Source organism: Nonomuraea sp. NPDC026600, from assembly GCF_040638335.1.
Taxonomy (GTDB): domain Bacteria; phylum Actinomycetota; class Actinomycetes; order Streptosporangiales; family Streptosporangiaceae; genus Nonomuraea.
In genome coordinates this window covers 56,749-109,001 of sequence record NZ_JBEZYD010000046.1, presented here as the reverse complement: position 1 = coordinate 109,001, position 52,253 = coordinate 56,749, and the positions used below count along the sequence as shown (strand labels likewise).

Sequence of the window (52,253 nt, the reverse complement as noted above, 5' to 3'; positions counted from 1 at the left end):
TGCGCTCCAGACACGACCGCAACCTACCGGCCACAACCACTCCACGCAGCGCACTCACCCCGACCTGCAGAAGATCCCTAACTTAGCGGCATTGCGTCAAGGAGCGGCCCCAACGCCTCTAGCTTAATTTCATGATCTACCACAGAAGGGCCATCTAGATGAATGCGCAAATGCGGCCGCATAGCGTCGCTGAGCTGTCGAGTAACTTCTTCCATGCGATGGCGAAGTGACGTGACCATAAGCCGAACGCTCGGCGAGTCTTCAACGGCCCGAGAGAGCAAGCCTTGTAGATTCCGCAGTTCCTCTTCGAGGCTGTCGATTCGGCTAGTCACCGCACCTCCAGATAGCCCTTGCGGCCGCCAGGTCCATACGAGGACCACTTATCCTTCCAGTATAGCCTGGTATCTTGATACAGACTATGCCGAGTATCTCCTTTGGGAAATACGGTTACTATCTTGCTGTCTACGTGACTATATGATGCATCTCCACGCCCGTTATTGAGCTCATCAATAACGTCTCGTTTCCAGCGAGGAAGCTTGTCATAGGCGGGCCCATCGATAAACGTGATCGCATCAATATCGCCCGGATTTGGCTTACTGGTTACGAAGCTGCCATTAATCCATTGATAGAGGACTGGCCCCAGGCAGCAAAGCGCAGCTCGATGCGATCGCCATTCTTTGTAAATGGTTAGCCTGCTACTTGATTAGGGGAACGGGTCGACGAAGTGGCGGCGCACTGTATCAGGCCTGCAGATGTATACGCCTGCAGGCAGTATCCCCTCCTCGCTCAAAGCGGGAAGTTCGTCACCGTCATCGCCTTCATTACCACCTCTCCGAGCGTTCGCTAAACGATCTAAGAGTAGCGCACCGGCTCAACATTATGGTAGGGGCTGGCGTCGGACAGAAAGGCTAAAAGCTTCGTTTCGGCTCATACGAAGCCGACTGTAGGGCGTCGATGGAAGATGGGCTGCTCATACGGCCGCCATTGTGGTTAGTTTCGCCTCCTACCCGGTACGCAGATAGGCCGGGGAGCTGGTATTTGCCGACAGCGCCCCAGGCAGGCCTGGGCTGGCGTCAGCCGATCCGGACGACGCTCTTGCCGTGGGTCGCCCCACCGGCGAGGTCGGCGATGGCGGTCTCGACGTCGGCCAGCTCGTATTCGGCGGTGATATCGATGCCGACCGTGCCGTCCCCGACCAGTTCCAGTGCGCGACGTGCGCTGTCGGCGAGCCGCTCGGGATGGGTCTGGCTGAGCAGGTTGCTGTTGTAGGTCAGCATCGACGTGCCCTGCATCAGCAGATCGTTGGCCGAGACCGAGACCGGCTCGAAGGTGGCGATGTTGCCGTAGACCACGATCCGGCCGTGCGGTGCCAGGCGTTCCAGGTTGGCCAGCCGGGCCGGGCCGCCGATGGGGTCGAGAATCACATCGAAGTGCTCCCCGTCCAGAGCTTGGGGGAACTCCTCGCGGCTGAGCACCTGGTCATAACCGAACTGCCGCGCGTAGTCGACCTGCCCCGGATTGCCCACGACACCTACGACCCGCCCCGCGCCGACGGCCCGGGCGAACTGCCCCGCGAGCGTACCGACCCCGCCGGCTGCCGCGTGGATCAGCACGCTCTGGCCCGGTCGGACACCCGCGACAGTGTTGATCAGGTCGTAGGCGGTGGAGGTGACCCAGCCGAACGCGGCCGCGGTCCGCGAGTCCACGGTGGGCGCCGCGATCGCCAGCACCGAGGAGACGACGACGACTTCCGCGAAGCCGCCCGAACTGGTCAGCGCGATGACCCGCTCACCGACGCGTGCCGGGTCGACACCCTCACCGACCGCGATGACCTGCCCGGACGCCTCGAAGCCGGGCACGAAGGGGCGAGGAGTCGGGAAGTGACCGTCACGGACCAGTACATCCCCCCACTGAACCCCCGCATAAGCGACGCGGATCGCCACCTCCCCGTGCCCCGGGACGGGCTCGGCGATCTCGGTCACGCGGAACTGGTCATCGGTGGCGAGCACTGCAGCCTTCATAGTTCACAACCTTCTTGCTTGACTCAGTATCCTGATACTCGGAAGGTAGCGAGTCTCAGGTAACTGAGTCAAATGAGGAAGCTGTGACAGACGTGGTCGACGTGTCCGCCGAGGAATACCTATGCACCAGGATCCGCCGCGCCGAACAGGCTCTGACGGCCCACCACGAAGCCGTCCTGCGTACGTATGGGCTCACCATGACCCAGTACGCGGTGCTGCTCACCCTCTCCCGCGATGAAGGCATGTCCGGCGCCCAACTGGCTCGCGCCTGCGGCGTCACCCAGCAGAGCATGGCCACGGTCCTCACCGGCATGCAGGCCAAGGGACTCATCGACCGGCGGCCATCACCCGTACACGCCAAGGTCATGATCGCCAATCTCACCGACGCGGGTCGGAGCCTCCTCGGCAAGGCCTACCAAGAAGTCAACGTGCTCGAGAAGGCCTTCATCGACAAGTTCACCCCAGCTGAGCACCGGCAGTTCTGTGACCTCCTCGATCGAGCCACCGAAACTCTGGTCGAACAGACCCTCCGACCCGCGAAGCCGACATCCGCTCGCCCCCTATCGACCTGAGTGCGGAGCATGACTGCCCGGCCGCCACGGGAGGAAGTAGCGGGACCTGATTTCCCTGCGGGCGATTGGACGGACCGGATCGACATCGTGCGCGCACTGGACGCCGACGCGGGGTACGCCTGCGCGCTGATCCGTCCTGACGGTCACGTCGCCTGGGCCGCCACCGCGGAGAAGCTCGACGTAGGCGTCCTCAACGCCGCCCTGCGCCGCTGGTTCGGCGCGCCACGAGGTGAACGAGCGACGGACAGTATGAGCGAGCGCCCTGTCGAGCTATGAGCGACGCCCCTGATACTCGATCGTGTGCTCGTTGCGTGCACCCGCGAACGCCGGGGCCTCAAATCGAGACGCCCGTTGGGTGAGGCGGTCGAGCCGTAGTTCGGCGACACCGCGAAACGCCTGGCGCAGAATGCCGGCGAGGGGTCCTGCGTGCCGGAACTCGTGCGTCACCAGGGTGCCGCCGTCGTGTGGCTCCAGCAGCCACACGGCGGTTTCCCGGAATCCGGGGACGTGCCAGGCTGTATCGATGCGCTGGTCCGCGATGGCCGTGTATTCCCAGTTCCCGGTGAGGCCGCCGCGCACGGTGATGGGGTAGGCGACATCGGTGGTGGCGTGGGCGGGCCCATCGAGGGTGTGGAAAGCCGGGTTCCAGGCGGGCAGCGCCCGCGGGTCGAGCAGCACCCGGCGGACGTCGTACGGCGGCACGTTCAGGAGCCGGATCGCTTTCTGGACGGTCATGGAGGAGTCCCCTGTTCAGCGGCGATGCGGCGAGCCAGCGCCTTGCCGGCAGGCCGGCCGGTGACGAAGGTTCGGAGAAACGCGGTGACCGCGGTGAGGTCGTGGCCTTCGGCCGCGGCGTCGATGGACCGATAGAGGTCGTCTTCGATCTCGATGATCTGCTGGGCGAGACGCTGTCCCTCTTCGGTGAGGGACAGCTCGATGTGGCGGCGGTCGTGTGCCGACGGCTGACGGTCGACGAGGCCCACAGACGTGAGCCGATCGACCAGGCGACTGGGGCTGTTACCGCTCTCGCAGACCAGCAGGTCGCCGAGACCGTTGAGGGTGAGCGACCGGCGATCCCGCAGGATGCGGATCACTTCGGCCTGAGAGGGGGTGATGCCGAGCGGGCGCAGGGCTTGGGCGAGCAGCCGGTTGCCTTCGCGCTGGGCGGCCAGGATCAGGTATCGGAGTTCTTCAGCCGGTCGCACGCGAACGCACCTCCTGATTGCCGGAGAAGGACCCGCTCACGGCGGCCAGACGTGCGGCCGCTCCAGGATCGTGCGCCGGCAGAATCACCAGACCCGGGTTCTGCTCCCGCAGGGTGTTGATCGCCTTGGTGGTGTCGTTCAGTTGCCGCCTCTCCCCGACTCCCGGGACCAGGCCCTCTCGCAGCAGGCGAGCGTCGTACGTCAGGTCGCCGACCATGAGCAGCGGCGGATGTGCGGCACCGCGGACCAGCCGTGACAGCGACCCGGGAGTGTGGCCTGGGGTGGGTAGCAGGACGAGGCCACCGTCGCCGAACAGGTCGTGGCCGGTCGTGAAGGGCGCGATCCGAGGGTCGTCGATGGGGCCGGGATCGACATGGCGCCAGCGCAGCCCAGGAAGGTCGATGTGGGATCGCAGGAGCCCGCGTAGTTCGGGCAGGGGCTCTTGGAAGGACCGCCATTCCTCGCCGCTGACCACGATCTCGGCATGGGTGAGCTCGCGCAGCCCCCCGATGTGGTCCTGGTGCAGGTGGGAGAGCACGGCCGTGTGCACGTCGGCGATGTCGTAGCCGATGGCGGCCAGCCGGCCCCTGAGGGTGTCGGCGGGGCCGATGTCGAAGCGTGCCAGCCTGTCGTACATCACGCCGGTGATGCCGCCGGGAAAGTAGCCGGGGTCGGTAACCGACGCACGGTCCTGGCCGGTGTCGAACAGCACCAGCCCATCGTCGCGCTCGATCACATAGACGTTGATCGGCAGTGGCGTGGTCCACCTGCGCGAAGTGAACAGCCACCAGTACATCGGCTTGCGAGTGGGGCCCACGTGCTCGGGGTGGATCGACACACTCCCAGTGCTGATCACCGACACCTGCTTGATCGTGCTCGTCGCGTCTGTTGGTTCGTTTCTCATGAGAATTAGATTACACGACATGTATGTCGTGTCAATTAATTACGGCCCCGGCCCGCCCGTGTGGGGGGGCCGGGAGTGCTGGCTGTCAGGCGCAGGTGTAGCCGGACGGAAGCGCGGTGTTGCCGTTCGGGCGGATCGCCCGGAAGCCGACGCTGGTGGTGCCGGCCTCGGGTTCGAGTTTGCTCTTGCCGGCGTCGAGCTGATCTGTGCGCTCCGTCGATCTGTTCACTGGGTTGGCGGAGCAAACTCGGGCTGGTCCAGCAGACGCAGCCAGCTTCCGTCGGGCTGGCGCCGGACGACCTGTGCGCGAGCGCCAGCGCCATCCTTCGGCGGGGTCGAAGTGAGGGCGATGTCGCCGCTGATCAGCGTCGGTAGCGGTGGTTCCTGTTCGAAGTGGGGACGGTTGGCGAGTACCTTCTCCCACAGCGCCCGGATCGCCTCCCGGCCCACCGTCTGGCCGCCGGGCGGGTAGGCCAGCACCGCGTCCTCTTCATACAGTGCGGCGACCCCGGCCGCGTCACCGGCGTTGGAGCGTTCTACGAACAAGCGCGTGATGTCTTCCGGCCGCATGGCCTTCTCGTACTCCGGCATGGCTTCCTCCTGACGTTGGGCTTCCTCGCCATCTCAGCTTGGTCACTCACTAGCCAATAGTCCAACAGATGGATCTGCTGGAAGCTAGAATTTCCAGTTATGGAACTGAGGCAGCTGGAGTACTTCGTCGCGGTCGCCGAGGAGCAGAACTTCACCCGGGCGGCCGAGCGGGTACACATCAGCCAATCCGGCGTCAGCGCTCAGATCCGCCAGCTGGAACGGGAACTCGGTGCCGAACTGTTCGACCGGTCGGCGCGCACTGCGACTCTCACCGTCGCGGGAAAGGCCGCGCTCGAACACGCCCGCGCCACGCTCGCCGCCGCGGAAGCGGTCGGTCAAGCGGTGGGTGAGGTGGCCGGCCTGATCCGAGGCACGCTCACCGTCGGGATGGTCATCGGCTGCACCGTCACGCCGCTGTTCGACGCCCTGGCCACGTTCCACCTGGCGCATCCCGGTGTGGAGATCTCATTGCTGGAGGACAATTCCGAGCGGCTCGTCGACGCGGTGCGCGCCGGTACCCTCGACCTGGCTCTCGTTGGAACCGCGACCGCCACCCCAGCCGGGCTGCACGCGCTGACGATCATCAGCGAACGGCTCGTCGCGGCAGTCCCGGCCGGACACCCCCTGGCGAAACAGCGCCAGGTCACTCTGCGCGACCTGAGCGCCTACCCGATCGTGTGCATGCCACCGGGCACCGGCCTGCGCACAGTACTCGACCAGGCCTGCGCGGCACAGAATCTCCAACCTCTGGTCGCGCTACAGGCCAGCGCCGCGGACGCCATCGCCGACCTCACCACCCGAGGACTGGCCGTCGGCATCCTCAGCGACTCGATGGCCGCGCACTACCGCGACCGACTCACCGCCCGCATCATCGCCGACGTCGACACACCCGCCCTGCTCGTCCTGGTCTGGAAAAGTACGCGCAGCCCCGCAGTACGTGAGTTGCTCATGCACAGCCGACGAGCATTCACCATGTCCACTCCTCACGACGAACAAGCCCACTGAACTCCCTGTAGCGGCATGCCTGCCGCCCGAGGGCATTCGCCGCTCGTGTCACAGGTCAGACCATTCGTTACCTTCAGGCGCCGGCGCCCGTCATACAGGCGACGGCCGCGTATGCCCACGGTCGTTGATCGCCAGCCGCGCCCGCAAGAAGGTACGGGCGACCGAACGGCCGACCGTCGTCGGACGAGAACAACGACAAGTCATCCAAGCCTTCCGCGCGGCAGTCGCGGGCGGCGACTTCGAAGCACTGCTACGCGTGCTCGACCCGGACGTGAAGCTGACCGTCGACACCCCCAATGGGGTGGTCGTCACTCTCGGCGCCACCGCGGTCGCCGCCGGCGCGCGGATGGTCTCCAGCCAAGTCGCACGACATCAGGCGGTGCTCGTCAACGGCCTTCCCGGGTACGTCTCCTGGCGCGAGGACGGAACCCCACTCTCCATCATCTCGTTCACGGTCACCGACGACCGGATCACCGCCATCGCCATCGTGGCCGATCCGGCCAGGCTCGCATCGATGCGCCTGCCGGACCCCGCGTGAGTCACTGGGCGGCCCGCGTCAGTGGTACCTGCTTTCGTGCGCTCTGGGACGGCTCGCCCTCACGAGGTCATGCACATTGGATATGCCGAAGGCGCCATCGCCGCCGCTGACCGTCGGCCCGAATGGGGCAGCGGCGGAGTCTCTCAGGCTCTGATCAAAATGCGAGATCCCACACGTGGATCACACCGTCCTGGCCAGCGGTCAGGACGACCGGGCGGTCTTGGACTTCCGTCATGGTCACCGCAGTGATTCTGCCCTCGTGGCCGGTGAGGGATGCTCCAAGCTGGACGCCAGTGGTGAGGTCCCAAATTCGCGCGGTCCCGTGATCGTCGCCGGTCACCGCCAGCGTTTGACCCCCGGTCACCGTGGCGTCCATGGCCAGGATCTCGGTCTCGTGCGCGTTGATCGGGTCCCCGACCGGCCTGGCGTCGGCCAGACTCCAGCGCCAGAGATCACCGCTGTGGTTCGCCGCCGTCACAATGGTCTCCGACAGTGCGACGGCGCGGAACAGCCCTGCACCGACCATCGTGTGCAGCCGCTCGCCGCGTTCCAGGTCCGTCACCAGCAGCTCCGCGCCGCACACCGATGCCACGAGCACCCGCTCGCCGACCCGTGCGACCGCGATGTCCCCCATGTCGTCCGCGTGCCCGGGAAGCTCCCGGCACCGCTCATCGATCCACTCCGGGGACGACGGATCCCACTCGAAATGGTCGGGAGCGGAACTGCCCGCGATGAGGGCCAGGCGCCCACCCAGAACGGTCGTGTCCAGGGCATGGACGCCGCCGTGGCTCAAGATGACACCGCTGATCAGCTCGCCGCTCATCAGGTCCCACAGCGCCGGGCCCTGGTGGTGGCCGCCCGTGGCCAGCACCACCCGGCCGCCGACGACCTCCGCACCCACGAACATGAAGTCGGGGTAGAGGTGAGGGGCGATCGCGTCGCCTTCGTCTTCCTCTTCGTCTGCTCCCTCGTCGTCATACTCCCTGAGATCCTCCAGCGCGCGCGCCATCCACTCGCCCTCGAGCACGTCCCAGGTCCACACGTCGTTCCGGGAGTCCGCGCACACCACCAATGCGCGCCCGTCCACCTCGACCACCGCAAGATCATTGACGGGGCCTCGTCCAGACGGCAGTACGCCGCTTTGAAGCAGTCGTTCGGCAGACATGCGGAAGATCGTATTGCCCATCGGCCCCATGAGGACCGGAAGATCGATATTCAGGACAATCTATTGCCCCTTTTGAGCTTGCTCGGTCCGCCCGCCCGTGAGATCCCGAGGTTGGGGCGATCATGCCGATGAGGGTCGTCTTCCCGGCGCTGTTGGGACTGAGCAGGGCGTAGATCTGTCCCGGCTGCACCTGCAGGCTGACGTCGTCGACCGCGGTCACGTCGCGGTAGCGCTTGACGTCCCCGTTGACTTCGATCACCGGCATCGCTTGATCGTCTCCGATCGTGACGCTCCTTTATGGGGGGAAGCCTGGTCGGCGATTGTTGTCGCCGACCAACTGTCGCGCCGCGCTACGCGTTCACGTGTCCGCAAGCAGTGTTGCGATCGGCGGGGAGGGACGCGCGTATCTGGGCGGCGACGGCGGGATAATCGGCCACCGAGAGCATGTCGCCTCGTAAAACACCCACGCACGAATACGAGCTCTCGTCAAGAGGAAGAAAGCTCGGGCGACAGCATCGCATGCAGGCGCTCACGGGCTACACGGACCTCAGGAATTTGATGCCAAAGGTCGTTTAGGTCTACCCACTCGGCCACTTCGCGAACGCTCCTGGCACAGGGTGGATGCGGCCGATTCGTGAACCACGGCGCCGACTGGAAGGCAAGTGCCCCGCACCGTAGCCTGAAGTTGCGACGCTTCAGGAGGTGCAGGGCTGATGTACGACGAGGCTACCGTCGGGCCACGACTGCGGGCTCTCCGCAAGTGGCGACGTATGACCCTGATCGAAGTTGCCGACCAGGCCGGAATGAGCAAAACCCACCTATCCGACATCGAGCGCGGGCTGAAAGCCCTTGACCGGCGCTCCTATATCTCCGGGCTGGCCATGGCCTTGAGAGTGTCAGAGATCGACATCGTAGGTGGGCCGCACCTGTCCTCGGACCCCGTTCAAGCGGCCCCTCACGCCGCCGTCCCCGCCATGCGCATGGCCCTGCAGACCAACACGCTCGCCCAGCCCGCAACCGAGGAGGCCCGCCCCCTCTACGAGCTCGTCGAGGGGGTGCGGAAGCTGGAGACAGTGTTCACGCGCTGCGACTACATCGAGCTCGGCAGGCAGCTGCCCGGTGTCATCGATGAGCTCCATAAGCACGTTGCCATGCCCCGCGATGAGCAAGCACAGCGACTCGCTCTGGAAACCCTGGTCGAGGCATGCATGTTCGCCACCTTCAGGATGAAGGATCTAGGCTATGCCGACCTCGCCTATCAGGCGGCGGCCCGCGCCGAGGAAGCCGCCCGCCTCCACGGCGATCCCGTCGTCATCGGCAAGGCCGCATACTGCCGCATCCAAACGATGCCGCGAGAGGGCACCTGGGACCGCATCCGGCAGGCCGCCGAGAAGGCGGCGAACACCCTGAAGCCGGCCGCGACCGACTCCGTAGGCAGATCGGTCCTCGGCATGTTGACCCTGACAGCCAGCCTCGCTTCTGCGGTCGAGCACAAGCTCGACACCGCGCAGGCTTGGCTGGCCGAGGCCCATCAACTGGCGACGCTTCTGCCCGACGATCCCGCGCGCAACTGGTCGAGCTTCTCCGTCACCAACGTGGGCGTCTGGCGTGTCGGCATCGCGGTCGAATCCGGCGAGGTCGGCGGCAGCGTGCTACAGAAGGCCCAGGTCGTCGACCAGGACAAGCTCCAGAGCACGCGATGCCGCTATGCCTCCTTCCTCGCGGATGTTGGCCGGGGCCTCGCACGAAACCCCAAGTCGTCCCGCAAGGCGCTGTCCTGGTTGCTGCAGGCCGAGAGGGTGGCACCCCAGCGGATCCGCAACAACAACTCCGCCAAGGAAACCATCGGCGTGCTTCTCACCCAGGCTCACGCCGCCGCGGTCAGCAGAGAGCTGCGCGGGCTGGCCGCGCGGATGGGGATTTCTCACTGACGAAGTTCGTGTGATTCCGCTCCAGCGGAAATAGGCAGTGACGCGCTCATTACCGTTTGTAGCCATGGAGACCGACACGGCCATCAGCGCCACAGAGCAGCTCGTGCAGCTGCGCGCCGAGTTGGAACGTCGCGGTTGGGCACCGGAAGTGCGCGGAACCAAGCAGATGCCCTACCTGAATGTGGCCAACCCGGCCGACCCTGGCCTTAACGGCATGGTGACGGCGAGGCACGACCACTACCGGTGGACGTGGGGCCCGGAGCTCGGGCCGCTGGACGACGTGCCCGGGGCAGCCGACGCGATCCTCACCTTACTGCGCGAGGTCGGACCATGACTCGGCGCGGTGACTGCCCGGCGCCGCTGCGACCCCAGCACAAGGCAAGACATTGACAAGGCAGCGATGCGACGGCTGCGGGCAGGACGTGATCGTCACCCGCATGTCCGTGCACGATGGACCGGTGCGGATCGACCTCGACCCGACTCCGGTCGTGGGCGGCACGTACAAGTTCTGGTCGCCTGACCACCGGCTCGACCGCACTACCTTCGTGTCCGACTACCGGCCGGAGAAGGTGAACGCGCCGTTGAACGCCCCGCGCGAGGTGATTGACGGGTGGACCGCCGCGCAGGCCAGAGCGGCCGCCGACGCCCGCCCGTGGTACGTCGAGCACAAGTGCGGCAAGACCTCCGCTGAAATCGTCGAAGCGCTCCGGAAGCGGAAAGCCGTCTCCCGCCGTTCCGCGCCTGTCTCAGAGGGGGCACCATGAGCTACCTGAACGCGATCTCGGCGGCGTATGCCCGCCTCTTACTGCTGGCCCTGATGATCGGCCTCGGCGTGTGCGCGGACATTTTCATCGACGACCTGCGCTGGCTGTGGCGTCACGTCACCGGCCGATCCCACGAGTAGCCCTTGGACGCCGCCCCAAGGAAGGGTGCTTCCGCGCCGCCATCCACCTGGCGTCGCTGCGGACAGCTAGGGACCTCCTGGGGCGGTCACCGGAGATGCCGCCGCATGGGAAGGTCGGCGGTCACCTCCGAAGGGTCTCCGACGCGCAGGCGGAGGCCAGGCCAGGGCCTCGCGCGCGTCACGCGGGGCCCTGGCCCCCAGACTTCCCGCTGGTCACAGCGGGGGCGTGGCCCCGCCACAAGTCCCGGAGGGCGAACCAGGGGCGTGGCCACCTCAACAGCGGCGCGGCGGGGAGTGCCAATCGCCTGTCGGCGAAGGCCGGAAGCGACATCACTCCTTGCTCACCCCGAACCGTAACCGTACGGTCACGGCAAGCAGCTCATCGAGATGAAGGAGACCAGCATGGGCGGGAAGCACGGCGGCAAGCCGACCGACCGACCTTTCGACGGAGGTAAGGACAAGGGAAGCGGCAGCACCGACGACGCGCAGGGGAAGAGCAAGGGCGGCAGCCACGGCGCCGACGGCAAGGGCGACGGCAAGGGCGGCAAGTAGTGGACTTGAGCGCTTACACGGACCGGCTGGTCGCCGCGCTCGACCCAGCAGGGCGAGGTGAGATCAGTGAGTCCATCAAGGACGCCGTCCGCGCCGTGTCCCGTCACCAGTTCATCCCGGACGTGGGCCTGATCCGGTCTGACGATGGCGAGCCGTACCTGATCGACCGCGAAGCCGACCCCGACGCCTGGTACGAGGCGGTGTACTCCCGCCACGCCATCGTCACCCAACTCGACGACGGCAGAACGCCCCTGACCGCTCTGAAGGGCGACTACACGTCGTCGGCGTCCCAGCCGGGCACCGTCGCCGACCTGCTGCACCACCTCCAGGCCGAGCCCGGCATGCAGGTTCTGGAGGTGGGCACCGGCACCGGCTGGACGGCGGCGCTTCTATCCCACCTCGTCGGGGATCAGGGGGAGGTGACCTCCATTGAGGTGGACACAGCGGTCTCCGAGCAGGCGGCGAAGAACCTGGGCGAGGCCGGGTTCCAGCCGCGCCTGCTCGTCGGGGACGGCGCGCTCGGGTGCACCGACTTCGCCCCGTACGACCGGGTGCATGTCACCTGCGGCATCAGGCACGTCCCGTACGCCTGGGTCGAGCAGTCCCGGCCCGGCGGCGTGATCGTGCTGCCGTGGCGCCCTGGCTTCGGCGTCGGCCTCTGCCTGCGCCTGGAGGTCGGCACGGACGGCACCGCGCAGGGCCGTGTCGTCGATTTCGCGGAGTACATGTGGATGCGGGAACAGAGGCCGGCATCGGACGAGACGCTGCCCGGTGAGCGGCGGCAGTACTGGACGGCGCTCGACCCGCGAGCGTTCGACCAGATTGACGCGGGCGTAGACCTGGCCGTGTCCGCATTGACCGGGATCGTCACGACCACCAACAGCGGCACCGACGAGGGCGGCGAATGGTGGCGCATGTGGTTGTCGGACCCTGGCGTGCTGCGCTCATGGGCCGCGGTCACGTGCAGGCCGGGCTCGAGGATCGCCGTCCAGCAGTCCGGCGACCGGCCGTTGTGGGACGAGGTCCTGCAGGCGTACGCCCGATGGGTGTCCTGGGGCGAGCCGAGTTGGCGGGACTTCGGCGTCACCGTCACGGCGAAGGGTCAGCGGATCTGGCTGGAGACTCCGGAGCGGGTGCTGAGCCCCGTCGGGCCCTGAGCACTCATAAGGGGGTGCCACCGGAATACGGCGGACCCGAGCGAAGGGCCTAATTCCCGTGGGGGGTGTGGGTGTGGGGGTCTGACGGCTCGTATTGGGCTTCCAAGTGGGGGTCTGACAGACCCCCACAACCCCCACGCGGACCTGTTTGCGCTGGTCACGGCCCGTGGGATTCCATGGCCCTCACGGGCCGCATATGGGGCCACCATCACCTGCATCTCCTCGGCCGCCGGTTTCCTCGGCGTCTTCGGTTATGGCGCCTATAGCCCCACCAAGTTCGCCGTGGCCGGCCTGGGCGAGGTGCTGCGTCAGGAGCTGCGCCCGCACGGCATCACGGTCACCATCGTCTACCCGCCCGACGTCGACACCCCCATGCTGGCCAAGGAGTCGCCGCACAAGCCACCCGAGCTGCGCGCCCTCTCCGGCGGCGCGCGGGCCCTCACCCCCGAAAGCGTCGCCAGGGCCATCCTGGCCGGCACAGTCACCGGCCGCGCCCGGGTCATTCCCGGCGCTGGCACCCGAGCACTCCGCCTCGCGGCCGGAGCCGCCCCGGGGCTGCTAAGCCGCTACATGGACCACGTTATCCGCCGCGCCCACCGCCCGGCCGAGCGACAACCGTCCGCAGGATGACCACTCCTCCTCACCGGGAACATCGCCTTCTCATGAGGCGCTGTTTCGAGCCGGACCTGCTTCATCGGCAAAATTGAATGACTCTCATGCCGAGGCCCCGGGGTAAGGGGCGGTAGCCCGGGCCTGCTGCGCCTGGGGCGATATTCGCCCCGGCCGGCTGACGTCGTTGGCCGCAGTCACGTCGTGGTAGCGCTTTTCGACCCCGTCGACTCTCGACGACCGGCATCGCTCCACCGTCTCCGATCTTGACGTTTCCTTATGGGAGCGCTGGTCGGCGATTGTGGTCGCCGACCAACTGCCGCGCCCTGCTACGCGTTCACGTGCCCACGAGCGGTGTTGTGATCGGAGAGGAGGAACGCGCGTATCTGGGCGGCGATGTCCCGCGTGCCAGGGCGGTCGGCTGGACCGCCGCCCTGGGTCTCGTTGTCGTCGGCCTGCTTCTGCTGTGATCAGGGGCGTTGGCCGGGCTGGTTCACGATCTTGGCTTCGAGCTGGGCGGTCAGGCCCACCGTGCCCGCCTTGAAGGTCTCCTTGCCACCGTTGGCCCACTCGTAGGTACGGTCCTTCAGCCGCGTTGAGTTGGTGCCCAGGTAGCGGAAGGTCGCCGGGTCCAGGACCAGGTAGCTGCGTGCCTCGGCGCTGGTGAGGCTGAACGCCACGCCTCGCCGACCGTCGGCGACGGGCACGTCCTGGGTCACCGTGATGCCCTTGATCGTGGGCAGCGCGCGGAAGAGCGCGGCCCGTACATCGGGGGCGAGCCACTGCTCGGTCATGAGCTGGTTGATCTCCATGAACAGCGTCGCCGGCGGGACGTGGCCCTTCAGCTCATGCGGCCCCCGGCGGTCTTCGTCGAGGATGGCCGCCTCGATCCTGGTGATCACCCCGGCCGGGGTGACAGGGGGCTTGGCCAGCTCGGCCGGGTTCATGATCGCGCTGCCCTGGAACATCAGCTTGCCGCCCTGGTACCAGGCCGACCGCTTGCCGTCCACGCTGGTCCACCGTTCCAGGGTGTCGCGCTGGTCTCGGTCGACGTCCCCTTCGACGCCGGTCAGCTGTAGTTCCTTGGTGTAGAGCCACTGGGCGGGGTCCGGGGCGGGCGTGGGGTCGTTCTCGGCCGCACGGGCGGCGCGCTCGCCCAGCTCGGCCACGCTGGCCACCGGTGCCATGTCCGGCTGGTCCCTGAGCGCGACGACGGTCCCGCCGACGACCAGGGCCAGCGCCGCAGCCACCGCGACCCGCCAGCCGAGCCTTATCGCACGGGTCGCGGTTCGCTTCCGTACGGCCACCGGCTCATGGATCGCCGTCATCAGCCGTGCCCTGGCCGCGTCTGCGGCTTCGACGGTCATCGCCGGGGTGTTCCGGCGGAACTCCTTGATCGCGTTCATCACAGCTCCTCGTCCCCGAGCACGTTCCTGGCCTTCTTCCGCGCCCGGTGCAGCCGTGACCGTACGGTCCCCACCGGGATGTCCAACGCCCGCGCCACCTCTTCGTACGACATGTCCTCCCACGCCACCAGCAGCAGCACGTCCCGATCCCCACGTGGCAACGACGCCAGCGCCCCCGCCAGCTCACGTTCCCTGCCCTGCGCCGTCACCCGGCGCGTCACGGTGTCGGCCAGCGCCTCAGGCAGAGGGTCCACCCCGGTACGGCTCAGCGCTCGCAGCAGCCGCTCCTCCTGCCGCCGATGTCTGGCGATCAACGTGGTGGCGATCCCGTACAGCCAGGGCCTGGCCAGCGCGAACGACGTGTCATACGTCCCCCGCCTGCGGAAGGCCGCCAGGAACGTCTCGGCCACGACGTCGTCGGCGGCCTGCGTGCCGAGCCGCCGCGCCGCGTACAGATGGATCTGCTTGGCGTAGCGGTCGAACAGCGCGGCGAACTGCTCTGGGTCGTGCGCCGATCGCCGGATAAGTTCTCCGTCGTCGATCTCGACCGTCTCAGCACTCAACGCCTCTCCTTCGTGAGTAGGTATTTCACCGTGTTGTCTCCCGAAGGGCGTCACCGGGTTCCCTGGAGCCGTGACGCGGCGGAGAACCTGATGCCGCCGCGCTCGCCGTCGACCTTGCGGTGTGGTGTCAGCGGCCGTGTCAGGACGGCGACGGCCCGGTATCAGAGCGGTCGGTGATGGTTAAGCCATGAACGGTTCAGCGACTGCGGCCCCAAGGCTGAGTGAGGGCCACCCGCACCGACAGGACCACATTCCGTTCCATTGAATTTCGCACCAATTTGAAGGAGTACGCCACCATGTCCATCACCCTTATCGACCAGGACAAGCTCACCCTGCGGATCGCCGCGTGGGGCGCCGTCTCGCTGATGTCCGCCGCTGGTGCCGCCGGCTCGGCCCACAAGGTCGCCACTCACGGCTCCATCGCCTTGACCTCCGCGACCGGTCTGGTCGGGCACGTGCTCACCAAGGCGCCCAAGGGCGTGAAGTACGGCAAGTCCGTGGCCGAACTCGCCGACCAGGTGCTGCCGGCCCTGACGGCGGCCATGAGCCTGCTCAAGCAGCAGGATCCGGCGGAGGCCGACAACTTCCACAGCACCGTCACCGTCGCCATCGATGCAGCCGCCCGCAGCCACCAGGGCGAGCCCAGCCCCACCCTGACGGAGATGGCCCGCAAGATCACCGAGGCCCTCGACGCCGCTTGACGGCATGCCGATCTGCGCAGCTACAGCCGCTCGCCGGGGTCCTGTCCGGACCCCGGCCCATCCCCATCGACCCCGAATCGCTCAGCGAGCTCTTCGCCTGAGCGCGACACCAGAGACGAGAAACCATGAAAACCCAATCCCCACCAGCGACCAGGGCGCGCATCTTCGGCGTGCACCAGCGCCCGGTCATCCGCGGCAAGGTCTTCCGGCGCGCGGCGGTGTCGGCGCTGGCGGCCGCGCTGCTGGCCGGGGTGGCCGCACCCGGGGTGGCCGCCGCGAACAGCAGCACGGCCGTGCCGAAGGCTGCTGCCGGGCCGGATCGTCCGGAGTTGCAGGAGGCCATGCAGGCGTTCGTCGACGCCGGTTTCGCCGGGGTGCAGCTACGTGTGCACGATGAGCAGGGCGACTGGGTCGCCAGCGCCGGGGTGCGCAAGCTCGGCCAGAGCGCGAAGCCGCCGACGAACGGGCGGTTCTGGACGGGCAGCGTCATCAAGCCCTTCACCGCGACCCTGGTGTTGCAGCTGGTGGCCGAGGGCAAGATCGGGCTGGACACCCCGGTGGCCGGCTACCTGCCCGAGCTCGGGCTGGACCAGCGGATCACCGTGCGGATGCTGTTGCAGCACACCAGCGGGTTGTTCAACTACACCGGCGAGTACTACGACGACGGGACGTTCGTGCCGGGGATCCCCGCCACCGGCGACGAGTGGCTGGCCAACCGGTTCCACAGCTACCGGCCGGAGGAGCTGGTACGGCTGGCGTTGTCCAAGCCGGCGCGGTTCGAGCCGGGGACGGACCAGAACTACGCCAACACCAACTACACGCTGGCCCTGCTGCTGATCGAGAAGGTCACCGGCCACTCGTACGCCGAGGAGATGCAGCGGCGGATCCTGGGGCCGCTCCGCCTGTCGGGCACCGTGGTGCCGGGCAACCGGACGCAGCTCCCCGGGCCGTACGCCCACGGCTACTACCGCTACCAGGAGGCCGGCCAGTGGAAGGTGGTCGACATCTCCCGCCAGAACCTCTCCCTGCTGGCCGGCGCCGGGGACCTGATCTCGACCACCCAGGATCTCCAGACGTTCATCTCGGCGCTGAACGGCGGCAAGCTCCTGCCGGCCGACCTGCTGGCCGAGATGCGCAAGCCGTACGGGAAGCTCGGCTACGGCCTTGGGCTGTTCGTGCAGGACCTGGGCCCGAACTGCGGCACCGTCTACCAGCACAACGGCAGCCCTCCGCACGGCTACGGGGCGCTGATGTACAGCTCGCCCGACGGCAGCACGACCCTGACCGGCTCGGTGACCTGGGTGGACGAGGCCACCAGGGGCCCGGCAAAGGATTTCCAGAAGCTGCTGGACGGGCTCGTCAATGAGGTGTTCTGCGGCGGGCAGGCCGGGTCGGCTGACAAGGCCAAGCCGGCTCAGTAGACGGGTTCAGAGCCAGCCGGGTTTCACCAGGCCGGATTCATAGGCGATGACGACGAGTTGGGCGCGGTCTCGGGCGTGGAGTTTCATCATTGCCCGGCTTACGTGGGTTTTTGCCGTCGCGGGGGACATGAAGAGGTTCGCGGCGATCTCGTCGTTGGTCTTGCCGGTGCCCACCAGTGACAGCACCTCGCGTTCGCGGTCCGTCAGTTGGTCCAGGTGGTTGGTGGCGGAGGGTTCCTTGGCGCGGGTGGCGTACTCGGCGATCAGGCGGCGGGTGACGCTGGGGGACAGGAGGGCTTCGCCGGCCGCGACCACGCGGACCGCCTGGATGAGTTCGGCCGGTTCGGTGTCCTTGACGAGGAAGCCGCTGGCGCCGCCGCGCAGGGCCTCGAAGACGTACTCGTCCAGCTCGAAGGTGGTCAGGATGATGACGCGCGGGCCCGGTGGCATCTGGCGGGTGGCGGCCAGGCCGTCGGTGCCGGGCATGCGGATGTCCATGAGCACCACGTCCGGCGCGTGCTCGCGCGAGAGGCGCACCGCCTCGGCGCCGTCGGCGGCCTCCGCGACGACCGTCATGTCGGGCTGGGCGTCGAGCAGGGCCTTGAAGCCTGCCCGTACCAAGGCCTGGTCGTCGGCGAGCAGGAGCTTGATCACGAGGTCTCCTCGGGGAAAGGTAGTTTGGCCTCGACCTGGAAGCCGTTGCCGACCGGGCCGGCGGTCAGGGTGCCGCCGAGGGCTGAGGCGCGTTCGCGCATGCCGGGGATGCCGTTGCCGCTGCCTGCTTCGGCCAGTACGGCCGGTTTCGTCGCGCCGGTGTCCGCGATCAAAACGCCCAGTTCGCTCGTGCCGTACTCGAGCCGGACCGTCACCCGGGAGCCGGGCGCGTGGCGGGCGGCGTTCGTGAGGGCTTCCTGGATGATCCGGTACGCGGCGCGTTCGAGTTGCGGCGGTAGGGGCCGGGAGCCGACGTGTTTGAGTGTCACGTCCAGGCCGGAGCGGGTCACGAGCTCGTCGAGGCGGTCCAGGCCGGCTGTGGGGGAGCGGGGGGCGCCTTCGCGCAGGATGTTCAGGACGGAGCGCATCTCGCCGAGAACCTCCTTGGAGGCGGACTTGATGGTGGTCAGGGCGGTACGTGCCTGCTCGGGCTGGTCGTCCATGAGGTGCAGGGCGGTGGACGCCTGGACGTGGATCAGCGAGATGTTGTGCGCGAGTACGTCGTGCAGCTCCTGCGCCATCGTCAGCCGCTCCTCGCTGGCCTGCCGCCTGGACTCCTCCTCGACGACCCGCTGGTGCTCGGCGCGCCGCTCCTGCCGGATCCTGACCAGCTCGGCGATCACCATGAACAGCAGGATGAACGCGGTGATCGCCAGCGTGTGGAAGACCCAGAGGTCGCCATTGACCCCTAAGGAGGCATAAATCAGGAAAACAGTGAGGGTGACCCCCGAGAGGATCCACGCGATCAGCCGTCGCCCGCCCAGGACGAGCGACCCGAGCATGAACACCGGCGCCAGAAAAACCGGCCCATACGGGTAACCGCCCACTACATACGCATATGTCGCCAAAAGCGTGGCAACAGCCGAGGGAACGGGAAATTGCCGGCGGGTCAGTATCGCCACCGGCCCCACCAGCAGCAACACGTACGCCAGTGAGTCCAAAGGCTCCCTGAAATCCCGCTGCCCCCAGGCCGCCCCCTGCGACAGCACCACCTGGACCACCGCGACGATCAACGCGACATAGACGTCGTTCCCCGGCTTCTTGCGCACCCCCCAACGCTAGGCCACCTGCCTGACCCGCACATCATCCGCCAGCCGCAGGGGGCCCTACCGCGATGGGCGTACCTGGGCCATCGTGGACACATGCGCCGAGTGATCGTTCCCGCAGCAGCAGTCCTCCTCTCGCTGGTGTCCACCCCAGCGCTGGCCGCCACACCCACGCCGCCGCAGAAGGCCCCCGTAGCCGAGGGGTACGGCGGCGCGGCCGCCACGGTGGACTTCGACGCCAGCAAGGCCGCCATCGCCGTACTCAAGCAGGGCGGCAACGCCATCGACGCGGCCGTCGCCGCGGGTGCGGTGCTCGGCGTGACCGAGCCCTACTCCGCGGGCCTGGCCGGCGGCGGCTTCATGGTCTACTACGACGCCCACAGCCGGAAGGTGGTCACGCTGGACGGCCGCGAGACCGCCCCGCAGGCCATGACCGCCACCACCCTGGAAGGCATCCCGTTCGACGAGGGCGTCACCAGCGGCCTGTCGGCCGGCATCCCCGGCACGCTCGCGCAGTGGGACCTGGCCCTGCGCAGGTACGGCACGCTCTCGCTGAAGCAGGCGCTCCAGCCGGCCATCGAGGTGGCGTCCAAGGGCTTCGTCGTCGACCAGACCTTCTATGACCAGACCGCCGCGAACGCCGCCCGCTTCAAGGACATCACCTCCACCGCCAAGCTCTACCTCCCGGGCGGCGCGCCGCCGCCCGTCGGCTCCGTCTTCAAGAACCCCGAACTCGCCGCCACCTACCGCGAGCTGGGCAGACGCGGAATCGACTGGCTGTACGACGGGCAGCTCGGCCGGGAGGTCGTCGCCACGGTCAAGCAGCCGCCCGTCACCCCCGGCGCCACCCGCAACGTGCGGCCGGGCCTGATGGAGCTGTCCGACCTGCGCGCCTACCGCGTGCTCCAGCGCGAGCCCACGCGCGTGGACTACAACGGCATGCAGGTGTACGGCATGGCACCCCCGTCCTCCGGCGGTTCGACCGTGGGGGAGGCGCTCAACATCCTGGAGTCCCTGCCGGGCGTGGGCCTGCACGAGTATCTGGAGGCGTCCCGCCTGGCCTTCGCCGACCGCAACAAGTACGTCGGCGACATCCCGAACGTGCCGCTCAAGGAACTGCTGTCCGACGGCTTCGCCAAGGAGCGCGCCTGCCTGATCGGTGACAAGGCGATGGCCCACCCGGCCGCGCCCGGCGTTCCCGACGGCGGCTATGAGGCGTGCGCCACCCCGGCGGGCACGGCCACGGCGACCACCGACGAAGGCCCCGAGACGACCCACATGACCATCACCGACCGGTGGGGCAACGTGGTCGCCTACAACCTGACGATCGAGTCGACCGGCGGCAACGGCATCGTGGTCCCGGGGCGCGGAGTGCTGCTGAACAACGAGCTCACGGACTTCACCTTCGGCCCCGCCCCCGGTGACCCGAACCTGCCGGCCCCCGGCAAGCGCCCGCGCTCGTCGATGGCGCCCACGCTGGTGTTCGACCACGGCAGGCCGGTGCTGGCGGCCGGGTCGCCGGGCGGCTCGACGATCATCACGACCGTGCTGCAGATCCTGGTCAACCGCTACGAGTTCGGGATGAGCCTGCCCGAGGCGGTCGCCGCGCCGCGGGCCACGCAGCGCAACACCGAGCAGACGCTGGCCGAGCAGGCCTTCCTCGACAAGTACCGGACCGAACTCGAGGCGCGCGGGCACAAGCTCGCGCCGACCACGGAGATCGGCGCGGCCACCGCGCTGGAGTTCCTGGGCCGGGGCAAGGTGCAGGCGGTCGCCGAGCCGGTCAGGAGGGGTGGCGGCAGCGCTCTGGTGGTGCGGCCCGGCTAGTAGATCAGTTCGTACGCGCCGGGCTTCATCTTGCGGGTACGCGCCCAGTACTCGAAGGTGAAGCCCGGCCAGATCGTCCGGTTCACGCCGTGCTCGTCCAGATACCAGGACGTGCAGCCGCCCGCGTTCCACACCAGCGGGTCGAGCCGTTCCCGCAGCCGCCGGTTGAACTCCCGCTGCCGTCCCGGCTTGACGTCGATGGCCCTGGCCTGGGTCTTGGAGAGCAGCCGGAGGCAGTCGATGACGTACCGCACCTGTGACTCGATCATGAAGACGACCGAGTTGTGGCCGAGGCCGGTGTTCGGGCCGAGGAGGAAGAACAGGTTCGGGAACCCGGCGGTGGAGATGCCGAAGTAGGTCTCGATGCCGTCCTGCCAGGCGTCCTGGATCTTGAGCCCCTTGCGGCCGACGATCCGCTGCCGCTGGAGCGCCTCGGTGACCTTGAACCCGGTGCCGTAGATGATCACGTCGACCTCGTGCTCCACCCCGGCGGCGTCGACGATCGAGTGCTCCCTGATCTCGGTGATGTCGTCGGTGACCAGCGCGACGTTCGGCCGGGTCAGCGCCGGATAGTAGTCGCTGGACAGCAGGGTGCGCTTGCAGCCGATCGTGTAGCCGGGGGTCAGCCTCTCGCGCAGCTCCGGGTCGGGGATCTGGCTCTCCAGGTGCTTGAGCGCCACCTTCTCGTGCGCCTTCATCAGCTTCGGGTCGACGGTGAAGCCCAGCGCCCTGGTCTCCAGCAGCCAGTAGAGGGCGGTGCGTACCGTCCTGGCGGCGCCCGGCAGCTTCATGAGCCGCCGTGTCCGGGGTGAGAAGGCGACGTCCGGCTTGGGGTGGATCCAGGGCGGGGTGCGCTGGAACACGGTGAGCCGCGCCACGCGGTCCGCGATCCGCGGCACGAACTGGATGGCCGAGGCTCCGGTGCCGATGACCGCGACGCGCTTGCCGGTCAGGTCGACCGAGTGGTCCCACTCGGCGGAGTGGAAGGCTGGCCCGGCAAAAGCCTCACGTCCCGAAATTTCGGGGAACGACGGGATGTGCAGGGCGCCGATGCCCGACACGACGGCATTCGTGCGCAGGGTCTCGCCGTCGTCCGTGGTCACCGTCCACCGGCGGTCGATGTCGTCGTACTCGAGCGAGACGACCTGCGTGCCGTACCGGATGTGCGGGGTGATGCCGTACTTCTCACCGCACGCCCGCATGTAGTCCCAGATCTCCTCCTGCGGGGAGAACAGCCGCGACCAGCCGGGATTGAGGTCGAACGAGTAGGAGTACAGGGGCGACGGCACGTCACACGCGCAGCCGGGATAGGTGTTGTCGCGCCAGGTGCCGCCCAGGTCGGCGGCCTTCTCCAGGATCACGAAGTCGTGGTGTCCGGCGGCCTTGAGCTTGATCGCCATGCCGATCCCGGCGAACCCGGCGCCGATGATCACTATCCCTGGCTCGTCCACTGCTCCTCCGCATTATTAGACGCAATGTCCAATGTAGTGAGAGATTTGGAGGTACGTCCAGAGTGACTCGTATTACACCGACTGGTCGGTATGTTATCCGGCCCCAAGGCGCACGAAAAGCGCCGAGAGCGAGTTGCCGTCGGCGCTCTGGAGTGCGCGGGTCAGCGCAGGATCAGGAAGGCGGCCACGCCGATGATCACGACGACGGCGATCACCGCGATGATCGGGAGAAGGGGCGACTTCTTGCTGGGCGCCGCCTCCTGCTCGGACCGCTGCGCGAACGCGCGGAACTGCTGAGTATTGCCGGCAGGGTCGATATGCTGGTCAGACATGCCCAGCAGCTTAGCGTGATCGTCTGGTGTGTTTGCGGCTTTTGGTGTGATCTGTGGACGTGGGCTGATTAGGGGACCGGCCTGGTGGGCGGATAGCTTTGAAGCATGCTCCGGACCCTGTTCTCACCACGCGTGGTGGGGTTGCACCTGCTGACGATCGGGGTCCTCATCGCCTTCATCCTGCTCGGGCGCTGGCAGCTCGGCGTGTTCCAGGATTCGGGCAAGCCGCACGCGGTCACCGATCCCGCTCCGGTCGGCGTCGCCACGCTGTCACAGGTGGGCGCGCAGTTGACGGGGACCGTCGTGGGCCGCAAGGTCTCGGCGGCGGGCGTCTACGACGCGTCGCGCCAGTTGCTCGTCGCCGACCGCCTGCCGGACGTCGACGCGCCGGGTGGCAACGTCTCGCGCGGCGAGGGCTACTGGGTGCTCACGCCGCTCCGTCTCGACGACGGCACGCTGATGCCCGTCGTACGCGGCTGGGCGGCCAAAGCCGGTGACCCGGCGGTGGCCGTGCCCGGCGGCAAGGTCGCGGTGACCGGACGGCTGCGCCCGCAGCAGAGCACCGACAGCGTGCAGCGCCGCACCGAGCAGTTGCCCGCGGGGCAGGTGCAGACGGTGTCCACGGGTGAGCTGATCAACCTGTGGAGCGGGCAGAAGGTCCGCAACGGGTATGTCGTCGCCCAGCCGCCCTCGGGCTCGCTGGTCCAGGTGAAGGTCCAGCCACCGGTCGTCGGTGGCGAGCTGACCTGGCGTAACCTCGCTTATGCCGCCAACTGGTGGATCTTCGCTGGGTTCGCCGTGTTCATGTGGTTCCACTTCGTACGCGATGCCGTACGAGCGGATCGTGATCGGGACCGTGGCAAGTCCCCCGAAATGATTCTGGAAGGTTAACGGTGGAATCGGCTCTGAAGCCCTTCCGGGTGCTCGCCTACATCGTCGGCGTGATGCTGCTCGTGCTCTGCGTGGCCATGGTGCTCCGCTATGGCTTCGGCATCGTGGGCATATCGAAGATCGTGGCGCCCATCCACGGGTTCCTCTACATGATCTACCTGGTCACGGTCATGAACCTGGGCATGAAGGCGCGCTGGAACTGGCCGTACATGCTGGGCATCATGGTCGGCGGCACGGTGCCGTTCCTGTCGTTCTACATCGAACGCCGGGTGACGAGCCGGGTGCACACGGCCCTGGCCGCGGCGGCGGCCTGAGGCCCCGCCGCGTACCCGGCCCAACCAGGTTCGGTTCTGCTCAGTTGCCGATACCGCGTCTGCGGGCTCGCTTGAGCCGCTCGCGCTGCGACGGGTCGAGCATCAGGTAACCGACTACCGGGGCGGCGACCACGCCGAGGACGACCAGCATGGTGATAAAGCCGGGCCCGAAGAAGATCAGCGAGAGCAGGACCGCGGCGCCTGCGCCTATGGCGTACTTCTGGACTGGTGACATCCTCAACTTCCTCCGAACGCGGAGCGCGTGCCCCGCCTCTCCCATTGTGCGTCGTGTGTCCAACGCATGGGCCATCCTGGTGGTTCCAATCGCGATGTATCTCAAAACAGGTCGGCGACGGCTTGCAGGTCCTTGCGGAGCGCGTCCGGCCCCGGCCGGTGCGCGGGGAACCCCGACAGCAGCCGGAACAGCACCGGCGCAAGCGCGCCCGCCCTGGACAGCGGGGCGCCGGGCACAGGCGGATGCCCCTCGACGGCCGCGAACAGCGTGGCGCCCAGCGACCACAGATCAGCCGCCGGTCCGGGCACCCGCTCGGGTGCCGTGTAGGCCGCGATCGTCGCCGGCATCACGGGGGTGAGCGACATCGGCGCGGGCAGAGGTGTCGTGGCCAGTGTGGCCCGGCCGTCCGCGTCGATCAGGACGTTGCCCGGCTGTACGCCGCCGTGATGGGCTCCCCGGGAGTGCAGTTCGGCGAGCTGGTCGAGGACGGCCAGCCCGATCTCGGCCACCCGGGCCGGAGGCAGCGGCGTGCCCGTGGCCAGGACGTGGCCGAGCGTCTGCGTCACGGCCAGCCGGTCGAGCGTCTCGGCCACCATCTCGACCGGCGGCGGTCCGGCGGGATCCAGCATGGCCCGGACCAGCCACCGGAACGCGTCGGTGCTCTCCGCGGGCGCCCGCCCCGGCGGCCGGCCCTCGACGGCGAAGTGCAGTGTCGCGGCCATCGACCACATGTCGGCGGACGGCCGCATGCCGAGCCCCGGCAGCCCGAACCCGGTGAGCACGGCCCGGCCCGTCGAGGTGAGCAGCACGTTGCCCGGATTGACCCGTCCGTGGATGATCCCTGTGTCGTGCGCGGTCCGCAACGCCGACAGCAGGCACACGCCCACTCTGGCGGCCTGCTGCACAGGCAAGGGGTGCCGCGTGTCCACGGTCTTCTCCAGCGAGGTGCCGGAGACGAACTCCATGATCAGCCACGGCTCGCCGTCCTCCTCCACCACGTCGAGAACCGGCACGACGGAGGCATGCCGAAGCCCCGCGGCCCGCTGCGCGTCCTGCAGCGCGGCCCCGCGTAACTCGGCGGGCACGCGTAGCTCTCTGACCGCGACGTCACGATGTTCTACCTCGTCGAACGCCAGACGTACCGAACCCGAGCCCAAGGGGTTCAGCAGCCGGTAGCGACCGGCGAGCTTCCTGGTCTCTCCCATCCCGAGGTGCACGATAGCGCTACGGATCAGACCAAAGCCATGGCTATGCCTCGGTTCCCGCAAGCCACTTCTCGTGAGCGTCAGAAACCTTCCCGAACAGGGCGTCTTTCTCCTCTTCGCGCACGTCATCCAACTGCAATCCGAACACGTCGGACAACGCGGAGTAGTAGTCGCGAGCCGTGTGCAGGGTGACGGAATGAGCGCCGTTGCCCAGGCGCGACAGCGCGAGCCCGCGGACGAGGTCGACACCGGAGGCATCCCGCCGGGCGACCGTCGCGACCCGCACGAAACCCGACTCCGGCGACGTCGACAGGTGCTGATGCATCGCGGTAAAGGCCGACATGTCGGTCGGGGCGGGGTCGAAGTCCATGCCCAGGAACGAGCCGCTCGGGTCATGGTCGAGCCGCCAGCCTCCCGGCGCGACCTCCGAATGCCGCAGCCCGTACGAGAAAGGGCCCTGCCGGTAGACGCCCGCGACCAGCGGGAGCGGCTCGTGCAGCGCGTCGCCCAGCCCCAGGTCGGCCAGCCACTCGCCGCCCGGATTGTCCGCCGACGGCAGCCCGCGCACGGTGAGCACCAGGTGGTTGGCGGTGATGCCGGGCGCGCCGCCGTTGCGGCCCTGCACACCGCCCACGTGCCTGGTCACGGCGTAGCCGAGCTCCTTGAGCAGCAGGGAGAACGCGCCGTTCAGGTGGTAGCAGTAGCCGCCGCGGCCACGGATGATCCGCTCGGCCGACTCGGCGGGATCGACCGTGGTGGGGCGGCCGAGCCAGATCTCCAGCGCCTCGTAAGGGACCCGCTCGATGTGCGCGACGTGCAGCCGGCGCAGGTTCTCGGCCGTGGGCGGGGCGTCCAGCAGGTCGGGAAGCCCGAGGCGGCGTAGGTATCCGGCGGTGTTCACCGGCCAAGTCTGCACCGGATGTGCACACATTGGGGAGTGCTGTCTGCACAGCACCCTTCTAGGCTTTCGTCCGTGGCAGAGCAGCGACGCATTCTCCTGGTCGAGGACGACGGGACCATCGCCTTGGCGGTACGCAACAGGCTGGCGGCAGAGGGTTTCGAGGTCCGGGTGGCCGGTGACGGGGAGACAGCCCTGGTCGAGTACGGCAGGGCGGAACCCGATCTGGTGATCCTGGACCGGCTGCTGCCGGGACTCGACGGGCTGGAGGTGTGCCGCCGGATGCAGTTGGCCCGGCCGGTGCCGGTACTCATGCTGACCGCGCTCGGCGAGGAGACCGACGTCCTGGTCGGGCTCGGCGTGGGCGCGGACGACTACCTGGCCAAGCCGTTCAGCATGCGCGAGCTGGTGGCCAGGATCCACGCGCTGCTGCGCAGGGTCGAGCGGGCCGTCCAGCTCGCTTCGGAGGACACGGTGATCAGGGTGGGCGAGGTGGAGATCGACACCGCGGCCCGCCGGGTGTTCGTGCGCGGGGCCGAGGCGCAGCTCACCAGGACCGAGTTCGACCTGTTGCGCCGCCTGGCCGAGCGGCCCGGCCAGGTCTTCGAGCGCGACCGGCTGCTGTCCGACGTGTGGGGCTTCTCCGAGGCCGCCGCGACCAGAACCGTCGACAGCCACGTACGGGCGTTACGCCGCAAGCTCGGCTCCGGCGTCGTGCGCACGGTGCACGGCGTGGGCTATGCCCTGGTGCGCCGATGAGGCAGCCGCTCGACTTCCTCGGCCGGATCAAGGTCAAGCTCGGCCTGGTGATCGTACTGGCCGTCGGCACCGCCTTCGTGGTCAACGAGGTCGGCATCAACTCCGGCCTCTCCCGGGGCATCAGGATCGCGGTCGCGCTGGTCCTCGCCCTGATCATGGTGCAGGTGCTCGCCATGGGCATGACCAAGCCGCTGCGCCAGATGGCCAGGGCCGCCCAGACCATCGCCAAGGGCCGCTACACGCTGCGGGTCCGCGCCACCTCACGCGACGAGGTCGGGGAGCTGGCCAGGGCGTTCAACGCGATGGCGGCCGACCTCGGCGAGGTCGACCGGCAACGGCGCGAGCTCGTCGCGAACGTCAGCCACGAGCTCCGCACCCCGATCACCGGCCTGCGCGCCGTCCTGGAGAACGTCGTGGACGGCGTCTCCCCGGCCGACCCGGTCACGATGAAGACCGCGCTCGCCCAGACCGAACGGCTCGGCCGGCTCGTCGCGCAGCTTCTCGACCTGTCACGGCTCGATTCGGGCGTCCGCCTCATCGAACCCGACGCGGTCGAACTCGCCCCGCTGCTGGAGCAGGCCGTGCGCGAGGCCGCACTGGCGCGCGAGGACGTCCGGCTCGCCCCTTCGGTCCCCGCCGACCTCGTCGTCCGCGCCGACCCCGACCTGCTGGCCCAGGTCCTGGCGAACCTGCTCGACAACGCGGTACGCCACAGCCCGCTCGGTGGCTCGGTCTCCGTGACGGCCGCTCCCGACGGTGACGGGGTCCGCATCGCCATCGCCGACCAGGGGCCGGGGATTCCCGCCTCGGCTCACGGGCGGGTGTTCGAGCGCTTCTCCCGGCTGGACACCGGGCGGACGACGGACGCGGGGGGTGCCGGGCTGGGGCTGGCGATCGTGAAAGAGATCGTCGAACTGCACGGCGGTTCGATCAGTATCGGCGACTGCGCGGGGTGTTGCATGATCGTCGATCTACCAGGGAGGACGACTATGGCGGATACGCCGTTAGAACCTGAGCAGCCCGCGGGGGCGGGCGAACGGGTGCCGGCCGGTCCCGGTCCTGTCGCGGCGGGTGTCGGGGGTGATGACGTGCTCGACGGCCGGCCCGATCTTGTGGCGTCGGGCGGCGGGGTGGAGGCCTCGCGCGTTGAAGAGGAAGGGGAGGCCCCGCTGTCTGCCCGGCCGGTGTCCCCGGCCTCGCCGGCTCAGCCGGACTCCTTGGCGCAGCCGCCGTCCTTGGTGCAGCCACCGTCTTTGGCGCAGTCGCCGTCTTCAGCTCATCCGGTCGCTGCGGCGCAGCCGGTTGCTGTGGGGGAGCCGGTGTCCTCAGGGCAGCAGGTCGGGCTGGGTCAGCCGACGTCCTCGGGGCAGCCGGTCGCTGTGGCCCCGTTGGCCGCTTCGGCGGCGCCGATGCAGGCGGTCACGGAGCCCGCGCCGATGGCCGATGGGCGGCGGCTCGCGCGGATGGTCGTAGGGGGAGTCGTCGGCCTGCTCCTCGGGTTCCTGATCGGGCTGTTCGCCGCCGTGTTCGTCAGCGTGGCCGTGAGCAGTGATACGGCCGCGCTCATCACGCTCGTGCTGGTCACCGCGCTCATCGGGGCCATCGGGGTGTCTCTGGGGGCGGGCACCGGGCGACGACCTGCCGGTGCCCTGCCGTACCAGCCCGCTCAGGGCCGCCCGCCGGGCCAGCCGTACGTAGGGCAGCCCTCCCAGGGACCGGCATTCCAGGGGCAGCCCGGCCCGCAGGTTCTTCACGGGCCGCCGCCACCGCCGTACGTCCCGCCGCCGCTGTTCCCACGCCCCGACCTGCCTGAGACACCGCGCTGGCTGCTGCCGGCGGCGGCGGGGGCCGGTGTGTTCTCGGCCGTGGCGTTGCCGGACGCGCAGATGGGGCTGGGCGTCGTGCTGGTCGCGATGGTGCTGGGCGCCGCGGCGCTGCCCGCGGTGCTGCGGCGGATCACGCCGTGGACGGTGGTGTTCGGCCTGACCGCCTACTGGCTGATCGCGATGGCCGCCGTGCGGGACGCCGACTGGCTGGTGGCGATCCTGTTCCTCGCCGGGTGCGGGCTGCTGGCGCTGGCCGTCTCCGGCGCCGGGTTCGGCTGGCTGGGCGTGATCAGGGGCGGCACGTCGGTGCTGCTCGCGCTGGGGCCGGTGCCGTGGTTCCTGGCCAAGCCGCTGAAGAGGCTGACCGCCAAGCGGCGCATCCTGCCCATGCTCGCCGCGCTGGGCATCACGGCGGTGTTGCTGCTGGTGTTCGGCCTGCTGTTCGCCTCGGCCGACGCGGTGTTCGCCACTTATCTGGAACGCCTGACCACGACCCCGGACTGGGTCGAGTCGGTGCCGCTGCGGATCTTCATGTTCGTGGTCGGAGCCGTACTGCTCGCCGCCCTGGTCCTGGTCGCGCTGCGGCCCGTGGTGGACCCGGTCGGGCCCGAGGTCAAGTTCGCTGTGACCAGGAGTATCTGGCTGGTGCCGCTGACCGCGGTGAACCTGCTGTTCGCGGCGTTCGTGGCGGTCCAGATCACCGCGCTGTTCGGCGGCAACGCCTTGGTGCTGAAGACCGTCGGCCTCACCTACGCCGAGTACGCCAGGCAGGGCTTCTTCCAGCTCGTCATCGTCAGCCTGTTCGTGCTGGGCATCGTCGCCGTCGCGGGCGGGCTGCTCCGGACCGAGCGGCGCGAACGCTGGCTGCTGGCCGGGCAGCTCGGCGTCCTCTGCGCCCTCACGACGGTCGTGCTGGCCTCCGCGCTGCACCGCATGGACCTCTACACCGACGCGTACGGCCTGTCGCGGCTGCGCCTGTCCGTGCAGGCCACGGTCTGGTGGCTGGGCGCCCTGTTCGCGCTGGTCATGCTGGCGGGCGCGGTACGTCTGCTCGGCCGCGGCACCGGCTGGCTGCCACGCACGATCGTGCTGGTCACCGGGCTCGGGCTGGGCGCGTTCGCGATCGTCAACCCGGATCTCCAGGTGGCCCAGACGCAGGTCGAGGTACGCGGCGTGGCCAAGCTGGACGCCGACTACCTGGGCGACCTCGGCGCGGAGGCCGTACCGGCCCTGGACCGGCTCCCCGAACCGCAACGCAGCTGCGTACTGGCCGACGTGGTCGCCGCCAACGGCCTGAACCGGCCCGACGCCTGGAACGGCTGGAACCTGGCCAGATCCCAGGCCCGCGAACTTCTCGCCAAACGACCGGTCACCGCCACGCCCACCGGCTGCGACCGCCCGACAAACCGAAGCGACTGAGGGGTCCGCCGCCTGGCTGGTCACTTGGTTGGCCGGACGCGCCCGGTCGGTCGCCTTGATGGTGGTCGGCTGTCGTGTCACCGCGGTGCCACTCGGATCAGGTTTAATCCTTGAGTGGCTTTCGATGTGATCATCAGCGGCGGACGTGTGCTCGACGGGACGGGGGCGCCGCCATACCGGGCCGACGTGGCGGTTACCGGCGACCGGGTCGCGGCGGTGGGCCGCCTCGACGGCGCGGAAACCGCCTCCGTCATCGACGCGAACGGCCGGTTCGTCGCACCGGGGTTCATCGACTGCCACGCCCACGGCGACGCGGCCATCTTCGACCCCGCCGTACAGTTGGCGGCCCTTCGCCAGGGGGTGACCACGTTCGTACTGGGCCAGGACGGCCTGTCCTTCGCCCCCGGCTCCGCAGCCACCGTCGCCTACGCCGCCCGCTACTTCGCGGCCGTGAACGGCCCGCTTTCCGGCCGCAGCCGTTCGGGCGGCGCACCTTCGGGCGGCGCGCTCTCCGATGGCGCGCTGACGGTCGCCGAGCTGCTCCAGGGCTATGACCGTGCGGTCGCGCTCAACGCCGCCTACCTCCTCCCGCACGGCACGATCCGCTACGACGTCATGGGCCCCTCCTCAGGTACACCCGCCCGTGACGAGCTGGCCCGCATGCTCACCCACGTCGAACGCGGCCTGTCGGACGGCGCGGTCGGCCTGTCGAGCGGCCTGGAGTACCTGCCAGGCCGCTACGCCTCCGCCGAGGAACTGGCCGCCCTGTGCGCGCCGCTCGCGGGCCTCCCGTACGTCACCCACATGAGGGCGTATGGCGCACGAGCCGGAGTCGGCATGTCAGAGGTCGTCGAGATAGCCCAGCGCTCCGGTACGGCCGTGCACGTCTCCCACCTGCACGGCCCCGCGGACGTCCTGCTCCCGCTGGTGGAGGAGGCGCTCGCCGGGGGCGTCGACCTGACCTACGACTCCTACCCCTACCTGCGCGGCAACACCATCCTGGCGATGGTCGTACTGCCGCCCGAGGTCCCGGCCGCCGAGCCGGAGCGCGCTCTGGAGATGCTGTCGTCCGGAGAGCTCGACGCCTGGTGGCCGGAGCTGGCGCAGACCTGGCCGCGCCTGACCATCTCCCACGCCCCGGGCCTGGAGTGGGCGGAGGGCCTGGGCATGGTCGAGGCGGCCGAGCGGGCGGGCTTGGCGCCGCATGAGTTCTGCCGCCGCCTGCTCATCGAGACCCGCCTGGAGGCCGGCTGCGTGACGGCCCGTCCCGACGAGGGCCCGGAGGGGGAGGAGTCGGTACGCCGCATTCTGCGCCACCCTGCGCAGACGGGCGGCTCGGACGGCATCTACGTGGGCGGCCATCCGCATCCGCGCGGCTTCGGCGCGTTCGCCCGCTTCCTGGGACGGCACGTACGCGAACTGGGGGACTGGACGTGGGAGCAGGCCACGGTCCACCTGTCATCACATCCGGCACGCCGCTTCGGCTTGACGGACCGCGGCCTGCTCCGGCGCGGTTTCGCGGCCGACATAGTGGTGATCGACCCGGCGACGGTCGCGGACCTGGCCACGTACGAGACTCCCCGCACACCGGCGACGGGAGTGAGCGACGTGCTCGTGTCGGGGGTGCCGGTGCTGGCGAACGGCGCCCTGACCGGCAAGACTCCGGGACGAGCCCTACGCCCGAACTAGCCGTCGAAGAACACGACCTCACCACCGAGTCCGTAGTCCGAAGCCGCGGCCGTGCAAGATAGCCCATGAGATAGGGTCAGACGCGGACAAATGGGGGTGTTGTGCAGGGTTTCCAAGAACACGACAGGTCCGTCTTCGACGGCGCGTCCCTCCCGCTGATGGTCGTACATCGGGAGGCGTTGGAGCACAACATCGCGACCATGGCCGCCTTCGCGCGGGATCACGGCATGGAGCTGGCGCCGCACGCGAAGACCCACATGTCCGGAGAGATCGCCACCATGCAGCTCGAAGCGGGCGCATGGGCACTCACCGTGGCGACGCCGAGGCAGGCGATGGCCGCGCGCGAGTTCGGGGCGGCCAGGGTCATGGTGGCCAACCAGGTCGTGGACCCGGTCGGGCTGGAGTGGGCGGCGGCGGAGCTGGCCGCGGACCCGGGCTTCGACTTCCTGTCCTTCGTGGACTCGGTGGCCGGGGTGGACATCCTGGCCCGGCACGCCTCGTCACGGCCGTTCAGCGTGCTGGTCGAGCTCGGGCATGAGGGCGGGCGGGCCGGGTGCCGGACTCTGGACCAGTTGCTCGAGGTGGCCGCCCATGTGCAGCGGACCGACGGGGTGGAGCTGGCCGGGATCGCCGGGTACGAAGGGGCGCTGAAGACCGCTCCGGAAGTCCGGAAATATCTGTATCTGTTGCAGGAGGCGGTCGAGCACGTCCGCGTCAAGAACCCCATCCTGACCGTCGGCGGCAGCCAGTGGTTCGATGTGATCGGGCGCGAGCTCGTCACCACCCAGGCCAGGGTCGTGCTGCGCGCCGGGGCGTACGTCACCCACGACGACGGCTACTACCGCGAGCGCACGCCCTTCAACCGCGTCCCCGGCGAGCTGTGGCCCGCGCTGGAGGTGTGGGCGCACGTCCTGTCCACGCCCGAGCCGGGGCTGGCGATCGTCGGCATGGGCAAGCGCGACGCGCCCTACGACGAGGGCCTGCCCGTCCCCAGGCGCGGCGGCGTCACGATCGTGAAGATGCAGGACCAGCACACTGTCGTACGCGCCGACGGGCTCAAGCCGGGTGACCTGCTCGCCTTCGGCATCTCGCACCCGTGCACGGCCTTCGACAAGTGGCGGACGCTTCCGGTGGTCGACCGGGACTACCGTCGCGTCGGCACGATCAACACCCGTTTCGGCTGATGAACAAGGAGCTGTTGTGAAGCAGGAATTGAGGACCACCGAGGGCGCACCCCCCGTCGGGGCCTACTCTCAGGGCCTGGTCGTGGGCGACTTCGTCTACACCTCGGGCGCGGGACCGCTCGACCCGGCGACCGGTGAGGTCGTCGGCGGCGACGACGTGGCAGCCCAGACTCACCAGACCATGCGGAACCTCGGCGCCATTCTCGCCGCCCACGGCCTCGGGTTCGACGACGTGATCAAGGCCACGGTCCATCTGCAGCACCTCAAGCGCGACTTCGCCGCCTACAACGAGGTGTACAAGTCATACTTCAGCCAGCCGTACCCGGTCCGTACGACCGTCGGCTCGGACCTGCTGGACATCCTGGTGGAGATCGACTTCGTCGCGTTCAAGAGCGCGTAAGGTCGGTCCGTGGACAGTTCGGTGTACGTTTTCGTCGAAGATCTGCGCGGCGAGGGCGTCGAGCGGGTGCTCGACAGGATCAGTGGCTACGGCGTGGCGGGCGTCACCATCGGCGCCGTGCACCACGCCTCACGCGACGTCACCCCGCACGGACTGTCCAGGCTCACCCTCCGCCACGACGGCGCGCACTTCGTCCCGCCGCCGGACCTGTTCTCCGGCCTGCGGCTCAGGCCGACGGCCGGATATCAGAACGCGCTCGACGGCCTGCGCGAAGCCTGTTCGGAGCGGGGGCTGAAGCTCCACGGCTGGACTGTTTTCCTGCGCAATGCCACGATCGGCACCCAGCATCCGGATGTGACCGTACGCGACTGCTTCGGCGATCGCGGCTCGCTCACCGACCTGTGCCCGGCGCATCCCGATGTGCGGCAGTACGCCGTCGCGCTGTCCAGGGCGGTCGCCCGGCTCGGCGTCGACAGCGTCGTGGCCGAGTCGCTGCACTTCAGGCCGCTCAAGCCGCAGCGTTCTTTCGTACCGCTCGGGCCGATGGACACCTATCTGTTCGGCTTGTGCTTCTGCGACTACTGCATGCGCCGGGCCACCGACCTGGGCGTCAACGCCGAGGTGGCGCGCGAGGAGTGCGCCAGGATCGTGGGCGGGGTGTTCGACGGCGACCCGCCCGCTCAGGGTGAGGTGACCCGGGCCGCGCTGACGGCGTACGCGGGGCCCGAGGTGGTCGCCTACGCCCGCGCCCGGTCGGAGACCGTCACCACGCTGGTCTCCGAGGTGGCCTCCGCTGTGGCGGAAGAGGGCTCCAAGCTGGTGTTCATCGACTCCACCGGCGGGGTCAAGGGCTACACCGACGGGCTGCCGTCGCCCGGACTGGCCGCGCACGACGCGTGGCAGCTCGGGGTGGATCTGGTGGCGCTCGGGGATCTCGTGCCCGCGTTCGGGGTGCTCGCGTACGCGCGCGACGCCGCTCGGGTGGCCGATGACGTGGGCGCCTACCTGCGGTCGGTGGGTAAGGATCGTGAGGTACGTGCGGTGCTGCGGCCTGGTTACCCCGACAGCGACTCGGCCGATCGGCTGGTCGCGAAGGCTCGGGGGGCGAAGGCCGCAGGGGCGTTGGCGGTGGACTTCTACGCCTATGGGCTGATGTCGTATCCGGTGCTGGACCGCATCCCCGCCGCTCTGGCCGAGGCCCTCTGATCACGAGGTCGGCCATGCTGTGATGGACGACCTGTTCAGCGACGCGCCGATGCCACCATTCGGCGGTGTACGGCAAGTCGGAGCCGGCACTGTCGATGCGCTCGGCGCACTACCAGGTGACCGGCAGCGCAACCGGACCACGGGTGATGGACCCGCTCTTCCACTCGACCTCGGACGCGTCCACCGCCGGCCGCAGACCGGGCAGCCGGCGCAGCAGGCCCTCGAACGCGGCGCGCAGTTCGAGGCGTGCCAGGGAGGCGCCGAGGCAGAAGTGGAGGCCGCCGCCGAAAGTCAGGTGCGGCGATGGTGCGCGGGTGATGTCGAAGCGGTCCGGGTCCTCGATGAGGGCGTCGTCGCGGTTGGCAGAGTAGTGCAACGCGAGCACCGTCGAGCCGGCAGGTACCGTCACCCCGCTGAGCCGCACGTCCCGGGTGGCGACCCGTTCCAGGACGGCCTTGACGATGCGGACGTAGCGCAGCACCTCCTCGATCGCGTCGGGGATCAGCTCCGGGTCCTCGCGCAGCATGGCCAGTTGCCCGGGATGCCGGTGCAGGGTGAGGAGCGAATTGGCCAGCAGGCCGGCGGTCGTCTCGTACCCGCCGATGAGCAGGAGGTAGATGTTGTTCAGCAGCTCCGGCTCCGACAGCCGGTCCTGCTCGTCGCGCGCCTGGATCAGCCGGGTCATCAGGTCGTCGGCGGGCTCGGCGCGCTTGGCGGCGATCAGCCGTTCCAGGTAGCCGAAGAGCTGCTCGCCGGCAGCCTGGATCTCCTGCGGTTTATGCGCGGTGATGGAGAGCCCGATGTCCATCCAGTCGCGCAGCATCGTCATGTCGGAGGCGGGGGCGCCGACCATCTCGGAGATCACCAGCGCGGGCAGCGGGGCGGCGAAGGCCGCCACGAAGTCGACTGGCGGCGATTGCGCCACCATCGCGTCGATCAGCTCGTCGACGATCCGGTCCACTCGTGGCCGGAGCAGCTCGATGCTGCGCGGGGTGAAGGCGCGGGCGACCAGGCGCCGGACCCTGGTGTGCTCGGGGGCGTCCAGGCTGAGCATGAGGTAGGGGTTGCGGCGCACCGGCCGCAGCGTCGCCACCCCGGGGTCACTCGTCGCCGCCCGGCTGAACACCGGATCCGTCAGGACCCGCTTCACGTCCTCATAGCGGCTCACCAGGTAAGCCTCACCGCCGAGCGGCAGGCGTACCTTCGGCACCGGATCCTCCCGGCGCAGCTCGGCGTACTCCGGCTCGGCGTCCAACTCAGACGGCGTGTCGAAAGGGAAGAACGGCAGCTCGGACCCGGTCACGTCGGCACCTCCGTGCTAGCACCAACCCCCGCGTTGCGAAGGACGGTACACGCGGGCGACCCCGCACACAATCGCCGAGACGGCTTCTCAGCCATGCTTCGCGGTCGCCGGCACCACGGTCGGTATCCACTGTCCGATGCGGTCCCACAACACCGTCCGGTTCGTGGAGAAGTTGTGGCAGTGCGCCGAGCCTTCGACTAGGTACAGCGTCACGTCGCCGGACGCGTCGTAGTTGGCGGGCTCGGTGTAGGGCCCCGGCGAGAGGTCGATCACCGTGCCGAAGGCGAGGAAGACCGGTACGTCGATCGCGGCAGCGTCCTGCTGGACATAGCCGGGAATGCCGGTCTCGACACCCGAACGTACCGGCATCCGGGACACGGACGCGTCGTCGACGGCGATCACTTCGGCGGGAACGTCGGGCGCGTGGAAGACCTGGTGCGCGATGTCCCTGTTCACCATCCAGGACGTGACGTCCGGGCCGACACCGTAGATCGTCCGGAACAGCGCCTCGGCCTCCGTTGCCCGCGCCGCCAGGTCATCGGTCGCGTAGTCCCCGTTGAGGGTGTTGTAGTGCACGGCGTAGCCGAGCAGCACGACCGCGTCGTAAGGCCGGGACCGGGCCTGCACCATCACCGTGAGACAGCCACCCATCGAATGGCCCACACCGATCATCGGCAGGTCGAGCGGTGGTACCCCATCGGCCAATACACCCTCGCGCAGCCGCGCCCGCACCTGATCGGCCACCGCCGCGTCCCCAGCGGCCAGCAGGGCCAGACTGAGATCGCCCGACGCATGCGGATCGCTGCTCTCCCCGACCCCCAGGTGGTCGAGCGCGATCACTATGTAGCCCTGACCCGTCAGGTGTTCGGCGAAGCTGTATCCCGGATGGCCGGGCACTTCCAGGTGCCAATACCGCTTGTCGTAGGTACCTCCGGGCAGGCAGAGCAGAACGGCCTTTGCCATGACGGGCGGCTCCGGCAGGAACAGCCATGCGGTCTGCGACAACGCCTCGCCACCCCAACCCGCTCACAATCACCAACCCCGAACCCCGGGTTTTCGATGAGTGTTGAATTGATTACGCTCAGTCGCCATGCTGGCAGCATGAGCAGTGGAGGCCGGGGCCGCTGGATGGTGTCGCCGGTCGCGCTCGCGGTGCTGCCGGTCGGGATCGGGTTGGTGGGGAACCTGGCGACCGGCACCGTTGAGGTGAAGGCCTGGTGGTGGGTCCCGGCCACATGGGCGTTGACCGGTGTGCTGGTCATGGTCGCCATCGCGTCGCAGATCGTGCAGTCGCGTGCTGAGCCGCCGAGCCGGGAGGCGGCGATGCGTACCGCCACGGCGCGTTTGCGGCAGATGGTACGGGAGCAGTGGGAGCACGACGCGGTGCTGCGCGGTGTTCGGCAGCCGGTGCCGTTGCGGGTGCGTTGGTCGTCGACCGGTCGGCGGGTCGCGGAGACGCGTCAGATCGTGCTGGACGAGCCGGAAGCCACATGGCAGGACATGCCGTTGGAAGGCGACGTCACGCAAATCGTCGAGAAGTTCCGCGGGCTGCCCCATCGGCAGCTGGTGGTGCTCGGAGAGGCGGGTGCGGGCAAGAGCGTCCTGGCGACCCTGCTCGCCCTCGGACTGATCGAACGGTCGGAGGGGGATGACCCGGTGCCGGTGCTCCTGCCGGCCGCTTCCTGGAACCCACAGGACGAGCCGGTACGCCGGTTCGCGGCTCGGCGGATGGCCGAGGATTATCCGCCGCTGGCCGGTTCGCTGGGGGGCCGCTGCGTGGCGGACCTGCTGATCAGCGAAGGCCGGGTACTCCTGGTGCTGGATGGACTGGATGAACTCCCGACCGAGTCGCAGGAGCGAGCGCTGCGGAAGCTGGATGAGTTCGCCGCGACGGGACGGCCGCTTGTGGTGACCTGCCGGCCCCGCGAATTCCAGCGAGCCGTGGACGCCAGCGGTGTGATCATCTCCCGGGCCGCGGTCGTGGAGATCATGCCGGTGGACGTGGAACGGGCGATCGCGTTCCTGTCCCACCCCGAGCCGTTCCGGCATCGCTGGGAGCCGGTTTTCACCCACCTCCGCAGCGACAGCGAGAGCCCGGTGGCGCGGGTGCTGTCCACGCCGTTGATGGTGTCACTGGCCCGTACCGCCTTCAGCCCCCCGGCCACCGACCCCACCACCCTGGCTCGCCTCGACAGCCGGGACGCCATCACCGCGATGCTCATGGACACGTTCGTGACCAGTGTCCATGACCCCGACCGGCCGGTGCCGCCCGAAGGTCGGCCGCCGCGCCGCTACACCCCCGCCGCTGCCCGGCGCTGGCTCGGCTCTCTGGCCTTGCACCTGCAGTTGGTGGGCAGGACGGAACTGGTGTGGTGGCAATTGTCCCCCGACCTGTACACCTTCAACGCGGAGGCGATCAGAGCACGCGTCGTGACGGCCATCGCCGCCGTCGTGGGTGCCGGTGTCACAGCCGTCGCCGGGGCAGCGCCGGGGGGCGCCGCGATGTTCACCGTGGCAGCCGCCTTGGCCGCTGCGGCGGGCATACTGCGGCCGCTGTGGCCGCACGCCTACCCGCCGTACACCCCCACCTCCTACTCGCCGGTTCGCGAGCGCCGTCGCCGGGTTCTGGCGCTGAGAGCCGGATTCGGCATCGCGCCGGGGCTGCTGACCGGGATCATTCTCGGCGATCCGCTGATCGGAGCGGCTGGTGCCCTGGTCGTCGGGCTGCTCATCCTGGTCATGCCCTTCCTGCCTTTGCGGACCAGGCCGCGTGGTACCACCCCACGTGCCACGCTGAACGCCAACCACCGCGCCACCGCTATCGCTGCTGCGCAGCACGGCATCACCGCCGCACTGGTCTTCGCCGCCTCCACCGCAGCGCTCGCGCCTGAGGCGACCCTGTGGATCCCCGCCGTCACCGCGGCCGCTGTCTACGGGTGGGTCGCAGCCTGCGGTGCAGGGCTGGGGACCTGGATCGATTACAAAATCACCCATCTTCGTCTTGCCGCCAAGGGCCTGCTCCCCTGGAGACTATGGACATTCCTCGAAGACCAGCACCAACGCCAAACATTGCGCCAATCCGGAACCGCCTGGCAATTCCGCCACGCCCTGCTTCAACACCACCTCGCCGCCACCCCTTACACCCAGCACCTGTATGCCTGCGCCCGCCAAGGCGACTCGGTCGGTCTTGGACGTATCGCCGACCGGCTGGTCGAAGAAGACCGCGTGGAGGAGGCCATCGCCATGCTCGGAGCCTGGGCCGACCACGACGACTCCGGCACCGCGGCGTCGGCCAGCCTGAAACTGGCCACCTTGTTGGCCGAGCACGGCCGCGTCGAGGAACTGCGCACCCGCGCCGACGCAGGCGACGCGCATGCCTTCACCATCCTGGCCAACCTGCTGGAACGACAGGGCCGGATCGAGGAGGCCATCACCGTACTCAGCCCCCACGCGGACCGGGGCGCCGCCCCGCAACTGGCCAGGCTCCTCGCCCGCCAGGACAGGGCTCAGGAGGCCATCGACCTACTTCACGCTCACCCCGACCAGGACGACAACTGGACTGTCACGCTGGCCAAGCTGCTGGCTCAGCAGGGTCGGACCGAAGAACTGCGCGCCCGCGCCGACCAGGGCGACCGAGCCGCCAGTGTTCAGCTGGCCCGACTGCTCGCTGGACAAGGGCACGTGGACGAACTGCGAGCCCGCGCCGCGGCAGGCGATCCCGACGCCGCCTGCCGGCTCGCCGGGCAGAGCCGGGCGGAGGAAGCCATCATCCTGCTGCGCCCCCACGCCGAACGAGGCGACTGGGCCGCCAGTGTTCAGCTGGCCCGGCTGCTGGCCGAACAGGGCCACGTGGACGAACTGCGAGCCCGTGTCGCGGCAGGCGACCCGCACGCGGCCCACCGCCTCGCCCGACTGCTCGCGGAACAAGGGCGGTTGGCGGACGCGGTCACCCTGCTCCTGCCCCACGCTGTCCCTGCAGTGCAATCCGTCGAAGCGCACGCTGTCCTGCCGCTACTCAGCCATCTCCTGACGGTGCTAGGGCGGGAGCAGGAGGCCATCACCGTGCTGCGCGCCCACGCCCATTTGGGCAACGCCGAAGCCGGCAGACTGCTTGCCGACCACGATCCCGTCAAGTCGCAACACCATCAAGCACAGCGGACACCGCCTGATGCGCGAAGTCGTCCGTGAGCGGCAACCCCCGGAACACCGCCCTGATCCACACCGCCCCGGCCAGCAGATCGATCACGAGCATCGGGTCCACCGACCGCTTCAGCTCGCCCCGCCGTACCGCCCGCTCGAAGACCTGCCGCTCCCGCGCGAACCGGTCCGCGAAGAACCTCCGCGCGTCCAGCTCGGGATGGCGTACGGCGGCGCCGAGCGCGGCCACCGCGATGTCCCTGGCCGGCGGCTCGGTGAGGAGCCGCCTGATGCCCTCCACGAGCGCCACGAGATCGCCACGCAGGCTCCCCGTGTCCGGCGGCTCGAACTCCAGCAGGTCCGCCTCCACCAACGCGGCCCCCAGCAGCGCGGCCTTCGACGGCCACCAGCGGTAGATCGTCGTCTTGTTGACGCCGGAACGCTCCGCCACACCCTCGACGGTAAGACCGTCATAGCCCTTCTCCGCGACCAGCAGCAGCGTCGCGTCGAAGATCTCCTGCTGTTTCCTCGGCGCCATACGGTCATTTTCTCCCGGCGAACGCCGTGAGCACGCCCAGCCCCAGGTACACCACGCCGCTGAAGTGACGCAGCGCCCTGGCCCTGCCGGCCAGCCGGGCCCCGAGCGCCCCGGCGGTGAACACGTACACCATGTCGGAGACCAACCCGAGCAACAGGAGCGTGGCGCCGAGCACCACGATCTGGAGCGCCGGCGACCCCGCCGCCGGCTTCACGAACTGCGGCAGCAACGACAGGAAGAACAGCGTGACCTTGGGGTTCAGTACGTTCACCACGAGGCCTTCGAGGAACACCTTGCCGAGCGGCTGCGCCGGCGGCGCCTCGGTTTCGGCCTCCTCCTTGCCGGTGAACGCGCGTATCCCCATATAAACGAGATAGGCGACTCCGGCCCACTTGACGATCGCGAACAGCGTCGCGGACTTGGTGATCAGGTACGAGAGCCCGGCCGCGGCGGCCGCGATGTGCACCAGTGTTCCGGTCTCGACGCCGAAGGCGCTGGCCAGCCCGGCGGCCCGGCCCTGAGCCAGGCCCCTGGCGGTGATGTAGAGGTGGTTGGGACCCGGAATGAGCACCAGCGCGAGCGACGCGCCCACGAAGAGCACGTACGTAGACCAAGGGATCATGAAATATCAGCGTAAAGCGGCGTTGGTACGCCGTTAAGGGCCAATCAGGCCCGCGGTTTCTGGGCCAATCGGAATGTCGGCCGGGCGTGGCATAGTTGCTGCCGTGAAGGGTCTCCTGGTCGGGCGCGCTGCTGAGCTGGCGAGACTCGCGCGCGTGCTCGAATCCGCCGCCGACGGCACCGCCGAGGTGGCGCTCGTCGGCGGTGACGCCGGCATCGGCAAGACCCGGCTGGTCACCGAGCTGGTCGCCGAGGCCCGCTCCCGTGGCTTCAACGTGCTGGTCGGGCAGTGCGCCGAGCTCGGCGACACGCTGCCCTACCTCCCGCTCGCCGACGCCCTGCGCGGGGCCGAGCCGGCCGTGCGCGAGGCGGCCGCCGCCCACCCCCTGCTCGGCCAGCTCCTGCCGGGAGTGGAGAGCGCGCCTCCGGCGGGGCTCACGCAGCAGCGGCTGTTCGGCTCGCTGCTGGGGCTGCTGGCCGAGGTGCAGCCGGTGCTGTTCGTGATCGAAGATCTTCACTGGGCCGACCGCTCGACCCGTGACCTGCTGGTGTTCCTGAGCCGCATGGTGCAGACCGAGCGCGTGTGTGTCGTCGGCACCTACCGCACCGACGACCTGCATCGCCGCCATCCCCTCCGTTCGGTGCTGGCCGAGCTGAAGCGCCTGCCCAGCGTCACCCACCTGGAGCTGGGCCCCCTCGGCTCCGGCGAAATGTCCGACTATGTCACGACCCTGGGTGATCTGGATGCCCAGGAGCTTGGCGTGATCATCGCTCGGGCGGGGGGCAACCCGTTCTATGCCGAGGAGCTGTTCGCCGCCGTGGCCGAGGGCGACAGCCTGCCCGACGGGCTGGCCAGCCTGCTGATGTCCCGGGTCGAGGTGCTGTCCGAGCCCGGCCAGCGGGTGCTGCGCGCCGCCGCGGTCGCCGGGCGCCGCGTCGAGGACCAACTGCTGCGCGAGGTCTCCGGGCTCCCGCTCGCCGACTTCGAGGAGGCCGTACGCGAGATCGTCTCGCGCGGCCTGCTCCGCGTCGACGGCTACGGTTACGCGTTCCGGCACGCCCTGCTGCAGGAAGCCGTCTACACCGACCTGCTGCCCGGCGAGCGCACCAGGCTGCACGCCGACTTCGCGCGGCTGCTCACCTCGCCCGCGGAGCTCGCCCACCACCACCTGGCCGGCCACGACCTCGCGGGAGCCCTGGCCGCCTCGGCGGAGGCCGGCAGGGTGGCCGAGCGCCTCGGCGCGCCCGCCGAAGCCCACAGCCACTACGACCGGGCGCTGGGCTTGTGGGATCGAGTCCCCGACGCCGCCGAGCTCGCCGGTGAGAGCCGGGCCGCGCTGGCCTTCCGCAGCGCGGTCATGGCGGCCGACAGCGGCGACAACCACCGTGCCGCCCAGCAGCTCCGCGCCCTGCCCCCGACCTCCGAGGTCAGCGAGCGGCTCGCCTACTACCTGGTCGAGCTCGACGACCAGGACGGCGCCATCGCCGCCGCCGAACGCGCCGTCGAAGCCGCCGCCGACCAGGCCACACTCGCCCGAGCCCTGGCCACCTACGCCCGTACGATCACCTGGAGCACCCGCCACACCGAGGCCCAGGACATCGCCCGCCGCGCCATCGAGACGGCCAGAGCCGTCGGCGCCCGCGACGCCGAAGTCGGCGCCCTGCTCATCCTGGCCCTGCACGCCGAGCACGAGGGCGACATGGCCAGAGCCCACTCGCTCGTCCAGACCGCCACCACCGAAGACACCGGCCACCTGGCCATGGACCTGCGCGCCCGCTTCCACCACAGCCGCCTCCACTACGAGCAGGGCCTGCTCGCCGAGGCCGCCGAGGTCGCCGACGAGGGCATCCAACTCGCTCTCGAAACCGGCCTCAACTGGAGCACCTACGGCACCGACCTGCGCTTCCTCCGCTTCCTGATCCACTACGTGGCCGGCGAGTGGGACCAGGCCGAGGCCACGGCCGCCGGCTTCGGCGCCCGCGTCGGCACGCTGCCGGAGGCGGTCCTGTCGTCGTTCGCCCTGTTCATCGAGGTAGCCCGCGGGCTGCCCGCAGTCGAAGCGCGCCTCAACTGGCTGCGACCGTTCTGGTCCGACCTGCTCGTCGCCTACATGTCCCGCGGGCTGGCGGCCGAGCACGCTCTCTGGCGCGGCGAGCCCACCGTCGCCCTCGAACACGTACAGGCCGCCCTGGCCACCTGCGAACCCGGCGACCCGGGCATCCTGCGCCTCGCCACCGTCGCCCTGTGGGCACTCGCCGACCTCGGCCAAGTGGAAGGCGCCGACGACCTCCTGGCCCGCGTCCGCTTCGCCGTCGAAACCGGCCCAGTGGGCGAACGCGGCCCCATGGGCCCGGAAGGCCAGGCCTGGGCCCTGCGCGCGGAGGCCGAATGGCATCGCGTACACGGCCGCCTCGACGTGGACCTGTGGCGGCGAGTGGTGGCGGCCTTCGACTACGGCTTCGTCTACGAGGCGGCCCGTGCCCGCTGGCGCCTGGCGGAGGCCCTGCTGGCCGCAGGAGACCGGCCAGGAGCCCAGTCCGAGTGGGAGCAGGCCCGCGAGACGGCCGGCAAGCTACGGGCCGCACCGCTGGACAACGCCCTGAGCGACTTCGGCCGCCGAGCCCGGTTCACCGGCGGACAGGGGGACGGGGGTTTGACGGCGCGGGAGATCGAGGTGCTACGTCTGGTGGCGGAGGGCCTGACCAACCGGGAGATCGCGGAGCGGCTCTTCATCGCGCAGAAGACGGTCAGCGTGCACGTGTCCAACATCCTGGGCAAACTGGAGGTCTCCACCCGCACCCAGGCCGCGGCGGCCGCCCGGGAACGCGCACTGCTCTGACAAGCGTGGGCCTCCCAAGGGGGTCGGGCTGTGTTAGCTCGCGCCCCCTTCGACGCCCCGAAAGGCGTGGTTCTCGCTTTCGCTCGGGCGCCTTACCGGGGCTTCGCCTCTGGGCGAGGGGTTTTCCAGCCCCTCGCGCTCCCCGGCGTTGACCGATTCACTCTCGCCTCTGGTGGCAGGGCAACCGATTGCGGACGGTGAACCCGTCAGGCCCTGGAGCTCGACGCGAGATCACGTACTACCTCAATGAGCTCCGCCGGATCAAACGGCTTGGTGAGGTAGGCGTCGACGCCAATGCCACGTCCGCGCCGCTTGTCATCATCCTGCGCCCTGGCGGTGATCAACACGACCTTGATATGGCTGGTCGCCTCCTCCGTACGCAGCTTCTGCGCCGTCACCCAGCCGTCAAGAAACGGCATCATCACGTCAAGCGTGATGACATCGGGCATGACGTCGAGCACGCGCTCGAGACAGTCCTGCCCATCGGTGGCGGTGGCGACCTCGAAGCCTTCCAGGCTCAAGTTCACCGCGATCAACTGACGGATGACCTCGTCATCGTCCACGACCAGTACCCTGCCAAGAACCTCTCCCACGGCCGCAAAGCTACCTGTAGTGACGCAGTCACGTGCGGTTTTCCTGGATGTGTGGCTGGACCTTTATCGTGGTGCGGAGTGGTGGCCTGATGCTGGTAGCCTTATCACTCGTTGAGCCCCCTTAGCTCAGGGGATAGAGCACCGGCCTCCGGAGCCGGGTGCGTAGGTTCGAATCCTACAGGGGGCACACGATCTTGACCGGCGGTTCCGGCCGCTGACCAGGGCGAACAGCGTACGAACGGGCGGGTCTCCAGTCTCACGGAGTCCCGCCCGTTCTCGTTGACGCTCGCGGGCTGTGGGCCAGTTGTGGGCCATGATCGCACCGGCCGCCCCGCCGTGCACGCCGGGCTCCAAGCTCAGCCGCCGCAGGCCGGACCCGGCCTCGTACGCCCACAGGTGGGTCTCGGTGGGCTCGTCGGAGGCAGTGAACACGATGGTCTCGCCGTCGACCGCGACCACGTCCTCCAGGTGCAGCCCTGCCGGGGTGACCGGACGCCCGGCGACGACGAGCCGCCTGGTGTCGTCCAGGTCGGCGCTGGTGACGAGGTCGCCCGCCGAGGTTCTGGCGGGCAGACCGGGTACGAGGCGGACCCAATCGTCGTCGCGCTGCTCCGCCAGCACCTCCGTGGCGCCGCTCGCGGGGTCGATGCCGAGCACGAGCAGGCGCCGCTGGTCGCGGCTCTGGACGGCGGCGTACGGACCGAAGGCGTCCCAGTCGGCGGCGGTCAAGTACTCGAAAGCCTCGCCGGCCCAGGCCACCGGGACGAAATGCCCGTCCAGTCCGGCGATCCACAGCGACACGGCTGCGTTGGCGGTGCCTACAACGGAATAGCGAATCGTGGTGGGCGGCGCGGCGGGATCGGCCGGGTCGCCGAGGTGCCAGCACGCGACCGGAGTGGTGTCGGCCCGGGCCACCAGCAGCGACCGGCCGTCCGGCGCCCACCAGTATCCTCGGTCGAGCAGTCGAGCCGCCACAGGCAGGCAAACGGGTCGTCGCCCGCCCTGGACCGCAGGAAATAAACCGCCCCGCCATTGGCGGGAGACGGTGAAAGGCCGGGAAGGCCGTGGGTGAACCGCCTGGTGCGGACGAACTGCGCGGGGAACGCAGATTGAGGGGTCATGGCTGCTCCCTGAAAGATGAACTGTGGGTCAGAAAGCAGCCTGGCCGCGTCCTTGGCAGGATCACGGCCTGAGGAATTGCCAGCACATCCGGCGCCGGACCCGTGAATCGGACCCTCTGGGGACGCCGACCTGCGGTTGGGTGGACGATAGAACCCGATGACCGCGGCTCTCACACAGCAGCCTCCCAGGTAAGGACATGCACCTGATCATGACGGCACGGACCCGAGCGGGGGCTACGAAGGGTTGAGACCCCGGCCCCGGTCTGGCCGCCGTCGAACAGGGCACCGGCTCGACACTCAAGGACATACATGCCGGTACGGGACTCCCGTCACGTATCGCTCCCATTCGGTGGCGCTCAGCGGCCGTCCCGCCCTGGCGCAGATCGCGGAGGTCATCGCCCCCGGTGTGACCGGGCGTTCGTGCAGGTGTCCCGTGGAGTCGACGCTCATCACGCTCGACCCGTCGGCGGAGAAGGCCAGGGCGGCGACGCCCCGCAGGTCCCCGTCCCGTACCGTGCCCAGTCCGGCTCCGGCGGTCAGATCGAACAGCTGGATCCTGCCGGACTCGGTGCTCAACGCCACGACGTCTTCGCGCGGGGATCTGTCCCCGACCCGTCCATCGAGCATGCCTCTGGCCTCCTGGCCGAGTCGGCCGCGCGTGGCGACGTCGTAGCTCGTGATGCGCCCGCTTTGGTCCATCACCGCGATGGCGCGGCCGTCCCGGGTGAACTGGGCTCCGATGACGCCGCTCTGCCGGCCGTTGCTGCCGAACGCCGTACTGAGCGGCTTGCCGGAGGCGGCGTCGAGCAGGCTCAGCTCCTCACTGCTGGCCGCCAGCGCCGGCGATGGGGACGACGGCGGCGGTGCGGTCACCGCCACCGTCCTGCCGTCGGGGGAGAACCGCGCGCTGGAGGCCCTGACGGTGGCCGACCAGAGCAGCCGGTGGCTCTTCCACTCCCACAGGGCCAGCGTGGTGGCCGCGTCGTCGTTCTCGCCCGACAGCGCCGTGATCATCTTGGTGCCATCCGGGCTGAAGGCGAGCAGGGTGGTCCGCTGCCGCCGCCCGTCGATTGCCGGATGCCATTCGGTCAGCTTGCGCCGGGTGGCGGCCTCGAAGATCGCGATCCGCCGGTTGGTTCCCGCCCCTGCCAGGCGGCCGTCGGCGCCGAACGCCGTGGTCAGCACCGCTTCCGGATCGGACACCTTCAGCAGGGGCGTCGGACGGGCACGGGGATCGCCCAGGTACAGGTTCAAAGAGTCCGCGGTGACGGCCATGACGAGGCGGCCTCCCGGGCCGAGCACGGGTGCGGACCATGGCGCTGCCTTGCGCGCCCGCACCGCCAGATCGCTCAGGTCCACGGTGACGACCCGGTCCTCGTTCAGGTAGCGCATCGTCGTGTCGCCGTCGAAGGCGACCTGGACATGCGGGCCTTGGTCCATCGTGAAGGGCAGCGACAGCGTGATGAGGAGTTCGTCGAAGGCCCGCCACACCTGGATCTGGTCGTTGGTGACCGAGGCGAGCAGCCTGCCGTCCGCGCTGAACGTCAACTGGCCGCGGTTCCACCTCGCCGTGTCAGTGGCCAGCGGTTCGGACAGTGGCTCGGACAGCGATCCGGTGTTCGTGGCAGGCAAGCGGCGCAGCCCGTCCTTGGCGTGCAGCAGCACCGTGGTTCCGTCCGGTGTGACCCGCAGGGCGGGGGCGCAGTCGCACATGCCGGACAGCGGGCGGCCGCTGTCCACGGTCAGTTCCGGCAGGCTCCGCCGTTCGAGGCGCCGCGTCGTCATGTCGTAGCTGTAGAGCGCCTCGCCGGAGGGTGTCATCGCGCCGGCGTAGCTGATGTAGCCGAACTTGCGGCGGGTGCCGCGTTCGAGATCCCACACGTACTCGTTCTTCTCGCCGTCGGTGACGATCAGGTAGCGGTCCACCGTCCCGTACGCCGCGTCGAGTGACACCTCGCCGGCCTTCCATGCCGCCACCCGCTTGCCGGTGCTCAGCCGCCACACGGTCAGCTCCTTAGAGGTGACGACCAGTGCGTCGCGGCCCGTCGGCGAGAGCGCGACCCGATCGATCGGCACACCCCTCAGCCCGAGCGCGGCGATCCCGCCGGCGCGCTTGCCCGTGCGTATATCCCAGAGTCTGATGGCGTCGTCGCCGGCGCTGACCAGGGTCCTGCCGTCACGGCTCAGCGCCCGTGCGGTGCCGGCGCCGAGCGCCGGATCCTTGAACATGCCGATCTCGCGCTGCGCCACCGACGCGGTCAGCGCCGCCCTGGACTGCGGAGTCGGGGCCAGTCGCCAGGCCGCGACGCTGAGCTGCATCGCCACTCGGGGATCGGTGCGTCGCAGGGCGTCGGCGAACTGCGCCAGACGTCCCCCCTCGGCGTGATCGCGCTGGTCCGACACGAGCCGCGTCTGCCGGACCGCCAGGCCGCCCGCGACGACCGCGACCACCAGCAGGCCGGCGAGGCTGACGAGGAGCAGGCGGGTGCGCCGGGAACGCCGGCGGGTCAGGGCCGCGCTCGCCTCCAGGAAGTCGCGCTCGCTGGGCGACAGGGTGATGTTCCTGCGTGCGGTGGCCGCCCACTGCAACGCGTTCTCCAGGCTGCTGCCCTGGAACAGGTCGCCGTTGCGGCGTCCTGAGCCTTCCCAGCGGCGTACGGCGGCGAGGATCTCGCAGTGGACGGCCAGGCCGTCGCGGTTGGCGTCGATCCAGCGGCGATAGCGCGGCCAGGCGTGCGGCAGGGCCGGACGCGACAGCCACACCTCATCGGCGTCGCCGGACACCAGGTACCCGAACACCTGCAGGATCCTGTTCACGGCGGCGGCCTCGGGCGAGAGCCGGCCTTCCAGCAGCTCCTGCAGCGCGGCGCGGCGGGCCGACAGCGTGTTCTGCTCGCCGACCGTCACCAGGCGGAGGAAGACCTCGGGGGCGAGCTCGCGCTCGTCGGGCGACAACAGATCGTAGGCCTGCTCCGCCTGAGCTCCCAGCGCCGGGTCGTCGATCGTGACGAGGCCACCGGCCGCCGCCCGGCCGCCCTGGGCCAGCAGTTGCGCGGTGTCGAGCCGGGGGTCGGCGCTGACCAGCGCGAGCAGGAGTTGCCTGGCCGTGGGCCTGGACAGCGGGTCCTTGGCGAGAGCCGCGCCGACCAGGGCACGCAGGGACTCTGGGAGCACTCCCAGATCGGGATGGGAGGACAGGACGCGGTGCATGACGCCACCGAGGTTGTCCGCCGCGAACGGGTCGGCGCCGGTGGCCGCGTAGAGGATGATGCAGCCCCAGGCGAACACGTCGGCGGGCATCTCGGCCCGCCCCCCGCCGAAGACCTCGGGGGCCATGTAGCCGGGGGTGCCCTTGACCAGGCCGGTGGCGGTCAGCGACATCTCATTGGTACGGGCGATGCCGAAGTCGATGACGCGCGGGCCGTCGGGGCCGAGCAGAACGTTGTCGGGCTTGAGGTCGCGATGGATCACTTCCGCGTCGTGGATCGCGGTCAGCGCGGTGGCCGCGGCCGTGGCCAGGCGGTGCAGGTCGGCGCCGGTGAAGCGGCGTCCTTGCGTGACCGCCTCGCGCAGGTTCGGCCCCTCGACGTATTCGGTGACGATGTACGGCCGCGGCCCGTCCAGCCGGGCCTCGATGACGGTCGCGGTGCAGAACGCCGCGACCCGCTGCGCCGCTGTTACCTCCCTGGCGAGCTGAGCGGCCTGGTCCCCGTGCAGGACCTTGATCGCGACTCGTCTGCCGTCCTCCGCGTACGCCTCATAGACGATCCCCTGACCGCCGACCCCCAGCCGCCCGGCCAGCCAGTATCCGCCCAGCCTCTGAGGATCCGCCTCGGTCAACATAATCACGGCGGTTTAGATGCTCCTGAGCTGCCACAAGTTGCGAATTCGCTGATCACTGTCCTGCACCACCGTCTCGGAAGGTCACCCTGATGACGGCCAACTGACCTGGATCACGGTCCCGACATCGCCGGGCCTCCTTTCTCGTGACCACTCAAAACGTGCGACCTCATGTCGCAACCGAACGTGTCCCCAGCCGCCAGGTAGCGGAGTAAGAGTAAGAGATCACGATTGCGGTTCGTGATCGTTTCCGAGCGGTGACTGTGGCTGGCTCGGTTATCTCTTTGGCCTGATCAACCGCGCGCGGATGATGCGGGTCGACCGACCTCGACCTGGAGCGGGCCCAAAAGCCTTTGCGCCGATCCCCGCCTTCCGTCATGATCAAGCATGGCGATGACGCAAGAACTGCTCGCTTGTGTACGGGGCCGGACGCCGGGCCGCGCCGCCCGCGCCGCTGGAGTCCGGGCGCTACCGGTTGTGCTCGCCGTCCTCGCCGTCCTCGTGATGGCCGGCGGTGGCCAGGCCGCGTCCCATGCGGCCGTGGCCGGGGTGCCCGCCGAGGCGCGCGGTTCGTCCTCCGGCCCTCCCGTGGTTCTGCCGAGGATCGACTGCGCGGCCCTCGCCGGGCAGGACCTGTCGGGGACGCCCGGCGCTCCGGCGGTCATCGGGTCCGCGACCGCGACGATCTCGCCGGTCGGCTGGGCGGCCTGCGAAGTCAAGGGAACCGCGGCGCCGCAGATCCAGTTCGACGTGCTCCTCCCCACCACGACGTGGCGGCAGCGGTATCTGCAGACCGGGTGCGGGGCGTTCTGCGGGAGCGTCGACATCTACGCCGACGCGACGGACGGGTGCGTGCCGCTGACCCGCGGCGACTTCGTCATAGCCACCGGCAACGGGGGGCACGTCGGCGTCTCCGGCTTCGACGGCACGTTCGGTGCCGATCCGCAACTCCGGGTCGACTTCGGCTACCGGTCCGACCACGTCGTCGCGCTTGTCGCCAAGCGGCTCATCGCGCTCTACTACGGACAAGGACCGCGCTACTCCTACTTCGACGGCTGCTCGCAGGGCGGCCACGAGGGGATGACCGAGGCGCAGCGCTACCCGCGTGACTTCGACGGCATCGTCGCCGGCGCCCCGGCGTCGTTGCTCACCTCGCTCATCGTGTGGTCCGCGGGCTGGCACGCCACGGCCAACACCGACGCGCAGGGCCGGCCCATCCTGACCGCTGCCAAGCTTCCCGCGCTGCACGCCGCCGTCATGCGCGAGTGCGACGCACGAGACGGCCTGGCCGACGGCCAGATCGACGACCCGCGTGCCTGCGCGTTCGATCCGCGGAGCCTGCGCTGCGCGACAGGAACCGACAGCGCGGACTGCCTCACCGACGCGCAGAGCGATGCCGTACGCAAGCTGTACGACGGGCCACGCGACGAGCGGGGCCGGCGGATGTACCCGGGGGGCGAGCCCGTGGGCTCGGAAGCGAACTGGGCCCGCTGGGTCACCCCGACCGCCACCGGCGCCCCGGCCGTGGCCGAGGGCAACGCGACGAACGCGCTGAAGTACCTCGCCTACCCGTCCGCCCGGCCGTCGGCGACACTGCACGACCTGCACTACGACTCGGCGACGTTCCGCGAAATCTACCGGCAGGCCGGCATCTACGACGCGAGCAACCCCGACCTGACGCCCTTCCGCGCTGCGGGCGGGAAGCTCCTCCTCTGGCACGGCTGGGCAGACCAGGCAATCTCGCCGTACGGGACGATCGCCTACTACCACGCCCTCACCGAGCGCATGGGCGGGACGGACGCCACGCAGCAGTTCGCCCGCCTGTTCATGCTGCCCGGCGTCGCCCACTGCGGTGACGGTCAGGGACCGGACGCGATCGACGCGCTCACCCCCACCGTCGCCTGGGTCGAGAACGGCGTCGCACCCGATCGGCTCATCGCCACGAAGCGCCAGGACGACACCGTCGTACGGACCCGGCCGGTCTACCCCTATCCGACCGTCGCACGCTACGACGGGAGCGGCAGCATTGACGACGCGGCGAACTTCGCACCGACACCGCCGCCCACGCGCTACGAGGACGACATCCCCTGGCTCGGGTCGTTCCGCTCCGGCTACGAGCAGACCTGCGGCTGGCACGACGGCCGCTGGTCCTGCACCCTGGCGCAACGGCCGAGCTAGCTGGGCGGCTTGGCGTCCTACTCCAGAACTGCGGCCAGGGCCACTTGGTCCCATCACCGCCCCGCTCGCGTTCCATCGTGCCGCACTACAGCAAAGCAGCGCCCTCACGACCGAGGGCGCCAGACTGGCGGCGGTTGCGCAGGTCGAGCTCGTCGACGTCGAGGGCCAGGACCTCTTCGTCCCGGGCGGCGCTCTCCCAGGAACGCCTCGACGGTTCGTCCAGTCGCCAACCGTCTCACTAACGACCGGCAATGGTCGCGGTGGGGATGACCTCTTCGAGCGGTCGGCCAGCAGATGGCGGAAGCGGCGGGTGGAGGCGAGGGGTACGGCCCCAGGAGCACGGAGATGACGGTCGTCGAGAAGGCGCTGTTGGCCGAGTCGCACATGTACCAACCGGTGTGTTCCCGGCGCCCTCGCGACCAACTATCGGACGTCACCTCG

At 69.2% G+C, this 52,253-nt stretch carries 48 protein-coding genes, 1 tRNA gene and 1 pseudogene; 26 read left to right on the top strand and 24 right to left on the bottom strand.

Features of this window, described 5'->3' with window-relative positions; all coding sequences use genetic code 11:
- Positions 1–1,073: 1,073 nt before the first annotated feature.
- A complete protein-coding gene (locus AB0F17_RS57090; RefSeq protein WP_358042794.1) occupies positions 1,074–2,021 on the bottom strand; it encodes a zinc-binding alcohol dehydrogenase family protein in 948 nt (315 codons plus the stop codon).
- Positions 2,022–2,104: 83 nt separating this feature from the next.
- Between AB0F17_RS57090 and AB0F17_RS57085 the strand changes: the two genes are divergently transcribed.
- Both AB0F17_RS57085 and AB0F17_RS57080 read left to right on the top strand, forming a co-directional pair.
- Positions 2,105–2,593: a MarR family transcriptional regulator gene (locus tag AB0F17_RS57085; RefSeq protein WP_358042791.1), complete on the top strand. Its 489-nt coding sequence runs from the start codon at positions 2,105–2,107 to the stop codon at positions 2,591–2,593.
- A gap of 9 nt (positions 2,594–2,602) precedes the next feature.
- A complete protein-coding gene (locus AB0F17_RS57080) occupies positions 2,603–2,869 on the top strand; it encodes a hypothetical protein (RefSeq protein ID WP_358042788.1) in 267 nt (88 codons plus the stop codon).
- Here AB0F17_RS57080 and AB0F17_RS57075 read toward each other — a convergent pair.
- From AB0F17_RS57075 to AB0F17_RS57055, 5 genes are all read right to left on the bottom strand, one after another.
- A complete protein-coding gene (locus AB0F17_RS57075) occupies positions 2,864–3,328 on the bottom strand; it encodes an SRPBCC family protein (protein WP_358042785.1) in 465 nt (154 codons plus the stop codon). The two genes, AB0F17_RS57080 and AB0F17_RS57075, sit on opposite strands and share 6 nt — an antisense overlap.
- Positions 3,325–3,798: a winged helix DNA-binding protein gene (locus tag AB0F17_RS57070; RefSeq protein ID WP_358042782.1), complete on the bottom strand. Its 474-nt coding sequence runs from the start codon at positions 3,796–3,798 to the stop codon at positions 3,325–3,327. The genes AB0F17_RS57075 and AB0F17_RS57070 overlap by 4 nt, the downstream gene beginning before the upstream one ends.
- Positions 3,785–4,702 carry an N-acyl homoserine lactonase family protein gene (locus AB0F17_RS57065; RefSeq protein WP_358042779.1) on the bottom strand — a complete coding sequence of 306 codons (918 nt, stop codon included), beginning with the start codon at positions 4,700–4,702 and terminating at the stop codon, positions 3,785–3,787. The genes AB0F17_RS57070 and AB0F17_RS57065 overlap by 14 nt, the downstream gene beginning before the upstream one ends.
- An 85-nt stretch (positions 4,703–4,787) precedes the next feature.
- On the bottom strand, positions 4,788–4,931 hold the full coding sequence (locus AB0F17_RS57060) for a hypothetical protein (protein WP_358042776.1): 144 nt from the start codon (positions 4,929–4,931) through the stop codon (positions 4,788–4,790).
- Entirely contained in the window at positions 4,928–5,293 is a 366-nt protein-coding gene (locus AB0F17_RS57055) for a nuclear transport factor 2 family protein (RefSeq protein WP_358042773.1), read from the bottom strand. Before AB0F17_RS57055 ends, AB0F17_RS57060 begins: the two co-directional genes overlap by 4 nt.
- 99 nt (positions 5,294–5,392) lie before the next feature.
- Here AB0F17_RS57055 and AB0F17_RS57050 point away from each other — a divergent pair, with 99 nt between their 5' ends.
- Together AB0F17_RS57050 and AB0F17_RS57045 are read left to right on the top strand one after the other, a co-directional pair.
- A complete protein-coding gene (locus tag AB0F17_RS57050; protein WP_358042770.1) occupies positions 5,393–6,298 on the top strand; it encodes a LysR substrate-binding domain-containing protein in 906 nt (301 codons plus the stop codon).
- Between the two features lie 124 nt (positions 6,299–6,422).
- Positions 6,423–6,836: a hypothetical protein gene (locus AB0F17_RS57045; RefSeq protein WP_358042767.1), complete on the top strand. Its 414-nt coding sequence runs from the start codon at positions 6,423–6,425 to the stop codon at positions 6,834–6,836.
- A 154-nt stretch (positions 6,837–6,990) separates the two neighbouring features.
- Here AB0F17_RS57045 and AB0F17_RS57040 read toward each other — a convergent pair whose 3' ends face one another.
- On the bottom strand, positions 6,991–8,001 hold the full coding sequence (locus tag AB0F17_RS57040) for a hypothetical protein (RefSeq protein WP_358042765.1): 1,011 nt from the start codon (positions 7,999–8,001) through the stop codon (positions 6,991–6,993).
- Complete coding sequence (locus tag AB0F17_RS57035) at positions 7,940–8,266, bottom strand: ATP-binding cassette domain-containing protein (RefSeq protein WP_358042762.1); 327 nt, start codon at positions 8,264–8,266, stop codon at positions 7,940–7,942. Before AB0F17_RS57035 ends, AB0F17_RS57040 begins: the two co-directional genes overlap by 62 nt.
- A 448-nt stretch (positions 8,267–8,714) precedes the next feature.
- Here AB0F17_RS57035 and AB0F17_RS57030 point away from each other — a divergent pair, with 448 nt between their 5' ends.
- The 7 genes from AB0F17_RS57030 to AB0F17_RS57000 all read left to right on the top strand — a co-directional run bounded on the left by AB0F17_RS57030 (position 8,715) and on the right by AB0F17_RS57000 (position 13,175).
- Complete coding sequence (locus tag AB0F17_RS57030; protein WP_358042759.1) at positions 8,715–9,932, top strand: helix-turn-helix transcriptional regulator; 1,218 nt, start codon at positions 8,715–8,717, stop codon at positions 9,930–9,932.
- 64 nt (positions 9,933–9,996) lie between these two features.
- The gene (locus AB0F17_RS57025; protein ID WP_358042756.1) at positions 9,997–10,266 is read left to right on the top strand and encodes a hypothetical protein; all 270 of its coding nucleotides are present in this window, start codon (positions 9,997–9,999) and stop codon (positions 10,264–10,266) included.
- A 103-nt stretch (positions 10,267–10,369) separates the two neighbouring features.
- A complete protein-coding gene (locus AB0F17_RS57020) occupies positions 10,370–10,696 on the top strand; it encodes a hypothetical protein (protein WP_358042753.1) in 327 nt (108 codons plus the stop codon).
- A complete protein-coding gene (locus tag AB0F17_RS57015; RefSeq protein WP_358042750.1) occupies positions 10,693–10,836 on the top strand; it encodes a hypothetical protein in 144 nt (47 codons plus the stop codon). The genes AB0F17_RS57020 and AB0F17_RS57015 overlap by 4 nt, the downstream gene beginning before the upstream one ends.
- Before the next feature lie 402 nt (positions 10,837–11,238).
- The gene (locus AB0F17_RS57010) at positions 11,239–11,388 is read left to right on the top strand and encodes a hypothetical protein (protein WP_358042747.1); all 150 of its coding nucleotides are present in this window, start codon (positions 11,239–11,241) and stop codon (positions 11,386–11,388) included.
- A 5-nt stretch (positions 11,389–11,393) separates the two neighbouring features.
- Positions 11,394–12,545 carry a methyltransferase domain-containing protein gene (locus AB0F17_RS57005; RefSeq protein WP_358042744.1) on the top strand — a complete coding sequence of 384 codons (1,152 nt, stop codon included), beginning with the start codon at positions 11,394–11,396 and terminating at the stop codon, positions 12,543–12,545.
- Positions 12,546–12,551: 6 nt separating this feature from the next.
- Positions 12,552–13,175: an SDR family NAD(P)-dependent oxidoreductase gene (locus AB0F17_RS57000; RefSeq protein ID WP_358042812.1), complete on the top strand. Its 624-nt coding sequence runs from the start codon at positions 12,552–12,554 to the stop codon at positions 13,173–13,175.
- Between the two features lie 449 nt (positions 13,176–13,624).
- Here the strand turns inward: AB0F17_RS57000 and AB0F17_RS56995 are convergent, their stop codons facing one another.
- Both AB0F17_RS56995 and AB0F17_RS56990 read right to left on the bottom strand, forming a co-directional pair.
- Positions 13,625–14,560 (bottom strand): CU044_5270 family protein, encoded by a 936-nt coding sequence (locus tag AB0F17_RS56995; protein ID WP_358042741.1) that lies wholly within the window; start codon positions 14,558–14,560, stop codon positions 13,625–13,627.
- A complete protein-coding gene (locus AB0F17_RS56990; RefSeq protein WP_358042738.1) occupies positions 14,560–15,123 on the bottom strand; it encodes an RNA polymerase sigma factor in 564 nt (187 codons plus the stop codon). The genes AB0F17_RS56995 and AB0F17_RS56990 overlap by 1 nt, the downstream gene beginning before the upstream one ends.
- 296 nt (positions 15,124–15,419) lie before the next feature.
- Between AB0F17_RS56990 and AB0F17_RS56985 the strand changes: the two genes are divergently transcribed.
- Both AB0F17_RS56985 and AB0F17_RS56980 read left to right on the top strand, forming a co-directional pair.
- A complete protein-coding gene (locus AB0F17_RS56985; RefSeq protein WP_358042735.1) occupies positions 15,420–15,824 on the top strand; it encodes a hypothetical protein in 405 nt (134 codons plus the stop codon).
- A gap of 125 nt (positions 15,825–15,949) precedes the next feature.
- Positions 15,950–17,245 carry a serine hydrolase domain-containing protein gene (locus AB0F17_RS56980; RefSeq protein WP_358042731.1) on the top strand — a complete coding sequence of 432 codons (1,296 nt, stop codon included), beginning with the start codon at positions 15,950–15,952 and terminating at the stop codon, positions 17,243–17,245.
- A gap of 6 nt (positions 17,246–17,251) precedes the next feature.
- Here AB0F17_RS56980 and AB0F17_RS56975 read toward each other — a convergent pair whose 3' ends face one another.
- On the bottom strand, positions 17,252–17,899 hold the full coding sequence (locus AB0F17_RS56975; protein ID WP_214633688.1) for a response regulator transcription factor: 648 nt from the start codon (positions 17,897–17,899) through the stop codon (positions 17,252–17,254).
- Positions 17,896–19,008, bottom strand: coding sequence for a sensor histidine kinase (locus AB0F17_RS56970; RefSeq protein ID WP_358042728.1), 1,113 nt, complete (start codon positions 19,006–19,008; stop codon positions 17,896–17,898). The genes AB0F17_RS56975 and AB0F17_RS56970 overlap by 4 nt, the downstream gene beginning before the upstream one ends.
- A 93-nt stretch (positions 19,009–19,101) precedes the next feature.
- Between AB0F17_RS56970 and ggt the strand changes: the two genes are divergently transcribed.
- Positions 19,102–20,832: a gamma-glutamyltransferase gene (gene ggt / locus AB0F17_RS56965; protein ID WP_358042725.1), complete on the top strand. Its 1,731-nt coding sequence runs from the start codon at positions 19,102–19,104 to the stop codon at positions 20,830–20,832.
- Here the strand turns inward: ggt and AB0F17_RS56960 are convergent.
- Together AB0F17_RS56960 and AB0F17_RS56955 are read right to left on the bottom strand one after the other, a co-directional pair.
- On the bottom strand, positions 20,829–22,283 hold the full coding sequence (locus tag AB0F17_RS56960; protein ID WP_358042723.1) for an NAD(P)/FAD-dependent oxidoreductase: 1,455 nt from the start codon (positions 22,281–22,283) through the stop codon (positions 20,829–20,831). The two genes, ggt and AB0F17_RS56960, sit on opposite strands and share 4 nt — an antisense overlap.
- Positions 22,284–22,444: 161 nt before the next feature.
- Entirely contained in the window at positions 22,445–22,615 is a 171-nt protein-coding gene (locus tag AB0F17_RS56955) for a hypothetical protein (RefSeq protein WP_214633692.1), read from the bottom strand.
- 105 nt (positions 22,616–22,720) lie between these two features.
- On the opposite strand from AB0F17_RS56955, the gene AB0F17_RS56950 reads away from it, so the two are divergent.
- Positions 22,721–23,506: an SURF1 family protein gene (locus AB0F17_RS56950; protein ID WP_358042720.1), complete on the top strand. Its 786-nt coding sequence runs from the start codon at positions 22,721–22,723 to the stop codon at positions 23,504–23,506.
- Between the two features lie 2 nt (positions 23,507–23,508).
- Positions 23,509–23,820 carry a DUF3817 domain-containing protein gene (locus tag AB0F17_RS56945; RefSeq protein ID WP_358042717.1) on the top strand — a complete coding sequence of 104 codons (312 nt, stop codon included), beginning with the start codon at positions 23,509–23,511 and terminating at the stop codon, positions 23,818–23,820.
- 40 nt (positions 23,821–23,860) lie between these two features.
- Here AB0F17_RS56945 and AB0F17_RS56940 read toward each other — a convergent pair whose 3' ends face one another.
- The 3 genes from AB0F17_RS56940 to AB0F17_RS56930 form a co-directional block, all read right to left on the bottom strand.
- Positions 23,861–24,055 carry a hypothetical protein gene (locus AB0F17_RS56940; protein WP_214633695.1) on the bottom strand — a complete coding sequence of 65 codons (195 nt, stop codon included), beginning with the start codon at positions 24,053–24,055 and terminating at the stop codon, positions 23,861–23,863.
- A gap of 101 nt (positions 24,056–24,156) precedes the next feature.
- Positions 24,157–25,260, bottom strand: coding sequence for a protein kinase (locus tag AB0F17_RS56935; RefSeq protein ID WP_358042713.1), 1,104 nt, complete (start codon positions 25,258–25,260; stop codon positions 24,157–24,159).
- Between the two features lie 43 nt (positions 25,261–25,303).
- Positions 25,304–26,161: an arylamine N-acetyltransferase gene (locus AB0F17_RS56930; protein WP_358042710.1), complete on the bottom strand. Its 858-nt coding sequence runs from the start codon at positions 26,159–26,161 to the stop codon at positions 25,304–25,306.
- 72 nt (positions 26,162–26,233) lie between these two features.
- On the opposite strand from AB0F17_RS56930, the gene AB0F17_RS56925 reads away from it, so the two are divergent.
- The 6 genes from AB0F17_RS56925 (at position 26,234) to AB0F17_RS56900 (ending at position 34,641) form a co-directional block, all read left to right on the top strand.
- Positions 26,234–26,917, top strand: coding sequence for a response regulator transcription factor (locus tag AB0F17_RS56925; RefSeq protein ID WP_358042707.1), 684 nt, complete (start codon positions 26,234–26,236; stop codon positions 26,915–26,917).
- Positions 26,914–30,162 carry a DUF4153 domain-containing protein gene (locus AB0F17_RS56920; RefSeq protein WP_358042704.1) on the top strand — a complete coding sequence of 1,083 codons (3,249 nt, stop codon included), beginning with the start codon at positions 26,914–26,916 and terminating at the stop codon, positions 30,160–30,162. Before AB0F17_RS56925 ends, AB0F17_RS56920 begins: the two co-directional genes overlap by 4 nt.
- A gap of 114 nt (positions 30,163–30,276) precedes the next feature.
- On the top strand, positions 30,277–31,851 hold the full coding sequence (locus AB0F17_RS56915; RefSeq protein ID WP_358042702.1) for a D-aminoacylase: 1,575 nt from the start codon (positions 30,277–30,279) through the stop codon (positions 31,849–31,851).
- 101 nt (positions 31,852–31,952) lie between these two features.
- Positions 31,953–33,035, top strand: coding sequence for an alanine racemase (locus AB0F17_RS56910; RefSeq protein WP_358042699.1), 1,083 nt, complete (start codon positions 31,953–31,955; stop codon positions 33,033–33,035).
- 16 nt (positions 33,036–33,051) lie between these two features.
- Positions 33,052–33,435 carry a Rid family detoxifying hydrolase gene (locus AB0F17_RS56905; RefSeq protein WP_358042696.1) on the top strand — a complete coding sequence of 128 codons (384 nt, stop codon included), beginning with the start codon at positions 33,052–33,054 and terminating at the stop codon, positions 33,433–33,435.
- 9 nt (positions 33,436–33,444) lie between these two features.
- The gene (locus AB0F17_RS56900; RefSeq protein WP_358042693.1) at positions 33,445–34,641 is read left to right on the top strand and encodes a hypothetical protein; all 1,197 of its coding nucleotides are present in this window, start codon (positions 33,445–33,447) and stop codon (positions 34,639–34,641) included.
- A gap of 109 nt (positions 34,642–34,750) precedes the next feature.
- On the opposite strand, the gene AB0F17_RS56895 is transcribed toward AB0F17_RS56900, so the two are convergent.
- Both AB0F17_RS56895 and AB0F17_RS56890 read right to left on the bottom strand, forming a co-directional pair.
- Positions 34,751–35,944: a cytochrome P450 gene (locus AB0F17_RS56895; RefSeq protein ID WP_358042690.1), complete on the bottom strand. Its 1,194-nt coding sequence runs from the start codon at positions 35,942–35,944 to the stop codon at positions 34,751–34,753.
- Positions 35,945–36,031: 87 nt separating this feature from the next.
- Complete coding sequence (locus AB0F17_RS56890) at positions 36,032–36,949, bottom strand: alpha/beta fold hydrolase (protein ID WP_358042687.1); 918 nt, start codon at positions 36,947–36,949, stop codon at positions 36,032–36,034.
- 96 nt (positions 36,950–37,045) lie between these two features.
- Between AB0F17_RS56890 and AB0F17_RS56885 the strand changes: the two genes are divergently transcribed.
- Positions 37,046–40,132, top strand: coding sequence for an NACHT domain-containing protein (locus AB0F17_RS56885; protein ID WP_358042684.1), 3,087 nt, complete (start codon positions 37,046–37,048; stop codon positions 40,130–40,132).
- Here the strand turns inward: AB0F17_RS56885 and AB0F17_RS56880 are convergent.
- Positions 40,074–40,619, bottom strand: coding sequence for a TetR/AcrR family transcriptional regulator (locus tag AB0F17_RS56880; protein WP_358042681.1), 546 nt, complete (start codon positions 40,617–40,619; stop codon positions 40,074–40,076). The genes AB0F17_RS56885 and AB0F17_RS56880 overlap by 59 nt on opposite strands.
- A 4-nt stretch (positions 40,620–40,623) precedes the next feature.
- Entirely contained in the window at positions 40,624–41,241 is a 618-nt protein-coding gene (locus AB0F17_RS56875) for a LysE family translocator (RefSeq protein ID WP_358042678.1), read from the bottom strand.
- 103 nt (positions 41,242–41,344) lie between these two features.
- Here AB0F17_RS56875 and AB0F17_RS56870 point away from each other — a divergent pair, with 103 nt between their 5' ends.
- Entirely contained in the window at positions 41,345–44,080 is a 2,736-nt protein-coding gene (locus AB0F17_RS56870) for an AAA family ATPase (RefSeq protein ID WP_358042675.1), read from the top strand.
- A 206-nt stretch (positions 44,081–44,286) separates the two neighbouring features.
- On the opposite strand, the gene AB0F17_RS56865 is transcribed toward AB0F17_RS56870, so the two are convergent.
- Complete coding sequence (locus AB0F17_RS56865) at positions 44,287–44,673, bottom strand: response regulator (RefSeq protein ID WP_358042672.1); 387 nt, start codon at positions 44,671–44,673, stop codon at positions 44,287–44,289.
- A 115-nt stretch (positions 44,674–44,788) separates the two neighbouring features.
- Between AB0F17_RS56865 and AB0F17_RS56860 the strand changes: the two genes are divergently transcribed.
- Positions 44,789–44,860 (top strand) — tRNA-Arg (locus AB0F17_RS56860).
- A 248-nt stretch (positions 44,861–45,108) separates the two neighbouring features.
- Here the strand turns inward: AB0F17_RS56860 and AB0F17_RS56855 are convergent.
- Positions 45,109–45,588 (bottom strand): annotated as a pseudogene (locus AB0F17_RS56855) (DPP IV N-terminal domain-containing protein); the annotation flags it as partial.
- 503 nt (positions 45,589–46,091) lie between these two features.
- Complete coding sequence (locus AB0F17_RS56850) at positions 46,092–49,637, bottom strand: WD40 repeat domain-containing serine/threonine protein kinase (protein ID WP_358042809.1); 3,546 nt, start codon at positions 49,635–49,637, stop codon at positions 46,092–46,094.
- Between the two features lie 384 nt (positions 49,638–50,021).
- Here AB0F17_RS56850 and AB0F17_RS56845 point away from each other — a divergent pair, with 384 nt between their 5' ends.
- A complete protein-coding gene (locus AB0F17_RS56845; protein WP_358042669.1) occupies positions 50,022–51,812 on the top strand; it encodes a tannase/feruloyl esterase family alpha/beta hydrolase in 1,791 nt (596 codons plus the stop codon).
- Positions 51,813–52,253 lie beyond the last annotated feature (441 nt).

What these genes read in the sequence shown, in the direction of transcription:
- AB0F17_RS57090 (WP_358042794.1), bottom strand. Translation starts at nt 2,021, where the DNA reads ATGAAGGCTGCAGTGCTCGCCACCGATGACCAGTTCCGCGTGACCGAG.
- AB0F17_RS57080 (WP_358042788.1), top strand. Translation starts at nt 2,603, where the DNA reads ATGACTGCCCGGCCGCCACGGGAGGAAGTAGCGGGACCTGATTTCCCT.
- AB0F17_RS57075 (WP_358042785.1), bottom strand. Translation starts at nt 3,328, where the DNA reads ATGACCGTCCAGAAAGCGATCCGGCTCCTGAACGTGCCGCCGTACGAC.
- AB0F17_RS57065 (WP_358042779.1), bottom strand. Translation starts at nt 4,702, where the DNA reads ATGAGAAACGAACCAACAGACGCGACGAGCACGATCAAGCAGGTGTCG.
- AB0F17_RS57055 (WP_358042773.1), bottom strand. Translation starts at nt 5,293, where the DNA reads ATGCCGGAGTACGAGAAGGCCATGCGGCCGGAAGACATCACGCGCTTG.
- AB0F17_RS57050 (WP_358042770.1), top strand. Translation starts at nt 5,393, where the DNA reads ATGGAACTGAGGCAGCTGGAGTACTTCGTCGCGGTCGCCGAGGAGCAG.
- AB0F17_RS57040 (WP_358042765.1), bottom strand. Translation starts at nt 8,001, where the DNA reads ATGTCTGCCGAACGACTGCTTCAAAGCGGCGTACTGCCGTCTGGACGA.
- AB0F17_RS57035 (WP_358042762.1), bottom strand. Translation starts at nt 8,266, where the DNA reads ATGCCGGTGATCGAAGTCAACGGGGACGTCAAGCGCTACCGCGACGTG.
- AB0F17_RS57030 (WP_358042759.1), top strand. Translation starts at nt 8,715, where the DNA reads ATGTACGACGAGGCTACCGTCGGGCCACGACTGCGGGCTCTCCGCAAG.
- AB0F17_RS57025 (WP_358042756.1), top strand. Translation starts at nt 9,997, where the DNA reads ATGGAGACCGACACGGCCATCAGCGCCACAGAGCAGCTCGTGCAGCTG.
- AB0F17_RS57020 (WP_358042753.1), top strand. Translation starts at nt 10,370, where the DNA reads ATGTCCGTGCACGATGGACCGGTGCGGATCGACCTCGACCCGACTCCG.
- AB0F17_RS57015 (WP_358042750.1), top strand. Translation starts at nt 10,693, where the DNA reads ATGAGCTACCTGAACGCGATCTCGGCGGCGTATGCCCGCCTCTTACTG.
- AB0F17_RS57010 (WP_358042747.1), top strand. Translation starts at nt 11,239, where the DNA reads ATGGGCGGGAAGCACGGCGGCAAGCCGACCGACCGACCTTTCGACGGA.
- AB0F17_RS56995 (WP_358042741.1), bottom strand. Translation starts at nt 14,560, where the DNA reads ATGAACGCGATCAAGGAGTTCCGCCGGAACACCCCGGCGATGACCGTC.
- AB0F17_RS56985 (WP_358042735.1), top strand. Translation starts at nt 15,420, where the DNA reads ATGTCCATCACCCTTATCGACCAGGACAAGCTCACCCTGCGGATCGCC.
- AB0F17_RS56980 (WP_358042731.1), top strand. Translation starts at nt 15,950, where the DNA reads ATGAAAACCCAATCCCCACCAGCGACCAGGGCGCGCATCTTCGGCGTG.
- ggt (WP_358042725.1), top strand. Translation starts at nt 19,102, where the DNA reads ATGCGCCGAGTGATCGTTCCCGCAGCAGCAGTCCTCCTCTCGCTGGTG.
- AB0F17_RS56955 (WP_214633692.1), bottom strand. Translation starts at nt 22,615, where the DNA reads ATGTCTGACCAGCATATCGACCCTGCCGGCAATACTCAGCAGTTCCGC.
- AB0F17_RS56950 (WP_358042720.1), top strand. Translation starts at nt 22,721, where the DNA reads ATGCTCCGGACCCTGTTCTCACCACGCGTGGTGGGGTTGCACCTGCTG.
- AB0F17_RS56940 (WP_214633695.1), bottom strand. Translation starts at nt 24,055, where the DNA reads ATGTCACCAGTCCAGAAGTACGCCATAGGCGCAGGCGCCGCGGTCCTG.
- AB0F17_RS56935 (WP_358042713.1), bottom strand. Translation starts at nt 25,260, where the DNA reads ATGGGAGAGACCAGGAAGCTCGCCGGTCGCTACCGGCTGCTGAACCCC.
- AB0F17_RS56920 (WP_358042704.1), top strand. Translation starts at nt 26,914, where the DNA reads ATGAGGCAGCCGCTCGACTTCCTCGGCCGGATCAAGGTCAAGCTCGGC.
- AB0F17_RS56885 (WP_358042684.1), top strand. Translation starts at nt 37,046, where the DNA reads ATGAGCAGTGGAGGCCGGGGCCGCTGGATGGTGTCGCCGGTCGCGCTC.
- AB0F17_RS56880 (WP_358042681.1), bottom strand. Translation starts at nt 40,619, where the DNA reads ATGGCGCCGAGGAAACAGCAGGAGATCTTCGACGCGACGCTGCTGCTG.
- AB0F17_RS56875 (WP_358042678.1), bottom strand. Translation starts at nt 41,241, where the DNA reads ATGATCCCTTGGTCTACGTACGTGCTCTTCGTGGGCGCGTCGCTCGCG.
- AB0F17_RS56850 (WP_358042809.1), bottom strand. Translation starts at nt 49,637, where the DNA reads ATGTTGACCGAGGCGGATCCTCAGAGGCTGGGCGGATACTGGCTGGCC.
- AB0F17_RS56845 (WP_358042669.1), top strand. Translation starts at nt 50,022, where the DNA reads ATGGCGATGACGCAAGAACTGCTCGCTTGTGTACGGGGCCGGACGCCG.